The following is a 42782-nucleotide window of genomic DNA, read 5'->3' on the forward strand; positions in this document are numbered from 1 at the left end:
GAATTTCAATAATTTCAAAGAACTTCTATGATTTTTTAGTGGACACTAATGAAAATATATATCGAATTTGACTATATTTAAAACCCGATTTCAAAAATATCGAATACATGGAAGTAAATATAGAAGACAGTTGGAAAAGACGACTACAACCAGAATTTGACAAACCATATTTCTATAATCTGACAAATTTTGTAAAAGAAGAATATTCTAAACATACGATTTATCCTCCTGGGAAATTTATCTTTCACGCATTTAACACCTGCCCTTTCGACAAGGTAAAGGTAGTCATTATCGGCCAAGATCCATATCATGAACCAGGGCAATATTATGGACTTTGCTTTTCCGTACTCGATGGAGTACCTTTTCCACCCTCTCTTCTTAACATATTCAAAGAAATCGAAAACGACTTGGGTAAACCTATGTCTAAATCCGGGCGTTTAGAACGGTGGGCTGATCAAGGAGTATTACTCATCAATGCTATTCTTACGGTCAGGGCTCATCAAGCCGGATCACATAGAGGAAAGGAGTGGGAAGAATTTACCGACGCTGTCATTAAAATACTAAACGATGAGAAAGAAAACATCGTTTTTATGCTTTGGGGCTCTTATGCCCAAAGAAAAGGTGCATTTATCGACCGTAACCGACACTGTGTTTTAACAGCCGCACATCCCTCTCCTTTGTCTGCAGACCGAGGATTTTTCGGATGCAAACATTTCAGTAAAACTAATCAATATTTTAAGAGTAAAGGAATATCAGAAATCGAATGGTAGTTTTTTAGATCATATCCGACCTTTGATATTTCCAGAAAACTTTTGAGTATATTTTCTTATTTTATAAAAGGAGACAGCGAAATATCCGATGAACAAAAACAGAAAAACATTCTCGAAAAAGACTCTCAGAACTGCTCCATGCAAAATCTATACAGGTTCTTAGTTTCAATTTGATTCAACAAAAGAATACGGACAAGTGTTATTATATCAACAAAATCTATCGATATATGAAAAAAGCTTACAAATTTATTATACCCATTCTGTGTTGTTTCTTAATTGGATTTATAGCCGGACAGATTCAAGAAAGTTCTATTTTAAACTGGTATCCCTACTTAAATAAACCAAGCCTGACACCTCCTAATATGGTCTTTCCGATCGCATGGGCTATACTCTTTATACTGCAATTAATTTTTAATTTCACATGGAGTATTTTTTTCTTCTATATGCAAAATCCATTACTCGGATTCATAAATATTATTCTGCTCGAATTCTTAATAATTGTGTATAGTGTAAAAAGTTACGGAATAAATAAAATCAGCTCAATTTTATTCATTCCGTATATACTGTGGGTAACTTATGCAACTTATTTAAATCTTTATATTCTGATATACAATTAAAATCGAATATCAAATCCCGGCCTTAACTTCATTTTGTAACTCTGATCCAGTCCGAAAATCACGAATGTTCTGCAACGTCGTGTTTGCAATATTTGCCATAGCTTCTTGAGTAAAGAAAGCTTGATGAGAAGTTACGATGACATTATTAAATGAAAGCAACCGGGCAAGCACATCATCATCAATAATATAATCCGAACGATCCATATAAAAATAATTGCTTTCTTCCTCATATACATCCAATGCAGCAGAACCAATAATTTTTTCTTTCAACCCGTCTATCAAATCGTTCGTATCGATCAAGCGGCCTCGTCCAGTATTAATAACCATAACCCCCTTTTTCATCTTAGATATGGCGTTTTTATCAATCATGTGATCTGTTTCCGGTGTAAGCGGACAATGTAATGAGATTATATCCGAATCAGCATACAGCTCATTCAACGAAGTATAGGTCATTCCTACCTCATCGGCAAACTTTTTGTCCGGATACAGATCGTATCCTAAAACATTCATACCGAATCCCCTCAAAATGCGAATCAAAATTTTAGCGATTTTTCCGGTTCCGATAATTCCGGCAGTCTTATTATACATATCGAATCCCATCAATCCGTGCAAAGAAAAATTACCGTCACGGGTACGCCACGAAGCCCGATGTATCTTTCTATTCAAAGTGAGCATTAAAGCTAATGTATATTCAGCTACGGCATGAGGTGAATAAGCCGGAACTCTTACAACCTTCATTCCATATTCCCGAGCAGCTTTTAAATCGACATTATTATATCCCGCACATCGCAAGGCTAATAATTTAGTTCCGTTTTCAGATAAAGCCTTGACCACTCCTGCATCAGCATTATCATTCACAAAAATACAAACGACATCGACACCCCTCGCCAATATCAGGTTATCCATGTTAAGGTTTCCCTTATAATATTTAATTTCGAACCCGAAATTCTTATTCGCTGCATCAAATGATGCTATATCATAGGGCTTTGCCCCGAAAAAAACGATTGAGGACATAGGATATAATTATATAAAAGTTCATTACTACTTCCTATTTGTAAAGATAGAAACTATTCCCAAAGAAACTCTTTTATATCCTACTAAATTATGCAAACAGATATATTAACTCTTGTCAAGTTGTGTCAGAGCAAATGTATATGCTCCTAATGCAATAGCTTTACTAGTCCCTAAGGATGACACAAGTATCCCTGTTTTCTTAACTTTGCGATATGGAATATATCTATCCGAATCAGGAACTTTTATAAGTTCATCTTCATCCGATAAAAAAGAATCGAACTCTTGTTGGTTCGAAAGGTCAAAAACATCCATTTGCAAAACAGGGAAACTATCTCCGGAAAAAGAGAAAAGATTTCCCCGCAACTCCTCCAGCAAAGATGGCATAAAATAGTTTACCGCCCCTGTAATTCCTCCTCCCAAAACGACAATTCCGTCCACTATATTCAAAGCCCCGGCAATAGTCATTCCCGCAACTTTACCAAATTCCTGAAAACTTTTCACTGCGGCATTTTTATTACCATCCATCTTTCCGTCCGCTATTTCAAAAATATTTTTTGGAGTCAAATCTGAATCCTCTAATCCGGCAAACTGTTCATACACCCGTTTTACAGCACGAATACTGACACTCTCCTCCGCTATCATGTTCGGATAACAACCATTGCGAGCAAGCCATACATCACCACCGCAACCGTTATCTCCCGATAGTAAGACCTTATCTATCACAACTCCTGCTCCAAACCCCGTACCGAAAGTAATACCTAATAAATTTTTATAACGCCGGTTACTCCCCACAGACTCCAAACAACTATTTACATAAGGCAATGCTCCGGCAAGCGCTTCTCCATATGCAAATAAATTTCCATCGTTGTTAATATACACCGGTATACAAAACTTTTCTTCAAGAAAAGCTTTTAGTGCTACACCTCCCCTGAAAGAAGGGAAATTCGGCAAATCTCCGATTACTCCATTTTCATAATCTGCAGGACCGGGAAAAGCAAAGCTGATTGCAACCGGATCTTGAGGCAACAAAGAACATACTTTTCGGAAACCACTTGACAAACTGTTCAAGCATGATTTCAGGTCATAACTACAAGACGAAACAGAAAAAGGTTCTATTATTTCCTCACCGGCCTGTATCGCCGAAAAAACAAAATTCGTTCCGCCGGCATCCAATGTCATTACTATTCTATTATCATTTACATATCCCATACCGTTTCATTTAAGCATTTAACCGAACAAAAGCTTTTATAGTAGCACAACGTTTTCCCGAAGCTGTACCATAAGGCGTTATCGTGTATGTTCCGACCGAAGCCGGGACAATGACCGTTTCTGCATAATGAAGCACAAACGGTTCAAATCGTTCATCAGGACTCTCTATAATAACCTCATCTCCTTCCACCAAATTCAAAACGTTGACACTATTCCTTGTATAATGTGTTACCGTTCTTTCAAACCAATGCCGACGGGTTTCAATAAATTCATTTGGATGCAGTCCGGTCTTTTCCTCTATCCATCCGTCACCCTCCGCAACAACCTCCACACAATTCACCAGATATTTCAAAGCATACTCCGTGTCTCTTTTCCAATTTATTACATGACTACCATGTTCCACATTTATCGGCCGAGGTTTACCATCCAAACCTAACCGTTTCCAATCCCACAGTTTAAAAGTAAATATACTCGGGGTAGAACTTATCTCCAAAACCATTGCTCCAACTCCGGAACAATGTACTGTCCCTCCCGGTATCAAAAAATGATCGTGTTTGAATGCCGGAAAACAATTGATATAGGGTTGCGGGTCAAAAATCATTTCTCCAGATTGGGCGCTTCTTAAATCAGCTAACATGCTTTCTTTATCGACATTCGTTTTTACTCCTAAAAAAACAGATGCCCCCTTTTCGGCATCAAGCAAATAATAGCTTTCATCCTGAGTGTAAGGAATATTAAATCTATCTCGTATATATTGAGTTGTCGGATGCACTTGTAAACTGAGATTCCCTCCACCTATAGTATCTAAGAAATCAAACCGTATCGGAAAATCCTGTCCGAAACGAGCTTCAACCGGTTCTCCAAGCAATTCGGCGGTTTTCAAATAAACTAAATTCACCGAAGGCATTTCAAAATCGACACCATTTACTCGCAACATCAAGCTATTCTCCTCCGGGACGCAATCGAAACACCAACCGAAATTATCGGCATTTTTATCTAAATCACAAACATCCTTCATCCACTGACCTCCCCAAGGGGCCGGATCAAAAAACGGAACAACTCTGAAAGGTCTCTCAATCGTCTTGGCAAGTCCCCGCATAAAAGTATCTTTACTTATCATCTTAGGAGTCAGTGGAATATTCATATCCAACCAATAGCAGACTTTCTCATATATACTTTTTTTAAGGGTATCACACACCTGCCAATCACAAAAATACCCACGCTTGTATTGCCGGGCTGGTGATTCGTTTCGGACATCCACACCTAACGCTTTTATTTCATGACGACGAAAACGCTGTTGCAACTCCCAACGTGCAATATCTCCATATACCAACAAATCAGCATCAGGGCAAATCCAAGAAGCTCCACACCCCAGAATAATTTTTATGCCTTTTTCAGAAGAAATCCGTTTACGGAAAGCCGAAACTTTTTCATGATCAAAAAAATCGGAAATATTTAATCTTGTTCTATATCCGAACAATTCGTCATCAGTCACATACGGATAAGTCATATCGCGAACTTCATTTTCCGGTTTCATCAGATATTCCGTATTTATACACAAATCAGGATGCAGATTTATTAAACATTCATACAACTTATCCAAGGAAACCCCGACATAACAATCCACAACTAATATAAAATCCTTTTTTACAATTTCACGCTGCAATTGCGAAATTATATCCTCTATTCCTACCCATATCTCTCCCGTTATATTTGTTACCGGGAATTTATCATAATTTGACCTTCTCATATAAATAAATTCAATTCACATTTAATGGCCTTACCTGCAAATTATCAAAACATACTCTATTCCAATCAGATCCGACTCCAAAAAAACCTTTTACATAATTACGATCAGCCGGGATATCGGCCAATATACAATTATTGACTATGGCTCTGACTTCAGAGATTCCACATTCCAAAACAAAATGATTCCATGCAGAAGGATCAATTTCTATAACTCCCTCTTTTATAACTTCTTGATTTATAGATAATTTCCATTCCCCGCTATGTATTATCTCTAATCCAACGCCGTGCGGAGCTGTATTGCTTTCGAACCATGACACTACTCCGAAAATCCGAGCACACCCTTGTTCTCCGATTTTAAAATCGGCAGATACAACATAATCACTACTGTTCGACGATCCGGCCTGCGTATATGGTTCCGGATTATTCTTTCCCCAAGGATCCCAACAAATCAACGATTCTGTTATTTGCTGTTGCAATACTCGGTTGCCATCCGGCAACTTCACAACCTCAAAAGCTCCTCCCTGATCAGATAACCAGCGCGGAGTAATACGATTTTTCTCATACGACTCAAAATTCTCTGTATAATATGCAGGAAATTCTGACTTTGCAGGAATAGGATGAATAGCCTTTCCTTTCTTTTGCCCTACCGTATTTGTTAACGAATAAATAGCATCCGGTGCAAGGGTCAAAATTAAACGCCCGTCCTTGACAGGGACAGATGTCTGTCGGATAAACTGATCTTTTTCATCGCTTTTCCATAAACAAAATTCTGCTGAACCAATAAGAGAAACATCCAGAACAAGAGTATCCGGTCTATTTCCGGTTACGATAATCATACTATACAATTCTTTTCTCGGATGCTTTAAAGTAATATATGACAATCCCGTATCGGTTTCACCACAAGCATCATCTAAATAACGCCATCCCGGATCTGCAAACTGCGTCGTATGAGCTATCGCCCAAATAGCCGGACGCACATCATAATAACCGCACCACGGCATACGGGCTTCCATAGCTCCTACCCCATTCCAACTCACATTAGGGAAATATGCATCTACAGGACACCATATCAATGTCTTGACCGCACGACTCCGGATATAATTGCGATTCGTATTTCGCGCAAAAGTAAGAGCATCTTTCCAGTTTCCAGACAAAATAGATGCCTCACTTTCCCAAACAGGCATATCTAATGATTTCACGTCCTGTGTAGCATCGACATTTAAATAATGATACCCCAGGATATCTATATTTTCTTTCAGAATCGAATCATTCAATAACTCTCTCGCATAACTCCACGGCTCATGATGTTCAGGTGAAGAGCAATACATATCATTACCGACTATTTTTACTTTTTTCAACCCGTTTTTATCTAAAACCGGACGTAAAATATTTACGGCATAATTGCGGGATAAATCAGGTATATGTTTTTCATTCCACAATCCGCAATAAGCTATATCGATATTATGATAACGCTTCATTTCCTTTATATACGATGCTAAATACTCTGCATTGTCCATAGAATAAAAACCTCCGTCAAACCACCCCGGAGCCCCCCACTGCAATATATCGAAAATCATATTTCGGTTTCTTTTCAAAGCCTCCCGTGCCAACCACCATTCGTAGCCTCTTTCAAAATAAAACCAGACCGGATTCTGCATCTCCTGCCTCGTACGTGCATGAGAAGGTTCTGTTCCACAAGTAGAATTTATATCTCCTCCAAGCTCAAATTTAAAATGTTGTAATGAAGCTCCAAAATGAGGTTTAAACAAAAAATCCAATATATCAGACCTGTACGGTTCTGGATAATCAATAAGTAGACGTGACGAAGCACCAGCACTTACAGCACCAATACCTTCAAATTCCAATCCGGAACTTCCCCTATCTATTCGAATTACAGTCTGAGCAGATATTCCGGAAATTCCAGCAACGAACAATAAAAAAATTAAATATCGTCTCATTTCTCCATAAGCATTCTATAAATTTCAGTACCAGCCAATAGAAAAGCCCCCGTGCCATATACTTCTGTCATATCTGCCGATACTCTTTGAGGATCAGATCCGATGGCCTGCACCCAACCTAATTTCCCATCCGGATGTACTGCCCGCACAAGGGCACTCCACCCTTTTTCCATTATAGGAAAATATTTCTTTTCAGGCAGATATCCACGACGAATTCCCCAAGCCAAACCATATACAAAAAAGGCCGTAGAACTTGTTTCAGGCATTCGGTATGTTTCTGTATCAAGCATACTGGCATGCCAATATCCTTCATCATCCTGTAATCCGGCAACACGTTTCATAAGCTGCTGATATAAAGTTATATACTTTAATCGTGTCGGATAATTTTCCGGTAATTGGTCTATAATTACGGCCAGAGCCCCCGCTACCCAACCATTACCTCGTCCCCAAAAAACTGGAGCTCCATTCTTTTCACGCATTGACAAATAACGGGTATCTCTATAAAAAAGATTCTCTTTGCGGTCATATAGAAGCTCTACGGTTTCCCAAAACTCTTTTTCCATAAAATTCCAATACCGTATGTCACCCGTAATCTTTCCCATACGTGCATATACGGTAGGAGCCATAAACAAAGCATCACACCAGCACCAACGATCATGGGAATGCGGAGACTCATAAGTCAGTTCTGCCTTTGAAGGATGATTCATTACCCACTCCAAACGGGCTTCTGTAGGTTGAAGCATTACCGGATCTTTATATTTTTCATATAACTGACAATAAAGCTGCGACACACAAATATCATCAGCAAAATACATACCCTTTGCCGGATGCCACCGTTCTTTTGCAGCAATTTTCTTCAACCATTCAAAATAAGAGTCGTCTTTCCACAATGAAGCCCATTCCGCCATTCCGATATACATTACTCCGTTAGTCCACATTACAGTAGTATGCGTCCATTTATGTAAATGTCGAGGATAATCCGCTATTTGCCAATCGGCAACACGTTTCATTACACTCATTAATGAATCGGGAGAAATTTTCGTATTTCCAGCTTTCATATACCCTACAAAAAAGATGCAGAATAATAAGCATACATATCTCAGTCTCATAACTCAATTATATTTCATTTCAATATTTTATTTCCTTATAATCCGGATTATATACAGGCATTTTTGCAGCACATGAGCACAACCATTCCTGCAGTTCTTTCTGTAAAGACAAAGCTCTTTCCTTTTGAGTTTCCGCCAAATTTTCCTTTTCAGAAATATCCATTTTAAGATTATATAATTCTATATGATCATCCTCATAAAACCATATTAACTTATAATCTCCTTTACGTATAGCTCCTGCCGGAGAATCACCTTTACCTCCATAATGAGGATAATGAAAATAAATAGCTCCCCGATCAAAGACCGTATCCCCTTTCAATAAAGGTACAAGACTTACTCCATCTTTATGCTGGTAGGGTTTCAAAGTCGCTCCGGTAAGCTCCAGTATAGTAGGATAAAAATCCGTAGAAGAAACTGGAGTTTTACAAATCCCAGCCGAACCTTTCATATAAGGAGTCTTAATAATATAGGGGATCCGTATCCCGCCTTCATACAGCCAGCCTTTTCCTCCCCGTAACGGGAAATTAGAAGTAGGAGAACCTTCAGCTGTAGATAAACCACCATTGTCAGAAACTAAGCAAACGACCGTATTATCATATAAGCCCTCTTTTTTTAAATAATCTAAAACTTTCCCCACATTTTCATCCATACTCCATATCAATGCAGCATATTCGGCATCACTCTGTATCGTACGTTCTTTCCAATGCCAAGCTCTATATGGAGTATTCCGTATCCAATCTTTATTTGTCGTAAAAGGTGAGATCGTATCCAAACCCATTTTCCGAGCCTTCTTCTCGAAATATTTCGTAACCTCAGGTTTCGCCTCTATCGGAGTATGCACTGCATAAAACGACAAGAAAAGAAAGAAAGGTGATCTTCCTGCCGAATCCATTAGTTTCAAACATTCATCTCCTAAACGATCCGTAAGGTACTCTCCATCCGGACCGTCCGATAACATCGGATTATGATAGGGAGAGAAATATGCTCCCCGTCCTCCTTTCTTCCGGACATCCCCGTTAGGTTTTCCCATTAACCATCCCCCGATATTCACATCAAAACCTTGATATTGAGGATAGAATAAAGAATCTTCAGCACAATGCCATTTCCCGACATAAAATGTTTTATACCCTTGTTCCCTTAATGCTTCTCCGATAGTAACTTCCTCAAGCGGCATATTCAACAGCATCTCAGGAGACAACATTTTATATTTGCTCAGTTTCTGTTTATCCAGGCCATATTGATAACCCGGAATCCAATCGGTGATCCCCGTTCGTGCGGGATTCTTGCCTGTCATTATACTTACCCTTGCAGGAGAACTTACCGGAGCTGCGGCATATCCGTCCGTAAAAATCACTCCGTCCGCAGCAAGTTTGTCTATATTGGGAGTTTCATAAAAACGGCTTCCATTGTACCCGACATCTGCCCATCCATAATCATCCACAACTATGAACACGACATTCGGACGAGTCTGGGTTTGAGCCGTAAGCGGAAAAAATAACAATCCCGCCACCGGAAATAATGCAGAAGAAGAAACCGGATATTTCATAAAACCAGATTTTTAAAGCAAACTTTTCCAATTCCCGCTACAATAAGCAACAACCAATTTTTGTTGCAGGTCTTTATCTCCTATGCGAAGACCGTAATTCATCAAATCTTGAAACAGATAATATTGCAGCCAATATCCGCGATGATATTTTTCACGCATCGAAAGTGCTTCTATCCACCATGCATACCAAGAGGTATTCAACCCGTATTTGTGTGCTACACGTACGGCTGTTTGTGCACGTTCCCATATTCCGTCCGACATACGTTTCATCATTTTAGTATAATCTCTGTATGTAAACGACGAAACATCGATCAGTTTAGCTCTATCATCAATTCCTAAAGCTTTCAAATCAAATACAGTCTCGAACTTCCCGTCACCATCCATATCGTATTCTACATAATCCAGAAATCCATTACCGTTTTTATCTGTATATTTTACCGTTGCGAACTTTTTAGGATTTTTATTGATCCAAAGACGATCCCAACCTTGATAATATTCCGTATTCTGATCTACACGCCAGCACCCCCATTCAGCTCCATATAAATGTAAACGACCATCTAAAGGACTAATATATAAATTACCTTTTCCCGAACAGTCCATATCCCATTCCCCTCGGTCTCCGGCCGCATCAGCCTGTGTATTATGGTCTAATCCTCCATTTCCGGCTCCGACCTTAAAGGGATCTAATGCTTCATAGAATTCTACACGTTCCCAACGATGACAATCATCATCTTCATCATAAACAAAATGGGCACTTTCCCATTTTCCTCTATTAAAAATCAGATCGAATGCATTTTTATGATCGGGATAAATCAATTCATTCATCTGACGCCAACGCGGATCCATAAAAAATTTATCTGCTTCGGGCAAACCTCTCATATTCTTAAATACATGAACCTGATCCATATAATCAAATCCACCTCCTCGAAGACCTAAAGTAAAATCGAAATCGAAATCATTTCCCGGAGCATTATCATTATCCAAATCTACAGAAATAGACACCCAATCGATTACTCCTTCCAACTGCATATTTACATAACCATTCCAAGACGCCTTTTTATCTTTAACACTCGGAGAGTCCAATAGACGGACAGCCATTTCCGAAAGGCCATCCTTATCGGGATCATAAAACAAAAAGGGATTCTCCCAATTAAGCCTTAGATCTCCCATATTATAGGTAGCCACATGCATTTTGGTAAATGCAGATTGTCCGCTATAATCCGTATAGAACGCTGCTCGTCCGCTTTTATTCCAGCTTTTTATTTGATAAGTATTCCAATCAATATAATTAAAAATATTGTCTTTATCCGTATCTAACAAAATCATCACATGCCCATTCGGCCATACTTCCGTAGCATGCACGGCCGGATAATCCATCACAATCTGCAGATCGGCTTTTCCGTCATTATCGCTATCAACCCAATCAATAACCAGATCACCGTCGCCGCCATATATGCCGTCTTTATTCCGGTCTATCAATAAACAGTCATTATCCATATCACCTTCGATATCCGTCCATTTCATATCTCGGTCATCATCGATCCAAAGAATAGGAACACTATCACCTGTCATAGAATAGATAGCCTCCGGCTTTCCGTCACCATTCAAATCCTCCAGTTTCGGTTTAAAACCGGGAGGAGGTAAAGGCATCCGAAACGATGAAATACAAGACTCTTTCACACTTTTCATTTGAGCATGAGACACGCTGCTTATTCCCCAAAAGAATAAACCTATGCTCATTACAATACAAATACTTAACCTATTCATAATATAAAATACTTATTTCATTTCGGATACTAAAGTCACTAACGATCGAGCAGGAATAACGACCTTATTTCCGACATTACCTTTATATGATAAATCACACTCTTCAGAAGTAATATACTGTTTATATTTTACAGAAGCAACCTTCTTATTTCCTTTGAACTGAATATTCACAATATTCTCATCCTGACCGAAATTGATAAAAACCAAAACCATTTTACCAGAAATCGGATCTTTATAAGCAGACACCATCAGCGACCGCACCGATTCTTCATCCGAAACTCCTTGCAAATTCGCAGAAATTCTCTGCATGCCGGGACGGACAAACAGGCTGTAATTTCCTAAAGCCCACATTAGTTTTGACGTTCTGTACACTCCATCATATTTACAAGATTCCACTAACGGATTATCAAGCGAATTAGCTCCTTGAGGAGACTTTCCGTCATCGATATAAATCAGACCGTCCTTATAATCCCATTCCGAAAAAGCAGTCCAAAACTGCCAAGAAGCCGCATTCGCATAAACTAGATCACTGTGAATAACACGCGCTACATATAAGGCCGTATTCATCCCTATATCTCGTTTTCCACCGCCATACGGATTATCATCATTTTTCTCCATAGGGCAATATTCGGTCTGCCAATAAGCTGTACCGGGTAAATCCGTTTTTATTTTACGATCCAATCGTTTTCTCCAACTGATTAATGAATCTAACGACCATGTTGACCAATAAGAATGTCCCGAAACAATAGGAGCGACATTTTGCAGTCCAGATATGCTATATTTTCCATCGGTAGAAAATATTTCTTCTATTTGATTACTTCTCAACGGATTATCTTTCACCCGTTCATATAAATAATTAATACAACCTGCTTCTCCAAAAACTACACGAGTATTCCCATTTATTTTTTTCAATTCTTTATCCAGACACCGGATCAAACGGCAACACTCTTCATTAGTCATTTGCATACCTTCCTGACGTGCATGAATCCAATTCCATTGAGGTTCATTAATAGGACTCAAATAGTCAAGCCCCAATTTTTCGCAAACGACAGCCATAAAATGAGCATAATCGACATATTTATCAGGTCTCAAATTAGCATACGGTGTAGGCTCACTAGCCCGTGCCATTCCATTTTTCGACATAAATACAGGTGCCGAAATAGAAAAGCCTAAGGTATAAGGAACTTTTCTCTCCCGGGCAGCTTGCAAAAACCATCTCTGTCCTTCTTGTTTTGACCAGTCCCAATTTCCCAAAGAATCTAAAAAACATTCGGTTCTACGCCATTCCGACGCTACGCCACCTCTCTCTCCAGCCTCATGGCTTCCCGAACCTATATTAAAACGCCAAAGCGTTAATCCTATCCCACGAGGATTTCCTTTGTCATCAAAATCAGAACTGAACAGATAATCGGCAATGGCATTTCTTTTTTCTAAAGGCCAATTTTTCCCGATATATTGGGTACGCCAACAATCAGAAGCACCGAAACTGTGAATTGTCTGATGCACTTCATTAGGGAATACGACAACAGTATTCTCTTTTGAAAAAGCAAATGTGAACAAACTGCAAAGAAGAATAAATAACAACGATCTTTTCATACTACCTACATTTTAATACTCCGTAACTAAATACCCTGTCGGTCTGAAAATTTTCACATCGGGACGAGATAAAGGATCTAACCCGTCAATCTCGAAAGTATATCGTTCTCCCGGTTTCAGATCGGGTAACTCCAATTTTTTCATACCAGTAACGGTCTTCCAGCGTACTGTATATTTTCTTAAAGTATAGGAAGGCAGATCGTCTTTTACTTTTAAAACAACCTGGGCCTCTTTCCCAGAAGCTCGTATATGCAAATTTTCCACATATATAGGGGCTGCTAATCCTTTATAGACTTGAAATGAAGGCTTTTTATCGAACCACATCGAAGACAATCCATGTACCCGCGATTTATATCGTCCGAAACCGGCTTCTCCGACATGAGTGCGATAATCGTTTAATGAAAAATAAATCACTCCGATAATAAACTTATTTTTAGCCCATTGGTCATAATGATAAGTCATTTCTACGACACGACGAGCATCTGCCCCCACAAAACGCGGCTCACACAATCCGTGTTCTGTAATCAATAACGGACGTCCTTTTAAAGCACGATTATTAATCAATGCCAATTTATCGGGTGTCTCCTCCCTGCTCTTACCATGCCAAGTACCCGTATAATCATTCCATGTAGGAATATCACCTAAAAGAGACTCGTCATTCTCAAGACGATCAAATATCTCATTTGAAACCACCGTCACAAATCGTCCCGAATTATAATCCTTGGCATAACGAATCAACCTCCGGTAAATATCTTTATCCGTATTATAAAATACTTCGTTACTTACTCCCCATGCAATTATCGACGGATGATTAAAATCCCGCTCTATCATTTCGTCGATCTGTTTTTTTGCTAAATCTTCTAATTCCGGAGTCAAATTCCCCGGAGCCTGCCACCAGGGAATTTCTTCCTGAGCCAATATTCCCTTTTCGTCCAACAAATCGAAATAGCGTTTATCATATTGCCAATGGCAGCGGGTAAGGACACAATTCAAATCTTTTATTTGTTCCACAGCCTTTTCCATAACCCACAACGGTTCTGCCATGCCGAACTCAGGGTAACTGCCGGGCATATATTCTATTCCCGGAAGCCGAACAGGTTCGTTATTCAAAAGAAGCGTATCCCCCTTAATCTCGACTTTTCTTATTCCAAAACGTGTTGTATATGAATCTGATACTCTACCCTTCTGCACGCTTTTTATCTCCAATGTATATAAATGAGGAGTATCGAAATGCCACAATTTAACACTATCCAATCTAAAATTCAATCGGGATATGCCATTTTTTATACTGGCCTCAAATGTCTTTTCAAAAATAGTATTCTCCGATTTCCATTCTTTGATAATTACGTCATAAGAAAGCTCCTTTATCTCAGGGTTCCAACTTCTCACCTCTATATCCATATCTGCGGAACTATTACTAAAATCTATATCGTAACGAACAAACGCAGAGCGTACTGCAGGTTTTTCCAAAGCTAAAAGTTTTACCGGCCGAATAATGCCCCCATCATTCGGCCAGTCGAATTTAGCTTTATAAGGCAGAGCATGTTCAGAAAAAGAGTTATCGACAGACACTGTTATTCGATTTTCTTTCCCATATTTTAGTAAACGAGATATGTCAAAAGAAAATTCCGTAAATCCCGATCCCGAATGTGTACCCGCTTGTTTTCCATTGACCCAAACAACAACATCTCTATATACCGCATCAAAACAAAGGCGGACATGTTTACCCTTCCAATTCTCCGGAACAATCGTTCGCTTTTCATACCAAGCTTTTCCGAATATACGTTCCGTTTTATCTTCTACATTCCACGTATGAGGGACTGTTACATCCCGACCGAACTCAAAACCTTCTGTCCAAGAATCATAAGATTTATAATCTCGTTCTAATGCAAATTTCCATACTCCGCAAAGGGACATTTCCTCACGAGCAAAAAGACTTCCCGATATAAGAAATAAAAAGCTAAAAAAGACAATACTATATTTTATAATTATGTTTTTCATACTTTTCTATTTTAAATTCCAAATTGTTTGTATATTCATTTTCTCACCTTTTACTCTGATAATTAAAGGATAGCAAGGTTGCGTTTCTCGTTGCTCACTATGATTTTTCGTTATAACTCCGGGATTCGTGGGGGGTATTCCGGGTGCTACCCCGGTATAAAGTTCTATTTCATCACAGCCAGGCTCGATTCGTATCTCTGCATCAGATGTCTGTATAGTAAATTTTCCTCGGACAATACACCGTTTCATATTCTGGATTTTTTCATATACAGGAGCATCTGTTATGGCTATTTCTTTCCCTACCTGAGGAAGGTCCAAAGGTTCTGTAAACAACAATACATAATCATAAACATGAGATCTCGACGACTCGCAAACAAAATCATCCGACAACCGATTTTTTTTAAGCGTCACACAACGTCTCATCTTTACACCATTATACGCACTATCCACTTCTGCTTCAATTGTACCTCCGGATGAAGACGGTAAAAAACGAACCAATTTCCCTGTAACCGGAGCTTGATCTTTACCATCGACCGTAACCGTATTATGCGCTAAAGATTTCCGATACCAAGTTGTAAAATCAGGTACGCCATAAGCCGACGTTCCCAAATCGGGTAAAATTTCACGTTTCCCGTTGTGAATAGATATGGATAGCTTATCCGGATGCCCATGTCCACCACCATACGGTCCATATTTTAAAACGACTGTTTTATCTTGATATCTTAAAACACCAACCCCGAGATCCTTAAAATAGGTACTCTTTCCATACTCGGGTTTTCCTTTTTGCTCCATTGATACCGGATTGAATAAAGCCTCAGCGGAAGTTCGGTTGACAAAACAATAACAACGCTCCAATATATTACGGAATAACGGATTATGAGACCTTGCATAAGCCAATTCATACAATTTAGTCTGCGCCAAAAGAGATTCTCCATACCAACCGTCATTATGCGCCGGAAAAGAAAGATCGGCATATACACCCTGCGCCGGAGAAGCCAACATATCCAACAACTTACGATCATACAAATTTATATTTCGACAACGCAACGCTTCGGCAGATAGCATCATAGCTCTTAAAGGGTAATAATGATATGTCGGAGAACCTTCATTCCACCAGCCATCATCATGTACATGTTTTTCCATTAAGGCATGATATCCGCATTGTTTGTCATTCAGTGCAATATCGACTATTTTATCATCTTCCAAAGCAACTCCTAAAGCAATCAATCCGCTATTATGCCATACCTGCCAATTTCCTCCACCCCGACGTTTAAGCAACAACTCGGCACAAGGTCTCAGATAGCCGGTTTCTATTTTCTTTATCTCACCGGAGGACATTATCTCCTTTGCAACCGAATAAGCCCGGGCAGCATCACTCGCCCAAACTGACTCATCGAGACTTTGTCCGAACAGTTTGCCACTATTTAAGCCGGTTGCCACACGATTTATATTATGCTCGAAATAAGTGGGATATTTGTATGCATAATCAAGTAACATATCACGGATATAAGTTGCATAGACCGTATCTCCCGTCGCCAAATACAAATAAGTACAATTCTCCAGATATTGTAGATTCTCCGCGTGGACCTTATTTATCCATGCCCAATCATAGCGCTTGTTTCCTTTCCAATATTTCTTACATGCAGAGCAATAATGTTCATTCGGTTTATCCCATTCAAAACTAAAAGAAAGATTATGTACCGGGCAAAAATAATCATGAAGATGCCCCCCTTCTAACAAAGGAACTTCCATTTTATGAGAACGGCGTTCTTTTACTTTTTCTTTCATCGATTCTACAATTACACTGCCCCATAAAGTATTTGCAGAATTTCGAATGGCAACCTTATCCGAATCCGAAAAAAAATAGTAACCGTTCTGTGCACACAAAACGTATGGGAAGACAAATATTCCGATAATAATAAAAGTTCCTATTTTAATATAATTTCCTATTCTCATATATTTCTCTTCCTACCGTGAAACAAACCATTTCTCAATTGCCTTTAATACGACCTTATGCCCTTCTGCATTAGGATGATTCGACTGACTCATGTATTCCCGAAGATCTTTCCCTTCCTTAGCCAAATCTTTGAACATAACATAACTATCGACCAACCCCAAATGATATTTCGATGCCAAATCACGTATCTGTTGGGCATGCTTGGCTAATGGAGTATTCTCATCTAAAATATTTTCAGTAAGATCCGGAGTCGGGGTCATCAGAACAATCTTTATGTCTTGTTTCAAAGCCTGTTTAATCATCTTTTCCCAAGCCTTTAATGATCGTTCTAACCCTATACTCCTGTCATTCAACGCATAATCAATAAATAACAAATCCGGACGGTGAGTCAATACCTCTTTTTTAAATCGTTTTTCACCTTGTTCCGATTGTTCTCCCCCGATAGAAGTCGTAATTACGTTCACTACGGCATAAGGATAATGCTCTTTTATTGCATGAAGGGTCAAATGCGGATAAGCACCTAAAGTATTCACCACAGGAGTATTGGCATAACCGGACGGAACACTATGACCATGAAATACAATATTTATCGTCCGGTTATGCGGCCATGTCTTTACTAACTCATTTCTCAAATTATTAACATAGCTTCCTGTTGCCGATTGGGCATTTACAACACAAACTATACAGACACCAAATACTACCGATACGAATCTTTTGATAAGCATAAAGAGATCTATTTAATTAAACAATACATCGACAGCCTGTTCGGACAGTTCTTCTTCCGGATGAAAATCAGGACTGCTTACATACTTCTTCAAACTATATAAAAATTGCCGTGCGACTGGTCTTTTATCCATATTCCGGAGCAAATCGATCGTACAGATCAATAATTCTCCTTTCCCGACTTTGGCTTCAGCGACTAACCCCAGCTTATTATTTTTATTCCAATCGGGAATCATCTGCAACAACGGCCTATAAGTCGAAGGTGTATGATCAAGATTCATCAATTTAGAAGGAATAACCAAATCCCACCACTGCCAATTAGAATGAAACTCCGTTGGGAAATATGCATATAACGGGTGCGAAGGATTGCACAAAATACCTAATAATTCAGGAGGCATACCAGACCAGACTGCATTCCATGAAATCCCGGAGAAACATGATGAAACCGTAGTACGGACATCTGCAGTATCTGCAAGTAAAAGTACTTTTCCTCCTTGCTTCAAGTACTCTTTCACTTCTGCATTCCATGAATTTACGATCTTTATCTCAGAAAGGACATTCACCTCCGGCAATACAGAAGGATATACCCATATATTCCATTGATTCCGATATGAAGTTCCTGAAATATCAAAAATAAGTTTCATCTGTTCCGCTTTTTTGATTCCTTTCAGAGAAATTTTTATTTTACCTAATGAATGCGGACTACCGATCGGTATATCTTTTGCCGGGAGCTTTCCTTGAGCATATACCTTGCCATCAGGATATTTCAACGTCCATTTCAGTACAGCCTTCTTTATATCCGATTTTCCGAAATTCGCAATACGTGCCTCTCCGGTAAAAATCGAATCATTTGTCCAAACAAACGAAGAAGTCAACAATAACGGAAGACAAGGGGAAACCATGCTTTTAAATTCATCTGCAGTAACATAAGGTTTCGGATCCCAAAAAACATCGACCACACCTACAGGTGAAGTTCCTTGGCCCGGGAAATCATTCAATTGCAACAAATGGTATCCAGCCATACCCGGTGTACGATAATAAGATTCGAATTCTTCTTTTTTTTGTATTAAATGAAATTTACCGGATGCACGTGTAAACTCCTCAGCTAAATCCAACATATGATGATCCCGCAACGATTCCCTGAATATCTGATAATTATATGGTTTAAGAACTCCCGTATATTTTTTTATCTCGTCATAATTAGGATAAACACACCATTGACCTATTTCATGTGTAATCATCGGTATCGGATATTTTTTTACATACTCCGAATAATCATACAAAGTATTCAAGGGAGCAACATTAAAACGACTCTTTAAACCCTCTTTCCATCTATGAGGGCGTGCTCCATATAAAACGTTATATTGATTTTCAGGGACATAAGGATATGCAGCACTTCCTGTATAAAGATGTCTGGGATCTCGTTTCCAATGAGTTACCGATTCTGAAAGAAATTCTTTTACTCCCGAACCGCAAAGTTCATTTCCCTCACAGAAAAAGACAAAAGAAGGATGGTTTCCGTATTCTTTGAATATCCGGTCTGCCTCACGACGTAAAAAATCATTAACAGTTTTATCTTCTCCTACCGTAAACCGCCAATCAGAGTTCTCTATTTGCAAATAAATTCCTAAACTATCAGCAACCTTGAATGCTGCTTCAGGAGGACACCATGAATGAAAACGAACACAATTCAATCCGTAATCTTTACAGGTCTTTAGGATATGTAACCATCCCGATTCATCCATAACCGGATATCCGGTCAATGGAAATTCGGCACTGTTAACAGTTCCCCGTATAAATATTTCACGTCCGTTCATCGTAAAACGAGTACCTTTCACTCCCACCTCACGCATTCCGAATTTGACCTGTTTCGTATCGAAATAAGATTCTTTATCTGCTTTAACATTCAGAGAAAGATTTAACAGATAAAGATTCGGATCAAACTCATCCCATGTCCTGATCTGATCTCCAAGAGGTAAATCTATCTCCATAAAGATAAGCGAATCATTTCCGGTCACAGGAATTTTTTTCTTTGGAATATCAAAAAGATTATCCGCAGTTTTTCCCATAATTTCCAAATCACCTTTCAACGATAACTTATCGCTATTATTGAAAGTCACCTCCAAACGAGCCTTTTTGCCCTTAATATCGGGATAGACCTGCACATCCGATATATATACTTTGTCCGTAGCTCTTAGTTCTATTTTTCCTATAATGCCGTTCCAATTAGTTTGTGTTTCGGCACTAATGGCATGGCTATATTCAATATTATAAATCAGGTCATTATTTACACGTAAACGTATTGTATTTACCTCTCCGGGTTTCAAAAATTTTCCTAATGTATAAATATGAGGAACAGATAGACTTTCTTCCCGTCCGACATAAGCTCCATTAACCCATAATTTAGTTTCCCAATGGACTCTTTCAAGAAATAATGAAATCTCTTTCCCTGCCCAATCTTCCGGAATGAAGACCTTTTTTTCATACCATGCCGGACCTTTATATTCAAACATTCTTGTTAGTCGTATAGAAGAGAGTCCTTGTGTACGAATCCCTTTACCCGCCTCATCAGTAGAACCGGGTAATGTAATTGTTTCGGTAAGAGATGGAAACATCTGCAATCCATTACTCTGAAGACCCATCCCGAGAGGATCTGCTTTAAATGACCATATTCCATCTAAAGAAATTGTATGACATCCCGGTTGGGCTTGCATCTGAAATGCAAGTCCGACCAGAAAAAAAGGAAGAAAAAAAACTAAACGTTTCATAAGAGTGTATTTTCAAGGTATATCAATTTACCTTACTATTTATATTCAATAATTGCAACTACAGGAAAATGATCTGACGGATTACGTGCCTGAAATGCATTTTCCATGTTTTTCACAGGAATTCGATAAGTATCAGTCAATATTCCATACCGATCAACACTAAAATGCGATGTAAGAAATATATGATCGATACGGGTTGTAGTCTTTCTATTAGGATCAAAAGCATTAAAAGTTCCCGTTACAGCATAACGTATACCAGCACATTCATACGCATCCGATAACACTTTTGAATTCACAATCGTCATATAACATCTACTATTTTGATCCGCATTAAAATCACCGGTTAAGATAACAGGCAATTTACCTCCCGATTTCTTAATTTTCTGCAATACTAAAGAAGCGCTTTCATCTCTGGATTTTACTCCGACATGATCGGCGTGTAAATTAAAAAACATAAAAACAAAACCTGTCTGCTTATCCTTGAACTTTCCCCAAGTACACAAACGCACTTGATCGGCATCCCATCCCAAACTGGGATAATCAGGAGTAGAAGAAAGCCAAAAATTTCCTTCATCTAAAAGTTCAAAGCGATCTGTCTTATAATAAATAGCAGTAAACTCTCCCCTTTTCATTCCGTCATCACGTCCTACTCCAATATAATCATACCCCCGCAACTTGTTTTTCAGCTCTTTTACCTGATGAAACTTTCCTTCTTGCGTCCCGAATATATCAAAATCGTGATAACGGATTAAATCGGCAATAACAGGACAGCGCTGCCCCCACCCATTGCCATTAATCGAATCATTACGATTCGCAAACCGAATATTATATGAAGCAACTTTCATTTGGTGGGCCTCAAGTCCAAAACAATAAACCAAAAAGCAAATTAAATACAGCACCTTTTTCATAAACAAAATTCTTCTTTTTGTTATCAGCAAAAATAAAAATACCCTTCCTCAAATAGAATGGACAATTATCCAAACGAAATAGAGTATCTTACGATTTATTTGACAATCAATTTTTGAATTTCAGTTTCTTCTCCAGTATTTAATTTCAATACATAAACACCTTTATATAATCCATTTAATGGTAATACCGCTATCTCAGAATCCGGATTTGAAGAATAGATTATTTTACCATTTAAATCAATTAAAGATATTTTATTGACCGGAACTTCCGAACGGATGGTAACCTGATCTTTTGCAGGATTCGGATATACAGTAATCCGAGAATCGCTAACAGATTCAATTATGCCGGTATCGGAAAGATCCTTTATTTTACCGACAAAAGTAACAATTGATGTCGCCGGCATCGTATAATTCTCTGTAACAGCAATATCCGATCCTCGTCTTAAAGCATCATTCAGATTATTAGTCGTAATATAGGGAGTAAAGTGTGTTATTCCCATATTATTACTTAATCCGGATATATTCATACGTATCGAACGGGATTGTGTCGAAGCATTTATCACAACAATTACAAGTTCCTGGTTGATTTCATCGATATATGCCGAAACCATTTGGTTTGCAATTGCATCTGCGGCAGAGAGACCATCCAACCGCATTACATCGACCCGTTTCATGCCCGGACGGATAAACCGAGAAAAATTTCCCAAAGCATAAAGTAATTTTGTAGGACGGTATACACCATCTGTTTGCTGGTTATTCAAAATATATCGAATTAGAGCAAAACGTTCTTCATTGCCACTACTTGCATCTTTTTCGAATGTCGTCCACCATTGCCAACCGGAACAATCAGCCTCTACTAAATCATTATGAATAATCCGAGCCAATGATATTCCGCATTCCATCGGAGATAACGTACGGGAAGAACCTCCGCTATGAATGGCCTTATAGCCATTTTCCAACAACGAATATTCAGTTTGCCAATACTCTAATTCAGGATCGGTCTCTTCTATTTGATCTCGCAACGCATTTCTCTTCTCTACAATATCCGTAGCAGAAGCATCTGTCCAATAACTATGAGAAGATACATAAAATGAAACCGAAGGAAGATCTTTTATCTTAAGATCAGACCGATCATCCCAAAAATTATATAATTGATTTGCATAATCTCCCGTACTTTCTTTCAATAAATAATTTATAGAGCCAGCTTCTGTAATAAACAACTTGGTATCAATACCCCTTTTTACAAATTCTGCATCAATCGCTTTAACTACATCCGAAACTTCTTGATTTGTCCAAGGAGTTCCTTCTTGCGATACGACTCCTCCGTCAGAAGTTGCATTCCACTCCCATTGAGGTTCATTCAAAGGACTAATATATTTAAAGTTAATTCCTTGTTCTTTAAAATGGGAGACAACATCGGCTAAAAATTTCCCGAAATCATTGAAATGCTCTCTCTTCAAAATAGTCGATTTCGCATCACCGTATTCCCGAAATCCCAAACCTCTCACTGTATAATAGACAGGGGGAGAATTTTGCCAACCTATAATATCCGGCACATTATACGTTTTTACCGCTTTCTCCAAAAACCACTGCTGTCCGGCTTGTTTTGTCCAATCATATGTAGTCATATCCGGATTCAAGAAACATTCGGTACGACGTGTTTCATCCGAAATACGGCTGGCTGCTCCTTGCTCAGATGTCCCTGCCCCTATATTAAAACGCCACGCAGACAATCCTATACCTTTAGGCGTACCATTCGATAAAGTATCACAACTGAATAATAACTCCGCTAAATGCTCTTTTTTATTTTCCGGAAAATATTTTCCTATAAATTGAGTACTCCAACCATCTGATGCCCCAAAATTGCGTATAGTTTGCTTTTTCTGATCTACACAAACCGTAAATTCTGAAAAATCACAGAATTCAGCATCCCAGTCCCGAATTTCGTCCGAAGTAAGAGAACTTTTTTCTAAAGTTATCTCATCAAAAAGACCGGTACACGTATTTTCTCCACAACCAAAATCGATCTGAGAAAAAGGGTTTTCTTTATTCGTATATCCTGCGATCTGTTTTCCCAGAGCCCCATTTAAATATATTCGGTAATAAGGACTACCTCCTGCACTAAAAACCTGTACCAAAGATATGCTGTTCCATTTGCCGGAATACAATGGAACAGTTGCCATTTTCCCAGTAGTTCGGACAACCCCGTCTTCTCTAATCTTAAATTCAAACACGGCTTGCCCCGAAGTAATTTGTGAAACAAGCAATAAAGCTTCATCATTATTTTGACCTTGAAAACGGACTAACACCTTACCGACATCCTCCTCTTTAAACAAATCTTTAAAATATACAAAACTAAAAGATAACTCTTCTTTCATTAAATCGCCAATTTGCAAAGACATTCGGCTATCACTTTTAATGTCGGCTACATATCCTCTTACATTATTTTTTGTTCGTTCCACGTTTAAAGACGAACTTTCAATATTCTTCATGTCATCTTCCAATCCTGTTTCAAAAGAAAACCGCGCATAAGCTATTTCCCCGTCCTCAGAAACAGAAGGCTCTGGCAACTCTTTATCTTCAGCAAGTGCTGCAATCTGGTTAACGGCAAGAGCCGTATGATATATTTTTATATTATCGATACGCCCACTCATCGAATAACTTGTCTCGGGATTACATCCTAAAAAGATTTTTGAAATATTAAAATCTGAAAGATTCAGCAACGTTTCAAGCTCTCCCGACAACTTTCCATTTACATAATATTTTACTTGAATTCCTTTGAAAACAAGAGCAAAATGATACCACTGGTTATTTTCTAAAGGTTCTCCTGCGATCGAACGATAAGTTGAATAAGGCTTATTATCGATAACGATATAACTATCGTCCCCCCATGATGTTTTAGGAGTTAAATAGATATTGCTTCCGTCATCGGCATACAGTGCTAAAAACATCCGCCAATTTGCATTGGGATCGATATCTTCTCTTTTACCAAAAAAAGAGATGGTCATTTCATCCGATAATATATCCCCTTTCAACTGTAAGCAGCCTTTCAAATCAGCATCAAAACTCAGCACTTTTCCCTGCCGTATATCATCAGATATTACAGAAGCCCCATTTAATGTTTCGGCAATAACATTTCCTAAATTATCCGATGCTGTACCGTCCTCAAAATTTATATCTGCAATCTGTTTTGCTTTATTATCGCTAACCGACCATGCATATATAGGCAAAAGAAAACATAGACAAACAAATAAAGACATTCTTCTCATGGCTCTTTTTTTTAATATTAAGATTAAACAATAATGTCTCCGAGCTTCTATCAGAAGACAACGAAGACATTATTTCTCAACAATATCATTTAATGCGAAACAGAAACAGTCACCAGAGCTTGTTGAGTCAGCTTGGGATTACTATTCCCCATAAAATTATAATCGATCGTATAAGTAACGTCTCCTTGCGAAAAATCGACCGGAGTAACTCCCGATATTTGTTCAACACCATCGATCGTAACACGGCAATTTGTTCCATCCAACAAATTCGGATCATTGTTCATCGTCTCAAAAACCGGAATCACATTACTTAAATCAATATCATCGGCTAATTGCAATGTAATATTATACCGGTCATAATATGCAATATCACGAGTTACAGTCCCCTCTACCCCATTAATAGAAAATTTCGTCATTTTAGGAATCATAACCGGAGCTACATAATAATTAGAAATGACTCCGGATGCCGTAATAACTCTAAAATTTTGTATTTTCAGTTTACCATCCTGAACAAATTCTACAATTCGCGAAGCTGTAGAACCAGAAACGATTTTCTTTTCTTCCCCTACAGGATCAATCCAATACATTTCCGCCAAGCTCGACGATAACTCAAAATTAACCAATTGTTTTGCCTTAATCGAATTAAACGTCGCATCTCTCCACGCATCGAACAATATCGGACAGATCAACGAATCCGAAGAGATAAATTCTCCATACGAACTATAATATACCGTTCCTGCATATTCCGACATTCGGTATATATTATTTATTCTCAAATTATCCAATCCCCCGTCTAAGGCAACTACTTTAACAGTTACCGAGTCAACCTGAAATTCCCGCTCTCCATTTTCATTAATCGAAGAAGCGACCCATACAGCATTAAAAGTTCCCGGCTCTTGATAAGAATAAGAAAACGTACCATCCGAAGCCGCGGCAAAACCGGTATCTCCCTCCTTTCTATATACATGATTTGCATCTCCCGGATAAACGACATAATACTGTCCGGAACCCTTATTCACAAAATGAACCGATTCAAAGACATCATAAGTATCTTTTTCTATTTCAAAAGCAGCCTTAGGCGCTACATATAAATCCCGGAGATAACCGTTTTCATCGCACGAAACGAGCATCAGAACAGCCAATAAGCTATATAATAAAACTCTTATCTTTTTCATAACACTACTCTCCATTTTAATATCCAAAATTCTGTTCGATTACCCCATTGGAAATAGATATTTCTTCCTGAGGAATAGGAAATATTTCGTTTACTCCTTTTCTGAAATATTTTCCTCGCTCTCTGATTTTTCCAGACGGTTGTTCTACCGGAGCATTTTTATATACAGACGCCATTCTCTCGCTTAAAATACCCAAACGTGCAATTTCGAACCAACGGTCAAATTCTCCTGCCATCTCTATTCGTTTTTCTTTTAAGATAGCATCCCGCGTAACATCATAAGGAGCATAAGCGACATCTTGAAAATTAGCTGCCGGAATCGATATATATTGAGAATTAGGATTATCCGGATCTAACAATTTACGAGCACGTTGACGAATTTTATTCACATAATCGACCGCTTTACGAGAATCGCCGGTCTCATTTAATGCTTCGGCAAATAACAACAATGCCTCCGGATAACGCATTACACGATAATTTCGTCCGTTTGTAGAACCCTCGCTACGGAATATATAATACTTAACAAAAATCATCCCATCTCCATAATTAAACCATCCGATTTGAGGAGATGTCTCCTCTTGTTTATAATATTCACTGAGCGTACGCCCCGTAATGGTAAACAATTTCCGAGGATCATTCTGAAATTGATTATTCAAATCAGATGTCGGTGTAATAGCTATTGTTGAAGAAGTTCCTCCCAACGAATTTATCAAAGAACCTCCACACGGCCAACTTTCATTTGTCGAAACTCCCGAGCCCGAATAATCATAATGATTTATTTCTATCAACGATTCGGGAGAAAACTCACCCTCAAGCCGGAATATTTTATCGAACTCATCCAATTGATGAATACTTACTACATCCTGCCCTGCAAAAACAGTCTCTTTGGTAGCCGAAGGATCTAATACCAAACGTTTTGCCAAAGACTCCCACGACTCATTAGGATAATTTTCATCGAATTTCAGTATTTGATTATAAGTCAAATTTTTACCTTCAATAAAAAATTCTCCAATCTCCCGTGCCTCTTGCCATTTTTGCTCCTTATCCACCGATGTCAACTTTACGCCCGGAGATGCTTCATATACCAATACTTTCATCAGCAATCCTAAAGCTCCGCCGACTCCAATCTGTCCGGCCTCAGTTAACTGATAACGACCTCTACGCAAAATCAGAATTGCTTCACGCAAATCCTTTTCGATATAAGCATACACCTCATCTAAAGAAGATCGGGGCACTACCATATTTCCCAAATCTACATCTTCAGGCTGTATCGATACACCGCCATAAGTTTTCACCAAATTAAAATAAAAAAGGGCTCTCAACAATTTGGCCTGTCCCAAAACTTCACGTATCTCTTTTTCGCTCGTACCATTTGCCCGATAATCGACATAGGGAGCCGATCTGATTACCTGATTAGCTTTATTGATACCCTGATAATTTATTTGATAACGTTGCAAGATATACGTATTTTCTGTATTAAACTGGAAATTAACCAATTGCCCCATTTCATTAATTTCGACATCTTGCTTATTCCAAGAATTATCGCTCATGGCCTCACCGAAAATAATTTCACTCAACTGATACTGTTGCGATTGCATCAGATTATAAACCGCATTTAATCCGATACGCAGATTATTCAAATCTTTATAAAAAACGTCCCCTTCTACCAATCCGGTCTGTTCAGGCTCAAAATAGTCCTCACACGACGAAAAAAACAACGGGTACATTGCTAAAAGAATATATATCAACTTTTTCATATTCGAAATTATTTAAAAATCAATAATTACGCCAAACATATAAGAGCGCGCTTGAGGATATACTCCTTGATCGATACCCAAATAAAGATTATTACTTTCTTGACCTGAAGTTTTACCGACCTCCGGATCCAAACCATCATAACTAGTGATAGTAAATAGGTTCGTAGCAGAAGCATAAACTCTTAAATTACTCACAGACAATTTGTTTACCCATTTTTTAGGGAAAGTATATCCTAATTGAATATTCTTTAACCTCAAATATGAACCGTCTTGTATATAAAAATCAGAATTTCTGAAATTCATTTCATTTTTAGTTCCGTCCGAACTGGGTAACGGCACTGTCCCATTCAAATTAGCACCCCAATGATCCCGATAAGAAGGATTAGCAGGATCGGGAACTGGCCTCCAAACTTTATCGAAATAATCTTTCGCCACATTTGAATAACTCAAATAATTTAAGTTTTCCCATACTCCATTGTAAGCCACATTTGAATAACGGAAATATTTTGTCACATCATAAATCTCATTTCCGGCAACACCTTGGAAAAACATCGACAAATCAAATCCCTTATATTCCATGTTGATATTAAATCCGTAATAAAAATCCGGATTAGGATTCCCGATGAATGTACGATCGCTGTCATCGATTACACCATCGCCATTCACATCTACAAATTTCATATCTCCGGGTGTATAAGTTGATCCAGAAGAAAATACCGGAACTTTAGGAGAACCATCTTCATTGAAATCTGCTTCGGTCATGATTCCGGCTGTTTTCCAACCATAAAAACAAGCAATAGGAGCTCCGACTACCGTTTTATTTACATAACCCAAATTATTGGGGCTGCCTAAATTTCCACCATATATGGCATCATTATTTCCGCCTAAAGCAGTCACTTCATTTTTTACTTTCGTAAAATTTCCCGACAATTCAAAATTAAAATCTCCTATACGATCTTTATAAGAAAGCTGAACTTCCCACCCTTTATTTCTCACGCTTCCGGCATTCTGCATCGGAGTAGAAGTGTACCCTGACGAATAGACAATAGGGACAGCAACCAACATATCGTGTGTATCCTTAATAAAATAATCGACCGATGTAGAGATACGATTATCCAAAACATTAAAATCAAGTCCGACACTGGTCGATTGAGTACGTTCCCAAAGAATATCGGAATTTCCGTATGAAGATATACTCATACCCGGTTGAATTGTAGGCATTCCCACCCCATATATGTAAGTGGCTGATTGCTGCCCGACATAAGTGGCGTAAGCATTATTTCCAATACGATTATTACCCAACTGTCCCCAACCGGCACGCAATTTCAAAAGACTTATCCAATCTACATTCTGCATAAATGACTCCGAATTAATCTTCCATCCGGCAGATACACTCGGAAAATATCCCCAACGATTTTTTTTCGAAAATCTGGATGAAGCGTCCGCACGGAAATTCGCTTGTAATAAATAACGGTCTTTATAGTCATAACTAATACGTCCCAAAAGGCCTAAAGCAGTCCAAGAAGTTGTATATCCAGACGTCGATTGAGAAAATTGAGCAAAGTTCAATGCATTAAATTCATCATCATACCCTCCATATCCTGTACCTTGTGCCCATGTACGCTTCATTGTCGAGGTTTCCAGCGTTTGACCGACCATCACAGAAAAATCGTGATCGCCCCATTTTGCCGTATAATTCAAAATATTGTCCCAACTTATATTATCGGTAGTCGTCGGATAACGTTTTACATCATATTTTATAGTTCCTACAATTTCAGGATTTACATTATAACGGTTAAACTGTTCTTGATCGGAAGCATAATTCGAATAACTGGCACGAGTTGAATATTTTAATCCTTTCACAATATCCCAATCCAATGTTATTTGCCCAATAAAGGTATTAACATAGGTATCATAAGTCGTACGACGAAGATTTTCGATCGGAGTAGTCCAATTATAACTTTCATTCTGATCATAAATAGGTGTGAGCGGATTATAGTTAATGGCTGTCTTAATTACACCCCAAGTTCCCTCTCCGACAACTCTGCGATCTTCACGCGCATAAGTAAGATTCGTACCAAGTGACAAATTTTTCAGCAATTTAGCATTCATCTTTCCGTTAAAAGATTTGCGTTCATAATTCGACTCTTTTATAATACCGTCTGTATTCTGAAAATTACCACTGACATAATAATTCAATTTATCATTGCCTCCATATAATGAGATATTGTATTTCTGCATTAATGCACTACGAGACAATTCATCCCACCAATCAACCCCTTTATCTATCAACTCTTGAGTTTCCGGCTTTACCTTCATCTGGCCTGTAGCCGCATCATAATCCGTAACAATATTCAGATTATTCACAAAGTCGGAATAATAAGCAAAATCCTGTTTGTCCATTAGTCCGGGATCTTTCCATGACTCCTGCCATCCCAGATAAGCATTAAAATTCACATTTAAGATTTTCTGGCTGTTTTTACCCGATTTAGTAACAACGAGCACTACACCGTTCGCAGCACGAGAACCGTAAATAGCCGCAGAAGATGCATCTTTTAAAATTTCGATAGATTCTATATCATCCGGAGACAAATAATCGATATTATCCATCGGTATTCCGTCAACCACATATAAAGGATCGGAATTATTGATCGTACCCATACCTCGAATACGAACTGTAGAACTGGCACCCGGAGCTCCGGAATTCTGTACAATCTCAACTCCTGCAGCCTTTCCCTGAATAGCATGCATGACATTCGTTGCCGGTAATTTAGCTATCTCATCTGCGTCCACAGAAGCAATAGCCCCTGTCAAATCGCTTTTTTTCTGTACTCCATAACCGATAACCACGACCTGATCCAACTCTTGAGTCGATTCCTGCAAAGTAATCGTAATAGAAGTCTTCCCGTTCAAAGGCTGTACAACGGTCTTATACCCAACATAAGAGACCTGCAAAGAAGCATTTTTATCCTTCACGGTAATTTTAAATTGACCGTCCAGATCACTCATTGTTCCGATACTTGTTCCTTTCACCTGTATCGAAGCGCCGATAATCGGCTCTTTGTTGTTCGCATCTATCACTTTACCCGTAATCACCTGAGAATAAACAGGTATAACAAGCATAATCATGAACAATAACAACAAAGCCTTTATTTTTCTATGGCTTAGCATGGTTAAAACTATTTAAGTTATAAAATAAAATGGTCTAAAGAAAAACCTGTAGAAACAGGTTTTTCACATCAAATAATCATTTGTACCTTTCGAAAACCTTTTTCTAATCTTATTTTAAGAAACATGGGACTATGTAAAGAACTATAGTCCCATATCTTATAATTTATTTAACTACAATCTTTTCAACAACTTGATGTCCGTCAGCTAATACAATTTTCACAAAATAGATTCCGTTAAGAGCCGAAACATCAATATTATCGGCTGCCGTCTCCAACACCTGTACACCCGAAAGATCATAAATTTGTACGGTTTTTATATCCTGATGTGTCGTGATGAAAATTCTTTCGGTTGCAGGATTAGGGTAAACCGTCACCTTAACAGCCACCGTTGCAGGATCTTCTATAGCACTGGTTCCTCCCAAATCATATTTGTAAAGAGCTTTTGTCGATGAAGAGCCGAAATACAGATTATTATTAATATTATAAAATCCCGTAGGAGAACCGTTATCCGGTAAATCGACAACTTTAACAGGGGCATTTTCAATACCGTCGATCACCCATAATTCATTATTGTTGTTCTCATCTTGTGCTTTAAAAAACAGTTTGCCGCTTACTTCTCTGAAGTTTGAGCAATTATCAGCCAAACTTCCGGCAGCAATCTCTGTACCCCAGAACTGACGCTGATAAATACAAGTATCCAAAGTAGCGGTAGGAGCCAACCACAAACTATATCCCGAAGCATATTGGTTAACATCTTCCGGCATATAATATCCTCCGTTGGCCTGAATCATCAAATATCCTTGATATACAAAGAAATCAGCATTCGACCCCCAAGAATCCAAAGCAACATTTCCACCCCAATGATTAATATCATAAATCATACGAGGATTTACTCCATCTTCGATAGGCTTGGTCAAATCCCAGAAACAAGGCTCACAACCATGAATACCGTCCTTTGCTCGGAAATAAATCGTATCACCAATTGCTATCGGGTAAGCAAATTCCGTAGCCGCAGGTAGACCTCCAACTTCTCCCTTGGCGAAATCGAATCCCAACCACTTAGTCCCCTCAGGAGTTCCATCGCTATACCAAATTTCACTCCCGTAATCCTGACCAACTTGTTCCGCTACCGTTTCAGCACGAAAAACCACCATCTTATCATTGATATTACGCAATGCTCCAATCCCTGCCGGACCGGTTCCGAATGTACCATCATCACTCGGTCTGTTATTAATATCTTTCAGTAACTTTGTTCCTTCAGGTGTTCCATCGGTAATCCACAATTCTTCGTTATGCTCAAGATCAACTCCTGCGAAAAAAGCCTTATCGCCCATTACCTCAAAATAACTCCTCATCGGAATGCTTGCGATACGCACTGTTCCTTCTTCTGTACCATCAGATATCCAAATCCAACTCTCAGGAGTTTCAGGATCTACAACAGGCATCATTTCACTTTCTTCATCCCTCGCTGTAAAAAGAACTTTATCCCCGAGAATAACCATATTTCCCGGTTGAGAACCGATATTTCCCGGATAAATATCTTTTACCATTTTCGTCCCCTCTACTGTTCCGTCTGAGACCCAAAGTTCCCGTCCGTATTCAGCGGTTTCTGCCGTAAAGAACAATTTTCCGTTTACCCATTTCAAACCGCTCGGTTCGGAACTCTCAGATCCCGGAATAATATCCATAAATAACTTCGTACCCTCCGGTGTCAAGTCTGTATACCACAACTCGCTGCCATGATCAGCATCCTTGCCGGCAAAAAAGAGAAAATTCTCTGTTCTCACGGCATGTTCTTTAGGACCCAATGGATTGGCAACAGACATAACACTACCCAACTCTAAACCTTCCGGTGTCAAACGGGTCATTCCATCCGGCAAAATTTGTGCTGTCATAGGGGCGAACATTGCCCAAGCACACAGACATCCTGTAAAAAATTTCAGATTTCGTTTTAGATAACAATGTTTCATGGCTCAAAAATTTATAATTAAAAAATATCTGAATAAGATCGGCAATGATTATTTAAAGATAAATAACTACCGATTTTTAAGTTTACATCACGAAAATACGACTATAAAAAGCATAAAAAAATGGACAATTTCACAAAGCACATGGACAAATTTTCGGTCTATCCATTTCTTCAGGTTTTATCAAAAATGTTTTCAATATATAGAAGTCGCACTACTCGATTTCACTTCATGTATTTCACTATCTACCAACTTATTAAGATCTTCTTTAGGAAGTTCTGAACAAGGTTTGAAAGTTTCTGAATTCATATAATTCAAAAGGCTGTAAAGCAACTGACGGATTTCCGGATATTTCCGATTTTTTTCCGAAAGAATGTCCATAGAAGAAAACAACAACTTACCGCCATTGCAAGTAGCCTCAAAGACCGAAACCAATCGCCTGTTGTTCGCAAAATTATCGACATGTTCTACTATCGCAGACACCGGAGCTATAGAATCGACGACTAACGTTTTAGAGTTTTTCAGCAAATGCCACCATTGCCAGTCGGTATGATTTTCGGTTGGAAAATCCGACAAAGCCGAATGTCCGGAATCACACAAAATCCCCATACTTCCCGCTTGTTTCGGAAAATGAATCGGACTCCAAAAAACCGGAACAAACTTGCCTTCTATACCCTTTAATGCGCCAACAGGAGGTGAAAGCAGCACTTTCCGACCCTTTGACAACTCTGAAAGAGCTTTTTCCAAATTATCTGTCACGCAAACATCTCCCGCATTTATAGCTACATTTTCGGGATACACCCATACCGACCAGCTATTCTTGTAAGGCGTTTCCACTACAGCCACTTCCAAAGTAAGACAAGTCGCAACCGTAACCTGATTTAAAGACGCTGAAATCTTTCCTATAACAGAATTTTTACCCTTTTCAATGTGTGCTGCATCAAAATATCCTGATGCAACAGATTTTCTACCCGGACCAAATAAATTCCACGAAATTTTTTTATTTTCAATATCTGAAGCAGCATAATTAGCAATTTCCACTGTCGCCTCGAATAACTCGTTATTCGTATAAATCGCTTTCGGGAAACGAGTTAAAGGAACAACTGGAGAACAAAAATTACGAAAATCTTCAGCAGCAACAATCCCCTTAGAATCCCAAAATGCATCTAACAAACCGACTAAAGCAGTTCCTTGTCCGGGGAAATCGTGCAAATCGAGCAATTGAAAACCTGAGAATCCGGGTGTTTTCAGAGCCCGTTCAATCTCCTCTTTATACAATATAGCAGCCAATTTTCCCGAAGCGTTCAAATAATCATCGGCTTTAGACAACAATCCTTTTTCTTGCAAATCAGCCCTTACCGCCTTAAAATTCAAAGGGTCAAGTACACCTTTATATTTTTCAATCTCTTTCAAATTAGGATACACGGCATACTGTCCTATCTCATGAGAAATAAGAGGGACATTCATCCCGTCAACGGAAGATGTATAATCTTTATCAAAACAAGGAGATTCGTCGTTAAAAACACCCTGTCCTCTAACCCAACCTTTTTTCGTCCATTGCGTCACAAAAAAATCATCACCGGTTTCCGGCCAATCACCATGACCTTTTTCAAAAGTAAACGTAGTAGTCGTATATAAGTGGCGATTGTCTTTTGATTTCATATAAGAACGTAAACTATTCAAAAAGTCAAAGTCCGGTTGCAATTCATTTCCGACACTCATTAAACAAAACGAAGGATGGTTACCATATTCCTTTAATATTCTATCAGCCTCTTCATAAAGAAATCTGTTGGTTGTCGTATCCTTACCAACGGTCAAAGACCATAAAGGCAACTCTACCTGCAAATAAAATCCCATATCATCTGCTACCTCAAACGCTGCCTGAGGAGGACACCACGAATGGAAACGCAAATGATTCAAACCGTATGCTTTTGCAACACTAAATACTTTGTTCCAGCCTTCCTTATCAGTAGGAGGTGTACCTGTTAAAGGAAAAATACAACATTCCAATGTTCCTCTTAAATAAATGCGGTCGTCGTTATTCATCAATACAGAGCCCGACGTCGATAAATTACGCATTCCGAACCGGGCTGAAAAAGCAGAAATTTTTTTCCCTTGTGTCAAAATGACATCCATCTGATAACAAACCGGAGAAAATTCATTCCATAAAACAGTATTTTCGCCCATATCATAATCATACGTTATAGTATTTTTCCCGGGACGAAAAGATGTAGTCAATAACTGTGACGACAATGCTCTTCCATCTGTTAATATTTTCGGATTAAATGAAAGAGTTCCTTTTTTTTCTTTCTTTCCAAAATTCGACACAGTTACCACACATCGCACTTTTTTCTGAGATACATTCGGATAAAGCTGAACATCCTCAACAGAGATTTGATTTTCCGCACGAAGTTCCAGACGTCCCAATACACCATTCCACATAATCTGAGTATCATTGGTATAAGCATGCGCCAAATCTTTAACCGAAATATCATACTGTTTGCGATTATCAATCCTGATCGTCAACCGATGTTTCCCCGTACGAATATCTGATGGTAAATCGAAACGATGCGGTGTAGTCAGGCTCTCTTGTACCCCCTCCAAAGCAACCCCATCTATCCAAACTTTAGATTGCCACATAACACGTTCCAAATAGAGAGAAACGTTCCGACCTTTCCACGATGCAGGAATCTCAATCTCCCGGCTATACCACGCCGGACCTACATAAGAATGACGACGAGTCAAGTGTAACATTTGAGGCTTTTCCAAAGCCGGAGAGAGTTCATTCGGAATACCCTTCCCTGCCAAATCGGTCGTACCGGGCAACAGAATAACATCTTCCAAAGATCTTTCAAACCAGCACTCCTGTTCACCGACATCCTTACTGTCCATAGCGAATTGCCATGTCCCACTTAAATCCAATACATATTCCTGAGAAAAACCCTCCGGAATAAGCCCGAATAATATCAGAAGCAAAAACAAAATATTTCTTTTCATAAAATAAGCCTAAAATGGTACAAATCCGGTATTTATAAATATAATATACTTTATTATATAAAACACGCCTATCTATTATATCTTGCCAAAGGTGGATTCTCCTTCAAATAAAGACAAATATTTGAGAGGAAAAATAAACAAAAAAAGATAATATCAATCTTTTTGTTTCCACCTTTAACACAAGGATATAATTTTATCAAACAATCTTTCTACTTATTGCACATATTCAAATGTATTTGTCCTCCTTGGTGATTTACATCTAATTTCCGAACTTCCTCAAAGAATGATCTTGCTTTCACCAAGTTCCCTAAACCTAAATGTCCTAATCCCATTACATAGTTGCAATGAAGGAGATTTCGCTTATTCAGATCTTCTTCCCAAATTGCCAAATCAGGTAATGAAACAGCAAAATAATCTATCTTACAATTATCGAAAAGATGCTTCTCACCATGTTTGATCAGCTTATTAAAGCGGCTCCGAGCCTTTTTCTCATCACCTAAAGCTCGCCATGCCAATCCTTGATAGAATATTTTATCAGGTTGTTGATCATTATAGAAGAATGCTTGTGCAGGTTCAGAAGATCCGACTGTCGCCTTATGAAAACAACTTAAAGCTTCGCTCTCTTTACCGAGCTCACGATAACACAATCCTTTATAATAATAGATATCATTTTCCTCTGCTCCGGCGAGTTTTCCTTCTCCCAAATTGTACGGATACGATTCTGTTTTATTCAACAAATCCAAAGCCTCTTCAAACCGTCCTGCAGAAATTGCTTCTTTTGCCAGTTCTACGTGACACAAAACATATTGTCCTGTCACTTTTCCCTCACCGCCTTCCCACGGGTGGAACTTACGAGCCGCAAGCAAAGCTTTTGCTTCGGAATAACGTCCTAACTGATTATATAAAGTGATGCGTTCCAAAGCCAAATCATCACGGGATTCGACCAACGCGACATGTTTCTCAAGGAAAATCAACCGTTCGGCATATGAACGTCCCAGTTTCTTATAAAGCTGGTCGAGTTCCATCAATATACGTGCATCCGTATTGTCTAAAGCAAAAGCTTTTTCTAAAGCAGCAACCGCCTTTTCTCGATTATTACATTTATTATAATATGCTAACGAAAGATTCCGCCATACTGTCGGAAATTCAGGATCAATTGTTGCCGACTGCTCCCAACAAGATACAGCATTCTCATAACGCCGGGAAGCATACCAAAAATTTCCTAAATAATAAAAGGATTTTGCATCGGAAGGATTTTGCCGGACGGCTTCTTGCAAAATCAAGACTTCTTCTATTCTGTTAGGGAAACAATATGTCGAATCGCATTTTTCTGCTTTAACAAAATATTCTTGTGCCAAAAAAGGATTACTTTGTTTCATGCATATATAACCCAATAAGTAATAAATGATAGGATATACTTTTTCGACATCCTGAAGATATAATCCGAGCAAACCTGCAGCTTCCTCATATAACCCTCCTGCAACAAAATCCAAAGCATATTCAATGTACCCGTGAGACCAGTCTCTCATCAACTCTTTCAATTTTTCCAAATCAGAATTTTCTCCGGATGCCAAATAACGTTCATAGCGACATCCCATATTGAAAAAATCGATTTCTAAAGAAGCATCAGCAAAAGCTACTGCTTTTTCATTGTATTTCATCTTACGGAGAAGAGAACACTTTAACTGACGAGCTTTGTGATGATGCCAATTGCGTGTTAATGACTTTTCAACAGATTCGAGAGCTTTCTCATACTCTCCCCGAATGGTTTCTATTCGGGCTATTTCAAAATAAGAAGCATCTTGCCATGCGGCATTCCATGCAGCCTTATAAAACGCATCATAAGCCTCGTCTATCTTTCCCTGCATACGGCAACTCCAACCTAAATTGAAATAAGGTTCTCCATCATACGGATTAGGATTACGTTGTGTAAGAGTTTTTATTGCAGTACGAAAATGAACTTCGGCTTTAGCAAATTCACCCTTTCTCATCCATAAAAGTCCCATAGCATTATTACAACGGACATCTCCAGGTTCCCGACTTAACGCTTCTTCATAATAATCCATCGGATTATAGGTAGCATGACGGTATTGTTCCAAATGTAACCCAGTCAAGAAAAGTTGCTCGATAGAAGCTATTTCTTTAGGGTCTTTTGCTGCCTCTGCCGGATTCGGCAATGGCTTTATTTCTTCCTTATCGGCTTTATAGGTAAGCAATAATTTTCCATCCTGACCGTATATATCCGTAATCATATTTTCTGCAAGCACCCCGTTTGACGAAAATTCGACACAGAAAGGCTCTGCCGGTGATATATTCACTGTATTGTCGAACAATATTTTATCGCTTACATCCTTCACCAAAACACGCACTTTCGGTTGTTTTCCCGTAGCATACAATATCAATTTAGTATTATTCCCTTGTACGTCAACATTCAAAATCAGATCTTTTGTAGCATTCTTGACATATCCGACCTCTGCATAAGGCATAAAATACTGAACCCAAGATTTTTCTTCATACGGTTGTAACCATGTAAAATCAGGCTGATTATCGGTATATACGCCTGTCATCAATTCAATATAAGGGCCATCTTCGTCTGTGAGATTACGATCCCATGCAACACCGAAATCTCCATTCCCCCATGTCCATTGCTTTTTTCCAGGAGAAACATGATGATCGGCAACATGCAGCAATCCCCCTTTTTTGTCTTCCTCATACCCTCCGACAAAGTTAAACTTCGACCGAATCGCCATATATGAAGTCGGAACCGGAATATTTTTATATTTCGAAATATCTACACCAGAAGAATAATCTTGTTTATAATACACACCGGTAGCAATAGGGAAACTCGAGACAGCTCTCTTTCCATGATCGAAGACAGCGTTTACATCAGGCGGGAAAACCGAATGATAGTGTTCATTCACCACAACTGCCGGATTGGCCCACCAAAGAAATGTCTGAGGGAAAGATGTCCGATTATAAACTTTAGCTTTTATTTCGATATACGCCTTTCCGGGATAAAGAGTAAAACCATGCATCCCTTTCGTTCGGAACATCCGTTCTACTTCATTACACCAAATGGTTTTACTTCCATCAGGGTTTTCTTCGATAGAATAATCAGTAGGCAAAAAAGTTGAAGGACGATGATGTTGTGGCCAATTAAATTCTATACCACCTGAAATCCAAGGCCCGGTAAGTCCCACAAGAGCAGGTTTTATAACCTGATTGTAATATACAAAATGACGTTTCTTGATTTTATCGTAGGCCATTTGCACACGACCTCCGAGCTCTGGTAAAACCATCATCTTGATATATTCGTTTTCAAGGAACAAAGCCTTGTATTTCTTCTCAGACTTTACATCCTCTATTTTCTCAACTACGGGATATGGATACACAGACCCGCAACTTCCTTGATATACTCTTTTTTCTAAAAAAATAGGATTTTTTTCTTCTTTTCCTATGCCATACGTAGGGAGCATAATATCTTCTTCCCAAGCACGTACCTGTCCTTCCCCAACCTCACAACGGGTCAGGTATTCTGTAATTTTTTCCATACTTTATAGTGTTATTTTTTGATCAATTCTTTTTCTATATCTTCTAAACTTTTGCCTTTTGTTTCTGGTAGTTTTATCGTAACAAAAATTCCTCCGGCCAAACAAATCAAACCATAAAACCAAAATGTTCCGTAAGCGCCTAAACTATGATTCAGAATAGGGAATGTATAAGTAAGAATAAAACATGCTGCCCATAAAGCGAATGTAGCGACAGACATAGCGACACCTCTCACTCTGTTGGGGAATATTTCAGAAATGATAACCCACATAACGGGAGCTAATGTCATTGCATAACATGCAATTGCCAGCACAACGATAATCAGCAGCGGAAGTCCGGATACATGAAAATAGTATGCAGCACCCATAAACGCATAAATTACCGTCAGTGCAAATGCACCCAGCATCATCAGCTTTTTCCGTCCCCATTTATCAACTACAAACATGGCTAAAACGGTAAAGACGACATTTGTTATTCCTGTTATTACGATATTCATCAGTACATCAGAAACTCCATATCCGGCAGCCATAAATATCTCTTGTGCATAATTAAATATCACATTTATACCGCACCATTGCTGAAACATGGCCAATACAATACCTATTACCAATACATTACGTAAAGACGGAGACAGCAATGTCTTAAATCCGCCCTGTGGTTCAGCCGGTACAGTATGTTCTATCTCACGCATCTCCGCAAGAGCATACTCTCGCCCTCCAATCCTATCAAAAACCTGTAAAGCTGCATCTCTACGCCCTACCGTAGCTAACCAACGAGGACTTTCGGGCAAGAAGAATCCGACTACAAAAAACAAAGCTGCCGGAACAATCATGGCTAAAAACATCCAACGCCACCCCCATTGGCCATTCCATGACAACCGGATCATTTCACCCGTAGCATCTTCGGCAACAGGCTCGGCAATCAACCAATTTACCACTTGAGAAGCCAATATACCCAACACTATTGTCAACTGATTTATCGATACAAAACGCCCCCGCACATCTGACGGAGAAATTTCTGCTATATACATGGGAGAAAGACTGGACGCAATTCCTATGGCAAAACCTCCGATAAGCCTGAATACATTAAACATAGTAAAACTATTACACAAGCCTGTACCCAAAGAAGTACAAATAAAAAGAGCTGCGGCTAAAATCAAAATCGGTTTACGACCGAAACGGTCACTAAATTTCCCCGCTATTAAAGCTCCGACAAGACAGCCTATCAAGGCACTGCTCATTGCCCACCCCTGCATATACGGATTATCGGCAATCTCGAAAAATTGTTCATAAAAAGGTTTAGCCCCTCCGATAACAACCCAATCATATCCGAACAGAAATCCTCCCATTGCGGAAGCCAGGGCTATAAAAAACAGAAAAAATTTACTGTGTGCATTCATCGGTTTTCAGTATTAAATTTCAACAATACAAAGAGAACGCTTTTTTTTTATCTACAACATAGAGAAAAATGTTATTTACATGGATAATTTTATTCTGTTTATCAATTTTATATGAATATATACTATATAACATTACAGCTCTTAAAAGAATGAATACATGCTTGTTACAAATTAAAATTATCAATATATTTGCGAAAGTGTATCTTAAATCACATAACTTATGGCTAAAATAAAAAGCGGATTCAAAGGAGAAAGAGCTATAGTTCTGCCTTCCGCAGTTGTCGATAGCATCGCTCAAGATGTTTTAGGGAAAGAGCTGCATATTACCGACATAGGTTATTATCCACAAGCGTCATATCATTACCGTGAACGCACAAAAGAAGAAGCGGAACAATTTATATTGATTTATTGTGTTGAAGGTCACGGATGGTTCAGCATAAACGGGAATAAATACTCGGTACAATCGAACCAATTTTTTATCTTACCTAAAAATACAGCACATTCATACGGGAGCGACTCCAAAGACCCATGGACTATTTATTGGATACATTTCAATGGAGAAAAAGCATCATTCTTTGCAAACGGATTTGACAAACCGACAAACATCACTCCCAATTCCGACTCTCGTATTGAAGAGCGTCTCCGTCTTTTCGAAGAAATATTTTATACATTAAGCAAAGGATATAGCAAAAATAATTTCTATTATGCAATTACAAGCTTATTCTATTTTCTCGGATCTATGAAGTTTTTGGGAGAATACAGAGAAAGTGCACAACCCCAAAACAAACAAATGGACATTATCGAAGATATTATTCACTATATGAGAGAAAATATAGAAAAAAAGATTACATTATCAGACTTAGCAACTCATGCCGGATTATCATCTTCTCATTTATCATCTATATTCCAAAAAAAGACCGGATATTCGCCACTTCGATATTTCACACATTTACGTATTCAAGAAGCATGTCACTATCTCGACTTCACAGATATGAAAATAAATCAAATATGTCACAAATTCGGATTTGAGGATGCATTCTATTTTACCCGGATTTTTACACAAGTCATGGGAATGTCACCAAGCAAATACAGGGAACAGAAAAAAGGATAAATACCGATTAATAAAGAAAAAAGACCGGATAATAATATCCGATCTCTTTTATAAAGGATTATTGACCTATCAATTCCGTCAACTTCTCAGGACTAAAGTTTTTGGCTATAATTACCCCGTTTTGATCCAATAGATAATTTCCAAAACCTTTTTTAAGACGGAAAGCCTTATAAATATCTGAAGACTCCCCTTCCTTGTCATAGAATTGCGTATTTCTATCCAACTCGTCTAATTTGACGGTTTCTTCAAAAATGACTCTGCTCGGGTCATACGAAACCGAAACAAACGAAAGATTCTGATGATTCAATTTTTCGATCTCCTGCCGCATTCTTATATTTGAAATGCGCGACGAAGCATCATAGCTAGCCCAAAAATTAAGCACAACATATTTGCCCTTCAGATCTCTCAAATCGAAAGTCCCGGCGGTGGAATCAGTCATTTGAAAGTTCGGAGCTTTTTCTCCGACAAACAATCCGGTTTTAGGAAACCGATTATTACTAGCTGAAAACATCAAAAACAATACAAATAACGCAAAGATTGACTTTACTTTCTTCATACTGAAGTTTTATAATTCATACTAAACCTGCAGTTGCGACATCTCGTCAGAATTCTGCAAGCCCCACTGATTTTCAGCGGTAAATCTACCATCTTGAAAACGCCTTTTCTTCAACAGAGATTTAGAAAACGAGTGCAAAGA

The 42782-nt window shown here is 38.6% G+C and carries 25 protein-coding genes; 3 read left to right on the forward strand and 22 right to left on the reverse strand.

From position 1 onward, the window contains the following. The first annotated feature begins 107 nt into the window (after positions 1-107). The gene (gene ung, locus AC1WHX_RS00185) at positions 108-770 is read left to right on the forward strand and encodes a uracil-DNA glycosylase (protein ID WP_302544889.1); all 663 of its coding nucleotides are present in this window, start codon (positions 108-110) and stop codon (positions 768-770) included. A gap of 227 nt (positions 771-997) precedes the next feature. Then, on the forward strand, positions 998-1387 hold the full coding sequence (locus tag AC1WHX_RS00190; protein ID WP_481228785.1) for a TspO/MBR family protein: 390 nt from the start codon (positions 998-1000) through the stop codon (positions 1385-1387). A 9-nt stretch (positions 1388-1396) separates the two neighbouring features. Here AC1WHX_RS00190 and AC1WHX_RS00195 read toward each other — a convergent pair whose 3' ends face one another. The 21 genes from AC1WHX_RS00195 to AC1WHX_RS00295 all read right to left on the reverse strand — a co-directional run bounded on the left by AC1WHX_RS00195 (position 1397) and on the right by AC1WHX_RS00295 (position 40974). Then, positions 1397-2401, reverse strand: coding sequence for a 2-hydroxyacid dehydrogenase (locus tag AC1WHX_RS00195; protein WP_122337450.1), 1005 nt, complete (start codon positions 2399-2401; stop codon positions 1397-1399). A 105-nt stretch (positions 2402-2506) separates the two neighbouring features. Next, positions 2507-3610: an ROK family protein gene (locus AC1WHX_RS00200; RefSeq protein WP_302544890.1), complete on the reverse strand. Its 1104-nt coding sequence runs from the start codon at positions 3608-3610 to the stop codon at positions 2507-2509. Positions 3611-3620: 10 nt separating this feature from the next. Then, positions 3621-5360 carry a class I mannose-6-phosphate isomerase gene (locus AC1WHX_RS00205; RefSeq protein ID WP_302544891.1) on the reverse strand — a complete coding sequence of 580 codons (1740 nt, stop codon included), beginning with the start codon at positions 5358-5360 and terminating at the stop codon, positions 3621-3623. A gap of 10 nt (positions 5361-5370) precedes the next feature. Next, the gene (locus AC1WHX_RS00210) at positions 5371-7317 is read right to left on the reverse strand and encodes a glycoside hydrolase family 30 protein (protein ID WP_302544892.1); all 1947 of its coding nucleotides are present in this window, start codon (positions 7315-7317) and stop codon (positions 5371-5373) included. Then, positions 7314-8426 carry a glycoside hydrolase family 88/105 protein gene (locus AC1WHX_RS00215; RefSeq protein WP_302544893.1) on the reverse strand — a complete coding sequence of 371 codons (1113 nt, stop codon included), beginning with the start codon at positions 8424-8426 and terminating at the stop codon, positions 7314-7316. Before AC1WHX_RS00215 ends, AC1WHX_RS00210 begins: the two co-directional genes overlap by 4 nt. Before the next feature lie 19 nt (positions 8427-8445). Next, positions 8446-9972, reverse strand: coding sequence for a sulfatase (locus AC1WHX_RS00220; protein ID WP_302544894.1), 1527 nt, complete (start codon positions 9970-9972; stop codon positions 8446-8448). Positions 9973-9984: 12 nt separating this feature from the next. Beyond that, a complete protein-coding gene (locus tag AC1WHX_RS00225; protein ID WP_302544895.1) occupies positions 9985-11739 on the reverse strand; it encodes a hypothetical protein in 1755 nt (584 codons plus the stop codon). Positions 11740-11751: 12 nt separating this feature from the next. Then, positions 11752-13335, reverse strand: coding sequence for a glycoside hydrolase (locus AC1WHX_RS00230; RefSeq protein ID WP_122337444.1), 1584 nt, complete (start codon positions 13333-13335; stop codon positions 11752-11754). Between the two features lie 12 nt (positions 13336-13347). After that, a complete protein-coding gene (locus AC1WHX_RS00235) occupies positions 13348-15336 on the reverse strand; it encodes a glycoside hydrolase family 2 protein (protein ID WP_122337443.1) in 1989 nt (662 codons plus the stop codon). A gap of 6 nt (positions 15337-15342) precedes the next feature. Next, on the reverse strand, positions 15343-17292 hold the full coding sequence (locus AC1WHX_RS00240; protein WP_302544896.1) for a heparinase II/III domain-containing protein: 1950 nt from the start codon (positions 17290-17292) through the stop codon (positions 15343-15345). 12 nt (positions 17293-17304) lie between these two features. Continuing rightward, positions 17305-18018: an SGNH/GDSL hydrolase family protein gene (locus tag AC1WHX_RS00245; RefSeq protein WP_302544897.1), complete on the reverse strand. Its 714-nt coding sequence runs from the start codon at positions 18016-18018 to the stop codon at positions 17305-17307. Between the two features lie 12 nt (positions 18019-18030). Beyond that, on the reverse strand, positions 18031-20784 hold the full coding sequence (locus AC1WHX_RS00250) for a sugar-binding domain-containing protein (protein ID WP_302544898.1): 2754 nt from the start codon (positions 20782-20784) through the stop codon (positions 18031-18033). A 35-nt stretch (positions 20785-20819) separates the two neighbouring features. Continuing rightward, positions 20820-21692 (reverse strand): endonuclease/exonuclease/phosphatase family protein, encoded by an 873-nt coding sequence (locus AC1WHX_RS00255; protein WP_270214267.1) that lies wholly within the window; start codon positions 21690-21692, stop codon positions 20820-20822. Positions 21693-21787: 95 nt separating this feature from the next. Continuing rightward, the gene (locus tag AC1WHX_RS00260; protein WP_270214268.1) at positions 21788-24961 is read right to left on the reverse strand and encodes a glycoside hydrolase; all 3174 of its coding nucleotides are present in this window, start codon (positions 24959-24961) and stop codon (positions 21788-21790) included. An 89-nt stretch (positions 24962-25050) separates the two neighbouring features. Beyond that, positions 25051-26136 carry a hypothetical protein gene (locus tag AC1WHX_RS00265; protein ID WP_122337460.1) on the reverse strand — a complete coding sequence of 362 codons (1086 nt, stop codon included), beginning with the start codon at positions 26134-26136 and terminating at the stop codon, positions 25051-25053. A 16-nt stretch (positions 26137-26152) separates the two neighbouring features. After that, positions 26153-27892, reverse strand: a complete 1740-nt coding sequence (locus tag AC1WHX_RS00270; protein WP_481228786.1) for a RagB/SusD family nutrient uptake outer membrane protein — start codon at positions 27890-27892, stop codon at positions 26153-26155. 12 nt (positions 27893-27904) lie between these two features. After that, the gene (locus tag AC1WHX_RS00275; protein ID WP_481228787.1) at positions 27905-31063 is read right to left on the reverse strand and encodes a SusC/RagA family TonB-linked outer membrane protein; all 3159 of its coding nucleotides are present in this window, start codon (positions 31061-31063) and stop codon (positions 27905-27907) included. Between the two features lie 163 nt (positions 31064-31226). Continuing rightward, positions 31227-33032 carry an ELWxxDGT repeat protein gene (locus AC1WHX_RS00280; RefSeq protein ID WP_481228788.1) on the reverse strand — a complete coding sequence of 602 codons (1806 nt, stop codon included), beginning with the start codon at positions 33030-33032 and terminating at the stop codon, positions 31227-31229. Between the two features lie 192 nt (positions 33033-33224). Continuing rightward, positions 33225-36026 (reverse strand): sugar-binding domain-containing protein, encoded by a 2802-nt coding sequence (locus AC1WHX_RS00285; protein WP_122337434.1) that lies wholly within the window; start codon positions 36024-36026, stop codon positions 33225-33227. Positions 36027-36235: 209 nt separating this feature from the next. Continuing rightward, positions 36236-39577 (reverse strand): DUF5107 domain-containing protein, encoded by a 3342-nt coding sequence (locus AC1WHX_RS00290; RefSeq protein WP_303116718.1) that lies wholly within the window; start codon positions 39575-39577, stop codon positions 36236-36238. Positions 39578-39588: 11 nt separating this feature from the next. Beyond that, positions 39589-40974, reverse strand: a complete 1386-nt coding sequence (locus AC1WHX_RS00295) for a sugar porter family MFS transporter (protein ID WP_009316670.1) — start codon at positions 40972-40974, stop codon at positions 39589-39591. 220 nt (positions 40975-41194) lie between these two features. Between AC1WHX_RS00295 and AC1WHX_RS00300 the strand changes: the two genes are divergently transcribed. After that, positions 41195-42085: an AraC family transcriptional regulator gene (locus AC1WHX_RS00300; RefSeq protein WP_022602899.1), complete on the forward strand. Its 891-nt coding sequence runs from the start codon at positions 41195-41197 to the stop codon at positions 42083-42085. A 58-nt stretch (positions 42086-42143) separates the two neighbouring features. On the opposite strand, the gene AC1WHX_RS00305 is transcribed toward AC1WHX_RS00300, so the two are convergent. Beyond that, positions 42144-42641, reverse strand: coding sequence for a peroxiredoxin family protein (locus AC1WHX_RS00305; RefSeq protein ID WP_122337431.1), 498 nt, complete (start codon positions 42639-42641; stop codon positions 42144-42146). Between the last annotated feature and the right edge of the window lie 141 nt (positions 42642-42782).

This window comes from Coprobacter sp., from assembly GCF_982436375.1.

What these genes read in the sequence shown, in the direction of transcription:
- AC1WHX_RS00265 (WP_122337460.1), bottom strand. Translation starts at nt 26,136, where the DNA reads ATGAAAAAGATAAGAGTTTTATTATATAGCTTATTGGCTGTTCTGATG.
- AC1WHX_RS00190 (WP_481228785.1), top strand. Translation starts at nt 998, where the DNA reads ATGAAAAAAGCTTACAAATTTATTATACCCATTCTGTGTTGTTTCTTA.
- ung (WP_302544889.1), top strand. Translation starts at nt 108, where the DNA reads ATGGAAGTAAATATAGAAGACAGTTGGAAAAGACGACTACAACCAGAA.
- AC1WHX_RS00245 (WP_302544897.1), bottom strand. Translation starts at nt 18,018, where the DNA reads ATGCTTATCAAAAGATTCGTATCGGTAGTATTTGGTGTCTGTATAGTT.
- AC1WHX_RS00255 (WP_270214267.1), bottom strand. Translation starts at nt 21,692, where the DNA reads ATGAAAAAGGTGCTGTATTTAATTTGCTTTTTGGTTTATTGTTTTGGA.
- AC1WHX_RS00210 (WP_302544892.1), bottom strand. Translation starts at nt 7,317, where the DNA reads ATGAGACGATATTTAATTTTTTTATTGTTCGTTGCTGGAATTTCCGGA.
- AC1WHX_RS00275 (WP_481228787.1), bottom strand. Translation starts at nt 31,063, where the DNA reads ATGCTAAGCCATAGAAAAATAAAGGCTTTGTTGTTATTGTTCATGATT.
- AC1WHX_RS00250 (WP_302544898.1), bottom strand. Translation starts at nt 20,784, where the DNA reads ATGAAACGTTTAGTTTTTTTTCTTCCTTTTTTTCTGGTCGGACTTGCA.
- AC1WHX_RS00290 (WP_303116718.1), bottom strand. Translation starts at nt 39,577, where the DNA reads ATGGAAAAAATTACAGAATACCTGACCCGTTGTGAGGTTGGGGAAGGA.
- AC1WHX_RS00285 (WP_122337434.1), bottom strand. Translation starts at nt 36,026, where the DNA reads ATGAAAAGAAATATTTTGTTTTTGCTTCTGATATTATTCGGGCTTATT.
- AC1WHX_RS00295 (WP_009316670.1), bottom strand. Translation starts at nt 40,974, where the DNA reads ATGAATGCACACAGTAAATTTTTTCTGTTTTTTATAGCCCTGGCTTCC.
- AC1WHX_RS00200 (WP_302544890.1), bottom strand. Translation starts at nt 3,610, where the DNA reads ATGGGATATGTAAATGATAATAGAATAGTAATGACATTGGATGCCGGC.
- AC1WHX_RS00215 (WP_302544893.1), bottom strand. Translation starts at nt 8,426, where the DNA reads ATGAGACTGAGATATGTATGCTTATTATTCTGCATCTTTTTTGTAGGG.
- AC1WHX_RS00230 (WP_122337444.1), bottom strand. Translation starts at nt 13,335, where the DNA reads ATGAAAAGATCGTTGTTATTTATTCTTCTTTGCAGTTTGTTCACATTT.
- AC1WHX_RS00280 (WP_481228788.1), bottom strand. Translation starts at nt 33,032, where the DNA reads ATGAAACATTGTTATCTAAAACGAAATCTGAAATTTTTTACAGGATGT.
- AC1WHX_RS00205 (WP_302544891.1), bottom strand. Translation starts at nt 5,360, where the DNA reads ATGAGAAGGTCAAATTATGATAAATTCCCGGTAACAAATATAACGGGA.
- AC1WHX_RS00220 (WP_302544894.1), bottom strand. Translation starts at nt 9,972, where the DNA reads ATGAAATATCCGGTTTCTTCTTCTGCATTATTTCCGGTGGCGGGATTG.
- AC1WHX_RS00195 (WP_122337450.1), bottom strand. Translation starts at nt 2,401, where the DNA reads ATGTCCTCAATCGTTTTTTTCGGGGCAAAGCCCTATGATATAGCATCA.
- AC1WHX_RS00235 (WP_122337443.1), bottom strand. Translation starts at nt 15,336, where the DNA reads ATGAAAAACATAATTATAAAATATAGTATTGTCTTTTTTAGCTTTTTA.
- AC1WHX_RS00225 (WP_302544895.1), bottom strand. Translation starts at nt 11,739, where the DNA reads ATGAATAGGTTAAGTATTTGTATTGTAATGAGCATAGGTTTATTCTTT.
- AC1WHX_RS00300 (WP_022602899.1), top strand. Translation starts at nt 41,195, where the DNA reads ATGGCTAAAATAAAAAGCGGATTCAAAGGAGAAAGAGCTATAGTTCTG.
- AC1WHX_RS00305 (WP_122337431.1), bottom strand. Translation starts at nt 42,641, where the DNA reads ATGAAGAAAGTAAAGTCAATCTTTGCGTTATTTGTATTGTTTTTGATG.
- AC1WHX_RS00260 (WP_270214268.1), bottom strand. Translation starts at nt 24,961, where the DNA reads ATGAGAAGAATGTCTTTATTTGTTTGTCTATGTTTTCTTTTGCCTATA.
- AC1WHX_RS00240 (WP_302544896.1), bottom strand. Translation starts at nt 17,292, where the DNA reads ATGAGAATAGGAAATTATATTAAAATAGGAACTTTTATTATTATCGGA.
- AC1WHX_RS00270 (WP_481228786.1), bottom strand. Translation starts at nt 27,892, where the DNA reads ATGAAAAAGTTGATATATATTCTTTTAGCAATGTACCCGTTGTTTTTT.